41 protein-coding genes are annotated in these 41,558 nt (G+C 70.8%); 17 read left to right on the top strand and 24 right to left on the bottom strand.

Features of this window, described 5'->3' with window-relative positions; all coding sequences use genetic code 11:
* Nucleotides 1-181 precede the first annotated feature (181 nt).
* On the bottom strand, nt 182-2,488 hold the full coding sequence (pcrA, locus tag VF330_RS35905) for a DNA helicase PcrA (RefSeq protein WP_330856189.1): 2,307 nt from the start codon (nt 2,486-2,488) through the stop codon (nt 182-184).
* A gap of 304 nt (nt 2,489-2,792) precedes the next feature.
* Between pcrA and VF330_RS35900 the strand changes: the two genes are divergently transcribed.
* Nucleotides 2,793-3,050, top strand: a complete 258-nt coding sequence (locus tag VF330_RS35900) for a chorismate mutase (protein WP_330856188.1) — start codon at nt 2,793-2,795, stop codon at nt 3,048-3,050.
* An 18-nt stretch (nt 3,051-3,068) separates the two neighbouring features.
* Here the strand turns inward: VF330_RS35900 and VF330_RS35895 are convergent, their stop codons facing one another.
* Nucleotides 3,069-4,121, bottom strand: a complete 1,053-nt coding sequence (locus VF330_RS35895; RefSeq protein WP_330856191.1) for a histone deacetylase — start codon at nt 4,119-4,121, stop codon at nt 3,069-3,071.
* 70 nt (nt 4,122-4,191) lie between these two features.
* Between VF330_RS35895 and VF330_RS35890 the strand changes: the two genes are divergently transcribed.
* From VF330_RS35890 to VF330_RS35865, 6 genes are all read left to right on the top strand, one after another.
* On the top strand, nt 4,192-4,518 hold the full coding sequence (locus tag VF330_RS35890; protein ID WP_330856187.1) for a hypothetical protein: 327 nt from the start codon (nt 4,192-4,194) through the stop codon (nt 4,516-4,518).
* A 104-nt stretch (nt 4,519-4,622) separates the two neighbouring features.
* Nucleotides 4,623-5,474 (top strand): hypothetical protein, encoded by an 852-nt coding sequence (locus VF330_RS35885; protein WP_330856186.1) that lies wholly within the window; start codon nt 4,623-4,625, stop codon nt 5,472-5,474.
* A 172-nt stretch (nt 5,475-5,646) separates the two neighbouring features.
* Complete coding sequence (locus VF330_RS35880; protein WP_330856185.1) at nt 5,647-6,459, top strand: hypothetical protein; 813 nt, start codon at nt 5,647-5,649, stop codon at nt 6,457-6,459.
* A 177-nt stretch (nt 6,460-6,636) separates the two neighbouring features.
* Nucleotides 6,637-7,539: a hypothetical protein gene (locus tag VF330_RS35875; protein ID WP_330856184.1), complete on the top strand. Its 903-nt coding sequence runs from the start codon at nt 6,637-6,639 to the stop codon at nt 7,537-7,539.
* 147 nt (nt 7,540-7,686) lie between these two features.
* Complete coding sequence (locus tag VF330_RS35870; protein WP_330856183.1) at nt 7,687-9,027, top strand: serine/threonine-protein kinase; 1,341 nt, start codon at nt 7,687-7,689, stop codon at nt 9,025-9,027.
* Nucleotides 9,028-9,145: 118 nt separating this feature from the next.
* The gene (locus tag VF330_RS35865; RefSeq protein ID WP_414675531.1) at nt 9,146-10,789 is read left to right on the top strand and encodes a serine/threonine-protein kinase; all 1,644 of its coding nucleotides are present in this window, start codon (nt 9,146-9,148) and stop codon (nt 10,787-10,789) included.
* A 15-nt stretch (nt 10,790-10,804) separates the two neighbouring features.
* Here the strand turns inward: VF330_RS35865 and VF330_RS35860 are convergent, their stop codons facing one another.
* On the bottom strand, nt 10,805-11,707 hold the full coding sequence (locus VF330_RS35860) for a LysR family transcriptional regulator (protein ID WP_330856181.1): 903 nt from the start codon (nt 11,705-11,707) through the stop codon (nt 10,805-10,807).
* 82 nt (nt 11,708-11,789) lie between these two features.
* Between VF330_RS35860 and VF330_RS35855 the strand changes: the two genes are divergently transcribed.
* From VF330_RS35855 to VF330_RS35845, 3 genes are all read left to right on the top strand, one after another.
* On the top strand, nt 11,790-12,716 hold the full coding sequence (locus VF330_RS35855) for a DMT family transporter (RefSeq protein ID WP_330856180.1): 927 nt from the start codon (nt 11,790-11,792) through the stop codon (nt 12,714-12,716).
* A gap of 118 nt (nt 12,717-12,834) precedes the next feature.
* Nucleotides 12,835-13,254 (top strand): SsgA family sporulation/cell division regulator, encoded by a 420-nt coding sequence (locus VF330_RS35850; protein ID WP_330856179.1) that lies wholly within the window; start codon nt 12,835-12,837, stop codon nt 13,252-13,254.
* Nucleotides 13,255-13,482: 228 nt separating this feature from the next.
* Complete coding sequence (locus tag VF330_RS35845) at nt 13,483-14,769, top strand: serine/threonine-protein kinase (RefSeq protein WP_330856178.1); 1,287 nt, start codon at nt 13,483-13,485, stop codon at nt 14,767-14,769.
* On the opposite strand, the gene VF330_RS35840 is transcribed toward VF330_RS35845, so the two are convergent.
* From VF330_RS35840 to VF330_RS35830, 3 genes are read right to left on the bottom strand one after another with little or no spacing between them, the layout of a single operon-like run.
* Nucleotides 14,753-15,343 carry a hypothetical protein gene (locus VF330_RS35840; protein ID WP_330856177.1) on the bottom strand — a complete coding sequence of 197 codons (591 nt, stop codon included), beginning with the start codon at nt 15,341-15,343 and terminating at the stop codon, nt 14,753-14,755. The genes VF330_RS35845 and VF330_RS35840 overlap by 17 nt on opposite strands.
* A gap of 16 nt (nt 15,344-15,359) precedes the next feature.
* Nucleotides 15,360-16,010, bottom strand: coding sequence for a response regulator transcription factor (locus VF330_RS35835; protein WP_330856176.1), 651 nt, complete (start codon nt 16,008-16,010; stop codon nt 15,360-15,362).
* Nucleotides 16,007-17,251 carry a PspC domain-containing protein gene (locus tag VF330_RS35830; protein WP_414675533.1) on the bottom strand — a complete coding sequence of 415 codons (1,245 nt, stop codon included), beginning with the start codon at nt 17,249-17,251 and terminating at the stop codon, nt 16,007-16,009. Before VF330_RS35830 ends, VF330_RS35835 begins: the two co-directional genes overlap by 4 nt.
* 69 nt (nt 17,252-17,320) lie before the next feature.
* Here VF330_RS35830 and VF330_RS35825 point away from each other — a divergent pair, with 69 nt between their 5' ends.
* Nucleotides 17,321-18,493 carry a PspC domain-containing protein gene (locus tag VF330_RS35825; protein ID WP_330856174.1) on the top strand — a complete coding sequence of 391 codons (1,173 nt, stop codon included), beginning with the start codon at nt 17,321-17,323 and terminating at the stop codon, nt 18,491-18,493.
* The gene (locus VF330_RS35820; protein ID WP_330856173.1) at nt 18,486-18,680 is read left to right on the top strand and encodes a hypothetical protein; all 195 of its coding nucleotides are present in this window, start codon (nt 18,486-18,488) and stop codon (nt 18,678-18,680) included. The genes VF330_RS35825 and VF330_RS35820 overlap by 8 nt, the downstream gene beginning before the upstream one ends.
* Nucleotides 18,681-18,731: 51 nt before the next feature.
* On the opposite strand, the gene guaA is transcribed toward VF330_RS35820, so the two are convergent.
* A complete protein-coding gene (guaA, locus tag VF330_RS35815) occupies nt 18,732-20,291 on the bottom strand; it encodes a glutamine-hydrolyzing GMP synthase (RefSeq protein ID WP_330856172.1) in 1,560 nt (519 codons plus the stop codon).
* Nucleotides 20,292-20,310: 19 nt separating this feature from the next.
* Here guaA and VF330_RS35810 point away from each other — a divergent pair, with 19 nt between their 5' ends.
* Nucleotides 20,311-20,979, top strand: coding sequence for an aminoglycoside phosphotransferase family protein (locus tag VF330_RS35810; protein WP_330856171.1), 669 nt, complete (start codon nt 20,311-20,313; stop codon nt 20,977-20,979).
* A 9-nt stretch (nt 20,980-20,988) separates the two neighbouring features.
* Entirely contained in the window at nt 20,989-22,434 is a 1,446-nt protein-coding gene (locus VF330_RS35805) for an aldehyde dehydrogenase family protein (RefSeq protein ID WP_330856170.1), read from the top strand.
* A 24-nt stretch (nt 22,435-22,458) separates the two neighbouring features.
* Here VF330_RS35805 and VF330_RS35800 read toward each other — a convergent pair whose 3' ends face one another.
* From VF330_RS35800 to guaB, 7 genes are all read right to left on the bottom strand, one after another.
* A complete protein-coding gene (locus tag VF330_RS35800) occupies nt 22,459-23,715 on the bottom strand; it encodes an FAD-dependent monooxygenase (RefSeq protein ID WP_330856169.1) in 1,257 nt (418 codons plus the stop codon).
* Nucleotides 23,712-24,671: an MBL fold metallo-hydrolase gene (locus VF330_RS35795; RefSeq protein WP_330856168.1), complete on the bottom strand. Its 960-nt coding sequence runs from the start codon at nt 24,669-24,671 to the stop codon at nt 23,712-23,714. The genes VF330_RS35800 and VF330_RS35795 overlap by 4 nt, the downstream gene beginning before the upstream one ends.
* Nucleotides 24,672-24,699: 28 nt before the next feature.
* Entirely contained in the window at nt 24,700-26,376 is a 1,677-nt protein-coding gene (locus tag VF330_RS35790; protein WP_330856167.1) for a GMC family oxidoreductase, read from the bottom strand.
* 59 nt (nt 26,377-26,435) lie between these two features.
* A complete protein-coding gene (locus VF330_RS35785) occupies nt 26,436-26,657 on the bottom strand; it encodes a hypothetical protein (RefSeq protein WP_330856166.1) in 222 nt (73 codons plus the stop codon).
* A 38-nt stretch (nt 26,658-26,695) separates the two neighbouring features.
* A complete protein-coding gene (locus tag VF330_RS35780) occupies nt 26,696-27,043 on the bottom strand; it encodes a hypothetical protein (protein ID WP_330856165.1) in 348 nt (115 codons plus the stop codon).
* Nucleotides 27,044-27,106: 63 nt separating this feature from the next.
* The gene (locus tag VF330_RS35775; RefSeq protein WP_330856164.1) at nt 27,107-28,240 is read right to left on the bottom strand and encodes a GuaB3 family IMP dehydrogenase-related protein; all 1,134 of its coding nucleotides are present in this window, start codon (nt 28,238-28,240) and stop codon (nt 27,107-27,109) included.
* A 50-nt stretch (nt 28,241-28,290) separates the two neighbouring features.
* A complete protein-coding gene (guaB, locus tag VF330_RS35770) occupies nt 28,291-29,802 on the bottom strand; it encodes an IMP dehydrogenase (protein WP_330856163.1) in 1,512 nt (503 codons plus the stop codon).
* Between the two features lie 139 nt (nt 29,803-29,941).
* Between guaB and VF330_RS35765 the strand changes: the two genes are divergently transcribed.
* On the top strand, nt 29,942-30,325 hold the full coding sequence (locus VF330_RS35765; RefSeq protein ID WP_330856162.1) for a DUF5319 domain-containing protein: 384 nt from the start codon (nt 29,942-29,944) through the stop codon (nt 30,323-30,325).
* A gap of 173 nt (nt 30,326-30,498) precedes the next feature.
* On the opposite strand, the gene VF330_RS35760 is transcribed toward VF330_RS35765, so the two are convergent.
* From VF330_RS35760 to VF330_RS35740, 5 genes are all read right to left on the bottom strand, one after another.
* Complete coding sequence (locus VF330_RS35760; RefSeq protein WP_330856161.1) at nt 30,499-31,383, bottom strand: anti-sigma-D factor RsdA; 885 nt, start codon at nt 31,381-31,383, stop codon at nt 30,499-30,501.
* Nucleotides 31,384-31,956, bottom strand: coding sequence for a sigma-70 family RNA polymerase sigma factor (locus VF330_RS35755; protein WP_330856190.1), 573 nt, complete (start codon nt 31,954-31,956; stop codon nt 31,384-31,386).
* A gap of 297 nt (nt 31,957-32,253) precedes the next feature.
* A complete protein-coding gene (locus tag VF330_RS35750) occupies nt 32,254-32,850 on the bottom strand; it encodes a response regulator transcription factor (protein ID WP_030471988.1) in 597 nt (198 codons plus the stop codon).
* 81 nt (nt 32,851-32,931) lie between these two features.
* A complete protein-coding gene (locus VF330_RS35745) occupies nt 32,932-33,825 on the bottom strand; it encodes a hypothetical protein (protein ID WP_330856160.1) in 894 nt (297 codons plus the stop codon).
* 12 nt (nt 33,826-33,837) lie between these two features.
* Entirely contained in the window at nt 33,838-34,782 is a 945-nt protein-coding gene (locus VF330_RS35740) for a MerR family transcriptional regulator (RefSeq protein ID WP_414675532.1), read from the bottom strand.
* 180 nt (nt 34,783-34,962) lie between these two features.
* Between VF330_RS35740 and VF330_RS35730 the strand changes: the two genes are divergently transcribed.
* The gene (locus tag VF330_RS35730) at nt 34,963-35,259 is read left to right on the top strand and encodes a WhiB family transcriptional regulator (RefSeq protein ID WP_089915132.1); all 297 of its coding nucleotides are present in this window, start codon (nt 34,963-34,965) and stop codon (nt 35,257-35,259) included.
* A gap of 144 nt (nt 35,260-35,403) precedes the next feature.
* Here the strand turns inward: VF330_RS35730 and groL are convergent, their stop codons facing one another.
* A complete protein-coding gene (gene groL, locus VF330_RS35725) occupies nt 35,404-37,032 on the bottom strand; it encodes a chaperonin GroEL (RefSeq protein WP_330856159.1) in 1,629 nt (542 codons plus the stop codon).
* Between the two features lie 85 nt (nt 37,033-37,117).
* Nucleotides 37,118-37,411, bottom strand: coding sequence for a co-chaperone GroES (groES, locus tag VF330_RS35720; protein ID WP_030478362.1), 294 nt, complete (start codon nt 37,409-37,411; stop codon nt 37,118-37,120).
* Nucleotides 37,412-37,583: 172 nt separating this feature from the next.
* On the opposite strand from groES, the gene VF330_RS35715 reads away from it, so the two are divergent.
* Nucleotides 37,584-39,089: an alkaline phosphatase D family protein gene (locus VF330_RS35715; protein WP_330856158.1), complete on the top strand. Its 1,506-nt coding sequence runs from the start codon at nt 37,584-37,586 to the stop codon at nt 39,087-39,089.
* On the opposite strand, the gene tsaD is transcribed toward VF330_RS35715, so the two are convergent.
* Genes tsaD through tsaB form a run of 3 tightly spaced genes read right to left on the bottom strand, consistent with a single transcriptional unit; the run spans nt 39,090 to nt 41,273 of the window.
* Nucleotides 39,090-40,145, bottom strand: a complete 1,056-nt coding sequence (gene tsaD, locus VF330_RS35710) for a tRNA (adenosine(37)-N6)-threonylcarbamoyltransferase complex transferase subunit TsaD (RefSeq protein WP_330856157.1) — start codon at nt 40,143-40,145, stop codon at nt 39,090-39,092. It lies immediately after the preceding gene.
* Nucleotides 40,138-40,596 carry a ribosomal protein S18-alanine N-acetyltransferase gene (gene rimI, locus VF330_RS35705; RefSeq protein WP_330856156.1) on the bottom strand — a complete coding sequence of 153 codons (459 nt, stop codon included), beginning with the start codon at nt 40,594-40,596 and terminating at the stop codon, nt 40,138-40,140. Before rimI ends, tsaD begins: the two co-directional genes overlap by 8 nt.
* Complete coding sequence (tsaB, locus tag VF330_RS35700) at nt 40,593-41,273, bottom strand: tRNA (adenosine(37)-N6)-threonylcarbamoyltransferase complex dimerization subunit type 1 TsaB (protein WP_330856155.1); 681 nt, start codon at nt 41,271-41,273, stop codon at nt 40,593-40,595. Before tsaB ends, rimI begins: the two co-directional genes overlap by 4 nt.
* Between the last annotated feature and the right edge of the window lie 285 nt (nt 41,274-41,558).

Raw genomic sequence — 41,558 nt, 5'->3', positions numbered from 1 at the left:
CAAGTCGACGAAAAGCGTGTCGACTTGACCTGACCCCTCGGGCGCGGCAAGAGCATCAGGCACGACTCGTGACGGGACCCCACCGGAACCTCCGTTTCAGGACAAGGCGGCTCGGCTTCGCCTTCGCGTGGCGCGCCTTCGGCATGCGCCTTGGGCTCGCCTTCGGCTTTGCGTGTGGGTGTCAGATTTTCGTCATGGGGACGCTGCCGATCAGCATCAGGCGGACTGTGCCGGAGCCGCCGAAGTCGATCGTTGCGGTTGCCCTCAGGCCCGCGCCGTCCACTGCCACCACTCTGCCCAGGCCGTACTTGTCGTGGGTCACCCTGTCGCCCACTTCCAGCTTCAGGGCCGGGGCGTCCTTCCAGCCCTGTTTGCCTGGCGCTGGGCGGCTGAGGCCTCGGGAGGCTATGCCGCCTGAGGCTGAGCGGCCCCAGGTTGTGGCTGTCGCTGGGGATGAGCGGGAGGGTTCCACCCGTCGCCAGTCGATCAGGTCTTCCGGGATCTCGCCGAGGAAGCGGGAGGCCGGGTTGGCTGAGGGCTGGCCCCAGGCTGAGCGGACCAGGGCCCTCGACAGGTAGAGGCGGCGTTGGGCCCTGGTGATGCCCACGTAGGCCAGGCGGCGTTCTTCTGCCAGTTCTGCAGGGTCGCCCAGGGCTCGCATGTGCGGGAAGACGCCGTCTTCCCAGCCCGTGCTGAAGACGACCGGGTATTCGAGGCCCTTGGCCGTGTGGATGGTCATCAGGGTGACCACGCCGTCGGACTCCGCGTCCGGGATCGAGTCCGCGTCTGCCACCAGGGAGACGCGTTCCAGGAAGGCCGGGAGGGACGGGATCGGTTCCGCGCCCTCCGGGAGCTCCAGTTCGGTGAACTCGCGGGCGACCGTCACCAGCTCGTTGAGGTTCTCGATCCTCGTGTGGTCCTGGGGGTCCTCGCTGGCTTCCAGTTCGGAGCGGTAGCCGGACTTCTCCAGGACCGCTTCGAGGATGTCGGCCACGTCGTCCTCGCGGGCGACCATGTCGCCCAGCTCGTCCATCATCTCCACGAAGCCCGCGATCGCGTTGCGGGAGCGCGGGTTCAGCATCGGGACCTTGTCCAGGTCGCGCAGGGCCGCGGCGAAGCTGATGCGCTCTCGTTCGGCGTAGGCGGAGACGCAGGCCTCCGCTCGTTCGCCGATGCCGCGCTTCGGGACGTTCAGGATTCGGCGCAGGGAGACCGTGTCGTCCGGGTTGGCCAGGGTGCGGAGGTAGGCCAGGGCGTCGCGGACCTCCCGGCGCTCGTAGAAGCGGACGCCGCCCACCACGCGATACGGGAGGCCGAGGCGGATGAAGATCTCCTCGAACACGCGCGACTGGTTGTTGGTGCGGTAGAAGACGGCGATCTCGGAGTTGTTGACCTCGCCACCGTCGACCAGGCGGTCGATCTCGTTGGCGACGAAGGCGGCCTCGTCGTGTTCGTTGTCGGCGACGTAGCCGACGATCTTCTCGCCCTCGCCGAGGTCGGACCACAGGCTCTTGTCGCGGCGGTTGGGGTTGCGGGAGATGACCGCGTTGGCCGCCGTGAGGATGTTCTGGGTGGAGCGGTAGTTCTGCTCCAGCAGGATCGTGGTGGCGTCCGGGTAGTCGCGCTCGAACTCCACGATGTTGCGGATCGTGGCGCCGCGGAAGGCGTAGATCGACTGGTCCGCGTCGCCCACCACGCACAGCTCCGCCGGCGGGATCTCGCCGCCCGGCCTGCCGACCAGCTCGCGCACCAGCGTGTACTGCGCGTGGTTGGTGTCCTGGTACTCGTCGACCAGGACGTGGCGGAAGCGGCGGCGGTAGTGCTCGGCCACGTCCGGGAACGACTGGAGGAGCTCGACGGTCCGCATGATCAGGTCGTCGAAGTCGAGCGAGTTCGACTCGCCCAGGCGACGCTGGTAGACCGTGTAGACCTCGGCCACGCGGCGTTCCAGGTCGTTCGTGGCCTGGGCGGTGGCGGTCTCGGGGTCGACCAGCTCGTTCTTCAGGTTCGAGATGTGCACGGCCAGGGTGCGGGCCGGGTACTTCTTCGGGTCCAGATCGAGGTCGCGCGCCACGAGCGTGATGAGGCGCCGCGTGTCGTCGCTGTCGTAGATCGAGAAGCTCGACGACATGCCCAGCGTCTTGGCCTCGCGACGCATGACGCGGACGCACATCGAGTGGAACGTCGACACCCACATCGAGCGGGCGCGGGCGCCCACCATGTCGGCGACGCGCTCCTTCATCTCCGCGGCGGCCTTGTTCGTGAACGTGATGGCCATGATCTCGCCGGGGTGCACGTCCCTCGCCGCGAGCAGGTAGGCGATCCGCCTGGTGAGGACGCGCGTCTTGCCGGAGCCGGCGCCCGCCACCACGAGCAGGGGCGAACCGGCGTGCTCCACGGCACGGCGCTGCGCGGGGTTCAGGTCGTCGAGCAGGTGGCCCGCGCGGGAAACGGGGGGACTTGAGGGCAAGTCGAACAAGGCGCTCATCGTTCATCCACGGTACCGGGCGGCACCGACAAATCCCGTACCGCCCGACCACGTGTTCGATCCGGCGTCCCGCCGGGCGTCCCATCTGGTGGGTCCACCGGCAGGAGGGCTTGGCAGCGGGCGGCTGGTCTGTGCAACACTGCCTCCATGCGCGCGACGTACTTCGAGTTTTTCTACGGGACCCGGACTCCGGCTCCCGTGGTCGTCTAGCGCTGTCAAAGCCACCACGAAGCCCCGGAGTCCTCGGACCCCGGGGCTTCGCTGCTTCCGGGCCAGGGCTCGAAGAGTCGAGAGGTCACCACCGATGGACACCACCACCGAGCCGGACATCAACGACCTGCGCCAGGAGATCGACCACCTGGACGCCGAGATCCTGCGCCTCGTGCAACGCCGCGTCGAGATCTCCAAGATCATCGGCGCCGCGCGCATGGCGGCCGGCGGCACGAAGATCGTGCACAACCGCGAGATCGACGTCCTCAACCGCTACAAGCCGCTCGGCCCGGAGGGCAAGGACCTCGCGCTGACGCTGCTCAAGATGGGCCGCGGCCCGCTCGGCAGGTAGGGAAGCTCCGGCCCGGCGTCACAGCACGCCGGGCCAAAAAGGCCTCAGCGCCTCCCGTACCCGCCCTAGGTCCGCGTCGACGAGCTGGACGTCGTCCGGCACGTAGGCGAGCGGGTCGTCGAGCAACGGCTCCGGCAGCCGCAGCAGGCCCTCGACCAGCGCGTGCAGGCACAGCGCCGAGTACCCGCGCAGGTAGCCGCCCTCCTGGGTGAGCACCACGCGCGTCCCGGACGACGCCACCCGCCGTCCGATCTCGCGGTACCCGCCGGCCGTGAGGTTGTGGCGGCCGTTGGGGTCGAACGCCGACCCGTCGAACCCGGACGCGCACACCAGCAGGTCAGGTGCGAAGTCGTGCAGCAGGGGGAACGCGATCTCGTCGAGCGCGCGCAGGTACGCCGTGTCGCCCGCACCGAGTGACAGTTCGATGTTCACGTTCCGCCCGTTGGCGCCCACCTCCGACGGTGCGCCCGTCTGCGGGTGGTTCGTGCCCCACGACCCGTGGCGCATGTGCACCGAGATCGTCAGCACGTCCTGACGGTCGTAGAACACCTCCTGCGTGCCGTTGCCGTGGTGCACGTCCCAGTCCAGGACGGCGACCCGCTTCCCTTGCCGCCGCGCGGTTTCCGCCACCAGCGCCGCGTTGTTCACGAAGCAGTAGCCGTCGGCCATGTCCGGCTGGGCGTGGTGGCCCGGCGGCCGCACGAGCGCGTACGCCAGCGGTGCGCCGGACTCCAGAGCGGCCAACGCCGTCCCCGCCGCCGCGCACGCCGAACGCCACGTCTCCGGTCCCACGACCGTGTTCACCTCCAGCGCCACACGCTCCGATACGCGCAACGAGTCGAGGTATCCCGCCGTGTGCACGAGCAGAAGCTCGTCAACGGACGCATGCCGCCCCTCGTGCCACCGCAGGTGGCCGGCGACGGGTCCGTGCGTCAACGCGTGCCGGAACGTGCGCAGCCGTGCGGCGTTCTCCGGGTGCGGTTCGGCGACGTCCAGCCACGGCCAGGAGCCCGGCAGCTCCCACAGGCCCTCGCCGGCGTCGTGCTCGAGGCAGTCGTCGTGCCAGAACATGTCCACCCGAATCGGATATCAGGGCGATCACGGATGGTCCACCGGAAAAATCTGGAGGCACACTGGAGGCATGGGCCTCATCGCCGCACTGATCGCCATCGCCGGCCTGCTCGCCGCCTTGGCGCACGACGCATACCTGGGCTTGCTCGGTTCGGCCGCGAACAAGAAGGGCCTCTCCGGGGCGCCCGTCTCGCAGTTCGTCCGCAACCGCTGGAAGACCGCGATCATCACGACGGCCGGTGCCGCGATCGGCCTGCTGATCACGAACGGCGAGAGCGTCGGCGCCGACGTGATCGGCGCCCTCATCGCCGGCGGCAGCGGTCTGGCCGCCATCAACGGCGTGCAGAAGACGCGCAAGCAGCTGAACAGCGGTCAAGCGCAACTCCCGCCCCGCTGACAAGTCCACACGATCGAGTGTCACTCGTCCCGAACGCCCCCATTTGGTGAGTTCGACACCTCCGGACGGCCCTACCCTGGTTGCGTCGCAGAGGGGGTGTCGGGATGGACGAACTGCCGGGCAAGCACCGTCTCGCCGACGGGATCGCGCCGCCACCGGGGCGGCCCGTCGCCGGGGGCGACCGCATCCCGCTGCCCCGCGGCCGTGAGATCGACCCGCTCCAGGACACCGACGGGCTGCGCAAGTTCAACATCGGCATGGTGCCCGCCTCGGTCACGCCGCCGCGCACCTGGAAGCGCGCGGCGTGGTTCGCCGTCGTCTCGTCGGTGCTCGTGCTGGTCGGCCTGAGCGTCGCCGCGGCCAAGCTGGTCGGCGGCCACACCGACGCCGAACCGGTCGGCCTGCCCGGCTACCCGTCGGACGTGCCGCTGATCTCCCAGCTGCCCACGGGCGGCACCAGCACCACCCCGTCCGCCACCGGCACGCTCCCGTCGGCCGCGAGGACCGGCCAGGGCGCCCCCGTGCCGGGCACGGGTCCCGGCCGCACCCCCGGCCCGAGCGGTCAGGCCTCCGCGACCAGCGCCCGGCCCTCCGGCACCGCGCCGCCCGTCATCACGACGGTGCCGGTCACGCAGGCCCCGGTCGTCGACGGCACCCAGATCGCCCAGAAGACCGAGGACTTCTACCGCGAGATGGCGACGAACGCCGACAACGCGCTCGCCCTCACCACCGACACCGTGCGCTCGAACGCCGGCGCGCTGCTGGAGGGCCGGCTCGCGGACATCTCGCTGATCGAGGTCAAGGAGATCGCCGTCGACCCGGCCAAGGGCCTCACCGTCAGCCTGCTCCAGGTGACGAAGAAGGACGGCTCGGTGAGCACGGAGAAGCGCGAGCTCAGCTTCACGCTCGGCGACCTGCCGTTGATCAACGGTGAACGGTTGAAGACCGGCGGCTGACGCGCCTCAAGGTCGCGCTCGGAGCTACCGAACGTAGTAGGTAGCACCTTTGAGCGATTCCAGACCACCGCTGGCCGCCACGAACGGATGAACTCCGGGCAGGGACTGGCGGCCGCCCATGCGGCCACGGTACGTCTTCAGGTGACCACGGACAGTACGGAGGGCGAGACCAGTGCAGCGTCCCGCGACGACCGGCCGGCGGCACACCCGCACCGGGTCGATCAGCGTGGCCGACCTGCTCAAGCAGCAGCCGGTGCGCATCCCGTCGCAGGAGGAAGCCGCGACCGACGCCCTCGTCACGTCGCTGCTCGGCGAGACCGAGAACATGACCGCCACCACGGCCGTCATCCCGGTCGTCCCCGGCCGCCGCCGGCGCGCGAAGCAGACCCACGTCGCCAAGGCGTTCGGCCTGCTGACCGGCGCGGTCGTGCTCGTCGGCTCCATCGCGGGCGCGGCGGTCCTGGCGAGCCAGCGCCCCGCCAACTCCGGCATCCCGTACTCCGAGCGGCCCGTCGCGCTGTCCGGCTCGAGCGCGCTGCGCCCGGACGTCCTGTCGGCCCAGCTGCCGGACGAACGCCCGCAGGTCGCGCGGACGCCACCCGCCGCGCCGATGCCGCAGCCGTCCGCACTGCTGCTGCAGACGCCCGAACCGACCACGCCGGAGGTCTCGGTCGGCCCCCAGCCGCAGGTCGACGTGGTGAAGCGGTTCTACGAGCTGCTCACGTCCAAGCCGGGCTCGGCGGCCAAGCTGCTGTCCCCCGACCTCGTCGGCGCCAACCCCCAGGAGTTCGTCGACTCCTGGGGAATGATCAAGACGGTGAACGTGGACCAGACGTCGGTCCGGCCGGACGGCTCGGTGCTCGCGGTGGTCTCGATGCAGGAGCTCAACGGGAGCTGGCTGCGGATCGAACAGCTCTTCTGGCTCACCGACACGACCCAGCCGCGGATCATCGCCACCGAGGTCCTTTCGGCGCAGCGGAGTTAGGCCCGGCTGTAGGTCGCGCCCCAGCGGATCGCCGTTCGCAGTCGAACGGTGACCGCTCGTCGCGAAAACGGGGGTCGGACAGTGAAAATTCCCCCGAAGGGGTTACATCTCGGGTCACGATTCGGTATCCATGTTCCCGCCAGTGCGCGTACGCGAACTTGGAAAGGTGAACGAGCGGTGTCGATTGAGGACCATCGTCGGCGGCTGAACGGGTCGGCTGAGTCGACCGGGCAGCTGTCCGTCGCCGAGCTGATCGCCCGCCGCGAGGCGGAAACCGTGGAGATCCCGGTGATCACCGACGACATCACCCCCGAGGCGTTCGAGCCGACCGTCAAGTTCAAGGCGGTCAAGACGCCGGGCGGCAAGCCGAAGAAGCAGCCGATGCGCGAGCTGCACATCACCGAGCTGCTGCGCCGCGAGGGCCGGGCCGACGACACGCAGCGGGGCGGTTTCACGGTGGGCAAGCTGGCCGTCGCGGCCAGCGGTGGCGTGGTGCTCTGCGGGTCGATGGCGTTCGCCGCCTCCTCGCTGCTGCACTCGCCGGACGAGCGCCCGCTGGCCGAGGTGCGGTTCGACGAGCGCGCCCAGGCGCGTGCCGCGAGCGCCGGCACCGAGGGCGGCGTCGTGAAGCTGCCGTCGAACAAGACGCAGCAGGCCGACGCGACCGAGACGCGGGAAGCCGAGACGTCGTCGGCGAACCCGACCACGCGCGTCGCGCCGTACGTGCAGACGCAGCAGCCGCAGCGCCCGGCGCAGCAGACCCAGCAGCAGCCGACGCAGCAGCAGCCCACCTCGGAGACGCCGCCGGTCGCGAGCACGCCGTCCACGTCGCCGGAGACGAGCCAGCCGAGCACGCCGCCGTCGACCGAGACGCCCGCGCCGCCGACCTCGACCTCGCCGACGACCTCCACGTCGAACGCGGCCACCCCGCCGAGCAGCACCACGCCGCCCGCCTCGAGCGCGCTGCCCACGCAGACCAACCCGGTCGACGTGAGCGTGGACCTCGGCCTGCTCGACCCGGTCCTCAACACCGTGGGCGACACCGTCGGCGGCTTCGACTTCTTCACCCCGACGAACTGACGTACGACGGGTAGCTCAGCGGTGGCCCTCGACAGGTACCCTGTGCGGGCGATTCCGGACGACCGCTGACTACCGCACGAGGAGCACGAGCGTGGGACCTGCTGCCGAAGCCGCAGTCACGCTGTCGTGTGAGGCCGGGGTGGTCCTGTGACGACGTCCGACACCTCGGACGGCCGCCTGATCGCGGACCGCTACCGCTTCCTCGACCGCATCGGCTCCGGCGCGATGGGCATCGTCTGGCGCGCCCACGACGAGCGCCTCGGCCGTGAGGTGGCGATCAAGCAGTTGCTGCTCGCGCCCGGTCTCGACGAGGCCGAGCAGGACGAGGCCATCCAGCGCGCCATGCGCGAGGGCCGCATCGCCGCCAAGCTGCACCACCCGAACGCCATCGCCGTGTACGACGTCGTCGAGGAAGACGGCGTCCCGTGCCTGGTCATGGAGTACCTGCCGTCCTACAGCCTCGCCGACGCGCTGGCCGAGGGCGGGCCGATGGACCCCGTCGAGGTCGCCCACATCGGCTCCCAGTGCGCGGCGGCGCTGGCCGCGGCGCACGCGGCGGGGATCGTGCACCGCGACGTGAAGCCCGGCAACGTGCTGATCGCCGAGAACGGGATCGTCAAGATCACCGACTTCGGCATCTCGCGGGCCTCGGACGACATCACGGTCACCAAGACCGGCCTGATCGCCGGCACGCCCGCCTACCTCGCGCCGGAGATCGCGCGCGGCCAGGACCCGACGCCGGCCTCGGACGTCTACTCGCTCGGCTCGACGCTGTTCGCCGCGATGGAGGGCGAACCGCCCTACGGAGTGAGCGAGAACACTCTCGGTGTTCTGCACGCGGTCGCGGCCGGGCGGATCAACCAGCCGACCGTCGACCACCCGCTGTCCGACACGCTGCTGTACCTGCTCAACTTCGAGCCGGACGACCGGCCGACGATGTCGCAGGCGCGGGACGTGCTCAACGCCGTCGCGCACGGCCGTTCGCCGTCCTTCAGCGGCCTGGCGGTGCCCGCGGGGCCGGACCCGACGACGTTCGTGGAACCCGAACGAACCCGCGTGGTCCGTCCGGCGGCCGCGGTGCGCACCTCACCGCCGCGCACGGCGCCTCCGATGGCGCCCGCGCGCAGCCACCAGCAGGACAACCGGCCGTTGGTGATCGCCGCGGTCGTGCTGGCGTTGCTGCTGGTCATCGGTGGTCTGCTGGTGGCGCTCGGGGTCTTCACCAAGGACGGCGAGACGCCGTCAGTGCCGCCGCCGAGCTCGTCTTCGGTGGTGCCGACGACGACCCAGGTCTCGCAGCCAGAGGTGACCACCACCACGGCCGAGGCAACGACGACGCGCGAAACGACGTCCAGCACTACGACGACCACAACCACGACCACCACGACGACGACTACGACGACGACAACCACGACGACGACAACCACGAAGCCGCCGTCGTCGGCACCACCGAGCTCCAGCGCTCCGCCGCCGCCAGCTCAGGGTTAACCGTCACTACTCCGCAGAAGTCTCGTATGGTGGGTACCCGCACTGTTGGGTGATCTGAACCCAGAGGTGTGATGAGCCGTTGAACAGAGAGCAAGTGACCGCACAGCGGGGAGCAACTGTGACCGACGATGGCCGATTGGTCGCTGGTCGCTACCGATTGAGCCAGAGAATCGGCAGTGGCGCCATGGGCGTCGTCTGGACAGCGCTCGACGAACGCCTGCACCGCACCGTCGCGGTCAAGCAGCTGCTCCTGCAGCCCGGACTCGCCGAAGCCGACACCGACGAGGCGAAGCGCCGCGCCATGCGCGAGGGCCGCATCGCCGCGCGCCTGCAGCACCCGCACGCGGTGGCCGTCTACGACGTGGCCGAGGACGACGGCCAGCCGTGGCTGGTGATGGAGTACCTGCCGTCCAAGAGCCTCTCGGGCGTGTTGTCCGAACGCGGCACGCTCCCGCCGCGCGACGTGGCGTCGATCGGCATGCAGGTCGCCTCGGCGCTGGCCGCCGCGCACAACGCGGGCATCGTGCACCGCGACATCAAGCCCGGCAACGTGCTGCTCGGCGACGACGGCACGGTCAAGATCACCGACTTCGGCATCTCCCGCGCGACCGGTGACGTCACCGTCACCGCGACGGGCATGCTCGCCGGCACCCCCGCCTACCTCGCTCCCGAGGTCGCCAAGGGCTACGACCCCGGCTCGCCGTCCGACGTGTTCTCCCTCGGTTCCACGCTGTACGCGGCGATCGAGGGCGAGCCGCCGTTCGGCCTGAGCGAGAACACCATCGCGCTGCTGCACAAGGTCGCGTCCGGCAAGGTCAACCCGCCGCGCAACGCAGGGCCGCTGACCGCGCTGCTGATGCGCCTGCTGCGCGCGGAGCCGGAGGACCGGCCGACGATGGCCGAGGCCCGCGACGCGCTCGCCGCCGTCGCGAACGGCCAGGCCGCTCCCGCCTTCACGCCGGCCGTGGTCGCGCCGTCGCACCCGCCGTCGTGGCGCGGTGCCCCGGTGCAGCCCCAGCCGCAGCCGCAGGCCGCCACGCGGGCCCTGCCGCCCCAGCAGACCCCGCCGCCGCCCAACGCGACGCGCGTGGACCTGCACACGCCTCCGCGCGCCGTGCCGACGCAGCACCAGCCGGCGCCGCCGAACCGCCGCCCGGCCGCGGCACCGCAGTACTCGCAGCGCCCGAAGCCCGCCTCGTCGCTGGCGTCGTCGGTGAAGAGCAAGAAGTCGACCGTCTACACCGCGCTCGCCATCGTGGCGGCGGCGGTCGTCGGCATCATGTTCGCGAGCATGATCTCGAGCGGCGGTGACGAGGACAAGGGCAACAACGCCGGTCCCAACACGACGGTCCAGCAGACCCAGGGCGGCGACAACACCAAGCAGTCGACGCCGCCCAAGTCGGCGGGCAAGGCCGGTCAGTGGACGACCCAGCCGCAGCCCTCCGACATGGAGGACTTCCTGAAGGACTACTTCGACACCGCCCCCGACTCGCCGAACGACGCGTGGGCCATGGGCAACGCGAACTTCCAGGGCGCCTACCCCGGCGGCAAGAGCGGCTTCGACACCTTCTGGAACGGCATGAAGGACGCCAAGGTTCTCAAGGCGACCGAGGTGTCGGGCTTCTACTGGGAGGTCGACGTCGAGTACACGAAGAAGAGCGGCGGCAAGAGCACGGAACGGCGCGGCATCTCGTTCCAGTGGGCCAGCCCGAACCTCCTGCTGAGCAGCGACAAGTCGCTCGGCGCCGCTCAGGGCTACTGAGCAGGACCGCGCGGGTCAGCTGGCCCGCGCGGCCTTCTCCAGCGCTTCCGCCAGCGACAGCACGGCGGGGTTCCACGCGGCGTCCTCGCGGTAGACGACGTGGATGTGCCGCACCGGTTCGGGGTTGCGCACCTTGCGCAGCACGACGCCGGGGTGCGCGTAGCCCAGGCCCAGCCGCGGGATGAGGGTGACGCCGAGCCCGGCGGCCACGAACCCCTGCGCGGTGGCGTAGTCGTCGCTCTCCACGGCGACCTTCGGAGCGAACCCCGCGCCCGCGCACGCGTTCTTCACCAGGTCCGCGCACGGCCCCGTGGCGCCGCAGTCCGCGTTGATCCACGGCTCGCCGGCCAGCTCACCGAGGTCGAGCACGCGCTTGCGGGCCAGCGCGTGTCCCCGCGGCAACACGGCGTAGAACGGGTCGGCGAGCAGGTGCCGCGCGACCATGCCCTCGGGGGCGGGGGCCTCGGGCAGCAGGACGGTGATGGCGACGTCCGCGCGGCCCGCGGCGAGCTCCTCGAAGGGGTCGAAGGGCTCGGTGAGCTTCAGGTCGAGCTCGACACCGGACCGCTCGGCCCGGAACGTGGCCACCGCGGGCGGCACGAGGGCCGCTCCGGCCGTGGCGAAGTAGCGGACGCGCAGGGTGCCCGCGCAGCCGTTGCGCAACGCCGTCAGCGCGCTCTCGGCCTCGGCGAGCTGCTCGGCGAGGCGGGCGGCGTGCTCGGTGAGCAGACGGCCGGCGGCGGTGGGCCTGATGCCCCTGCCGACGCGTTCCAGCAGCGGTAGTCCCGCCTGCTTCTCCAGGCCCGCGACCTGCTGCGACACCGCCGACGGCGTGTAGCCGAGGTTCGTCGCGGCGGCGGTGATGGATCCCGTGCTCACGACCGCCCGGAGCACCTGCATGCGTCGCACGTCCAGCATGCCCCGGACCTTACAGCGCTACTTAAAGGTTCTGCACAACAATTAAATTGTTTTCAGGTGTCGGCGGGCGCATCGTGGACCCGTGAACCAACGCGGAACGTTGATCAGGATGGGCGTCCTCGCCCTGCTGTGGGGATCCAGCTTCCTCTGGATGAAGCTCGCGCTCGGAAGCCTCGCTCCTCTTCAGATCTCGCTCGTGCGCACGTTCTTCGGCGCGCTCGTGCTGTTCGTCGTGCTCGCGCTGGCGAAGATGACGCTCCCCCGCGACCGCCGGGTGTGGAGCCACATGCTGTTCGTGGCGCTGTTCGGCAGCGCGATCCCGTTCACGCTCTTCGCGTTCGGCGGCCAGACGGTCGACTCGGGCGTCTCCGGGGTGCTCAACTCCACGACGCCGCTGTTCGCGCTCGCCATCGGCCTGCTGCTGGGCACCGAGAAGATCAGCAACCTGGTTCGCATGCTCGGACTCGGGCTCGGCTTCGCGGGCGTCCTGCTGATCTTCGCGCCGTGGCAGGCGGCCAACAGCATCGCGAGCTGGGGCGCGGTGCTCTGCCTCATCGGCGCGGCGAGCTACGCCGTCGGCTACTCCTACGCGGGCCGCTACCTGGTGAACACCGGCGCGACCTCCACGCAGCTCGCCGCCATGCAGCTGACCACCGCGGTGGGGATGCTGGCCCTCGCGACGCCGTTCGGCGGGCTGCAGCCGCTGCACCTGCACTGGATCGGCGTCGTCGCCGTGGTCGTCCTGGGCGTCTTCGGGACCGGCGCCGCGTTCATCCTCAACTACCGCGTCATCGCGGATGAGGGCGCCACGACGGCGACTACGGTCGGTTACCTGTTGCCGGTGGTTTCGGTACTCCTTGGAGCGATCTTCCTCGGGGAGCAACTCAACGCGAGGGTCGTCGCCGGCATGCTGGTGGTGCTGCTGGGTGTCGCGCTGACCCGCAGGAAGCCCGTCGCGGCTGGTCAGAACGTCTCACCAAACGAGACGCGCGACCTGGTCAAACGCTGAAGGGTGAGACCCACGTCTCCCCCAGAAGGATGGTTCCGCGACGAATCGCGTCTTTCCCGGGCCCGTTGGCCGTCTCCTCTTTGTGAGCGGACATGGAGACCCCGGGAAGGACATCGACATGAAGAACGAGAACCTGAAGGTCACGAGCAGGACGACTTTCCACCTGCTGGCTCCCGGTGCGGCTCCCGCGCCGGTCGAGGCGGAGCTCGTCTACGACCCGGAGGACCCGTACGCGGTCGCCGTCGTCTTCTTCACCGGCTCCGGTCGCGTGGAGTGGATGTTCGCCCGCGACCTGCTGGCCGACGGCCTGCTGACGCCGTCCGGTGAGGGCGACATCCTGGTGCGGCCCGCGTCCGACGACCCGGAGCGCGTCCTGGTCGAGCTGAACGCGCCGACCGGGTTCGCCATCCTCAGCGCGGTCGCCGAGGACGTGGCGGAGTTCCTGGACAGCTCCTACGACGTCGTGCAGCCCGGCGAGGAGGACCTGTGGATCGACTTCGACCGCGAGCTGCAGAAGCTGGTGTCGACGATCGACTAGTCCCCCGCCGTCAGGTGGCCCGACGGGCGCGGGTCGAGCTGCGGGGCAGCTCGCCACCGGCGACCACCTGAGACGCTCGTGTCCGTCGTCGTGGGCAGCGACGAGGACGTGTTCCACCAGCGGGTTCGGCCTCCAGTCCCCACCGGGGAGCCGGTTCGGAGCGATCTGCGCGACCCCACGTGCGGGGAACCGCGGATGTGCTTCTGCGCGATTGATTAGTCTCATGGTGTGACGGCCATCGGGAATCGCTACACGCTGCTCGAGCGCATCGGCAGCGGAGCGATGGGGGTGGTCTGGCGGGCGCGTGACGAGGTGCTGGCGCGCGAGGTCGCGGTCAAGCAGCTCATCACCGGCGACCACCAGCGGGCGATGCGCGAGGCGCGCAACGCGGCCAGGTTGCACCACCCGCACGCGATCGCGGTGTTCGACGTCGTCGGCGACGACCACGAAGAGCCGTGGATCGTCATGGAGTACCTGCCGTCTCTCAGCCTCTCGGCGCTCATCGCCCAGGAGGGGCCCCTCAAGCCGGCCCAGGCCGCGCGGATCGGCGCCAAGGTCGCCTCGGCGCTGGCAGCGGCCCACAACGCGGGGCTGGTCCACCGCGACATCAAGCCCGGCAACGTCCTGATCGGCCACGACGGCACGGTCAAGATCACCGACTTCGGCATCTCCAAGGCCAGCGGCGACGGGACGATGACCGACACCGGCATGATCGCCGGCACCCCCGCCTACCTCGCCCCCGAGGTCGCGCGCGGCGAGCAGCCGGACGAGGCGTCCGACGTGTTCTCGCTCGGCGCCACCATCTACTCGGCCGTCGAGGGCGAGTCCGTGTTCGGGCCCAGCGACAACAGCTTCGGCCTCATCTACCGGGCCGCCAGCGGGCAGCTGCGCGACCCGAAGAACGCGGGCGAGCTCACGCCGTTGCTCATGCGCCTGCTCTCCAACGACCCCAAGGACCGGCCGACCGCCCAGGAGGCCGCCGACCTGCTGGCCGAGGGGCCGCAGCCGTCCCAGCCGCTGCACATCCCCGAGCAGCGCAGGCTCAAGCCACCCAACCGCCGGATCCTGGTGATCCTGTCGGTGATCGCGGCGATCGGGATCGGCGGTGGTGCCGCGGCGGCGTACTGGAGCGGCACGGGCGGTGACTCGTCCGCCAACGAGTCCGGCTTCTCGCCCGAGCAGACGACCCGCTACTTCACGGCCGGCGAGGCGATGGCGTTCGTGCAGGAGCACTACGCCCGCCTGCCGCGCGCCGACGTCGAGACGGCCTGGCAGGACTTCGCCGAGAACGGGCGGGAGCCGCGGGCCGACTTCGAGAAGCGGTGGAAGGGCTACACCTCGGTCCGGTGCGCCCTCTCCGCGATCCCGGTCCGTTCGAACGGGCCGGACTGGGTCGTCACGGTGAACCTGTCCCTCGTCACGGACATCGGCAAGCAGCGCGACATCGTCGTCGAGGTCTCGGTCGCCGCCGTCGACAACCAGATGAAGATCTCCGCGCTCAAAGAGATTGGCTGAGCAGCCAGAAGCTGCCGCCACCCACGACCACGCCCATCACCGACCCGGCCAGCACCTGCGCGGTCGTGTGGTCACCCAGCTCGACCCGCGACCACGCCACGAGCGCGGCCGGCAACGCCAGCAGCAGCCACCACGGTCCGTGGACGACCGCCAGCGTCACCACGGCGGCCCAGGCGACCGCGGCGTGCAGCGAGATCTTCCACTTCAACCCGAACGTGATCGCCATGCTGACGACCAGCGACGCGAACATGCTGCCCGCCAGCGCGAGCATGTTCACGGGCGCGTCGCCGAGCACCATGATCACCGTGCCCGCGGTCAGCGACGCCCCCGCCACGACCAGCGGGACGAGCCTGCCCTCGCGGTTGGTCACGTGGTGGCTGTCCCACTTGCCCTTGCGGGCGCCGCGGACGATGACGGCCATGGGGATGACGGACGCCGTCAACGCGACGACCAGCCCCCACAACAGCGTCATCCACAGGTTTTCAGTGGCCGCGGCAACGCCGAACGGCAGCAGGACCACCCAGACCCACGGCGCCAGCACCTCGGTGGCACCGCGGGCGACCTTCTTGATCAAAGCCCCCAGGAACCTCTCAGACCAGCCTGCGGTCCGTGGCCCAGCGGGAGAGCTCGTACCGGTTGGACAGCTGGGTCTTCCGCAGGACGCTCGACACGTGCGTCTCCACCGTCTTCACGCTGATGAAGAGCTCCGACGCGATTTCCTTGTAAGCGTAGCCACGGGCCAGCAGCCGCAGGACGTCGCGTTCGCGCGGCGTCAGCAGGTCGAGCTCGGGGTCGCTGATCGGCGCGGCACCCGGCCGGTCGGCGAACGCGTCCAGCACGAACCCGGCGAGCCGCGGCGAGAACACCGCGTCGCCCTCCGACACCCGCACGACCGCCCTGACCAGCTCCTGGCTGGAGATCGTCTTGGTCACGTAGCCGCGGGCACCCGCGCGGATCACGTTGATGACGTCCTCGGCCGCGTCGGAGACCGACAGGGCGAGGAACGTGACCTCCGGGATCTTGGTGCGGATCTGCCGCAGCACCTCGGCACCGCCGCCGTCGGGCATGTGCACGTCGAGCAGCACCACGTCCGGCTTGTGGTGGGCGATCCCCGCCACCGCCTCGCCGACGCTGCCCGCCTCGCCGACCACTTCCACCTCGTCGGTGATGGTGTCGAGCTCCGCGCGCACTCCCGCGCGGAACAACGCGTGGTCGTCCACCAGGAACACCCTCACGCTCACGTCCTGGCCTCCGTCTTCCTCGGCATCTCGAGCTGCACCTCGGTCCCCTCACCGGGTGCGGTGCGCAGCCGCACAGCTCCGCCGTGCCGGTCCATCCTCCCCCGGATGCTGCCCGCGAGGCCATGCCGGTCCTCCGGAACCGCGTCCGGGTCGAACCCCTTGCCCCGGTCGCGCACGAACACCGTCACCTTGTCCGGTTCGATCTCGGCGTAGACGCTGACCTCGCCGACCCCGGCGTGCTTGGCCGCGTTGACCATCGCCTCCTTCGAGGCCTGCACCAACGCGAACATGCCGTCCTCCAGCTCGCAGTCCCCGACCACGACCTGCGACACGGCGATGGCGAAGCCGTCCTCCACCTCCGCGCACGACTGGGCGATGGCGCCGCTCAGGGTCGCCGGCTGGTCGCTCCCGTCCCCGACCTCGCGGCCGTAGAGCCAGCTGCGCAGCTCGCGTTCCTGGCTGCGGGCCAGGCGCTTGACCTCGCGCGGCGACTCGGACTGCTTCTGGATCAGCGCGAGCGTCTGGAGCACGGAGTCGTGCAGGTGGGCGGCGATCTCGGCGCGTTCGTCGGTGCGGATGCGCGCACGGCGTTCCGCGTCGAGGTCGCGCACCAGCCGCATCCACAGCGGTACGGTCAGCACCGCGACACCGATCAGGGTGGCGAGCACGGCCAGCGCGACGCTGGGCAGGTTCTGGATGGAGTCGTTCGACACGAGGAACGCGGCGACCCCCGCCGCGACCAGTGCCGCCCCCGCCGCCGTCCGCACCACGCCCGTCTTCTTCCCCGCGCCGAGCGCCCCGTCCTTCCAGCGACGGCGTTGCGCCTCGTCCGCCTCGCGCCACACCACCGCGGCGCCGACGAGCGCGACGGCGATCGGGCCGGTCACCCAGCCGCCGGCGGTGCTGCCCAGCAGCCCGGTGAACACCGCGACGCCGAGACCGAGCGCGGCGAGGCCGATGGCCTGCTGCCACTCCTTGCGGTCCTTGTCGGTCTCCGGTTCCGCCACCGCGGACTGCGGGACGAACATCCAGAGCAACGCGTAGGCGATGATCCCGATCCCGCTGAACGCGGCGAGCAGGGCGAACACCGCACGCACCCAGAAGACCGGTGCGCCGAGGTGGTCCGCCATCCCGCTGGCGACGCCCGCGACCACGCGGCCGGTACGTCGGCGGCGCATCGGTTCGATCCCTGCACTCACCGGACGATCGTCACACGTCGCGCCGAGTTGTTCATCAGGGATGACCCCGGTTCCGTTGTTCAGGGCTGTTCCCTGATGTGGTCCGCGTCCCGACAGCGCAAGGTTGTCACCGTGAGCGGGACTGAGAAGGCAATGCAGGGCGTGGCGGACACGCTCAGAGAGTTCTGGGCCCACCGTCCGGTGCGGCCCCGTGCAGGACGCAAGCTCGGCGGCGTCGCCACCGGGATCGCCCTGCGCTACCGGATCGACCCGGTGATCGTGCGGATCGCGTTCGTCGCACTCGTGCTGTCCGGCGGTGTCGGCCTGCCGATGTACCTCGCGGGCTGGCTGCTGCTGCCGGAGGAGGGCGACGAGGTCTCGCCGCTGGAGTCGCTCGTCAACAGGGGGCACAGCTCCACGTCCCAGGGGCAGACCGTGCTGCTGGGCATCCTGATGTTCCCCGCGCTCGCGTTCACGTTCGGCAACGGCGGCTTCCAGGTCGTCGTGACGATCGCGGCCTCGGTGGCGTGCATCTACCTGCTGCAGAAGAACCGCGGGCACCTCGCGCCGGCCGCCACGATCGCCGAGACGCCGGTGACGCCACCGGTTCCGGGCGCACCGGCCTGGGACCCGCTGGGTGCCGCGCCGTTCGCGTGGGACCTGCCGGAACCGGCCCCCCGCCCGCAGCCGCCGGCACCGCGTCCGCGCAAGCCGAAGGTGGGCGCCGTGACGCTGGGCGTGGCACTGCTGGTCGTGGCCGCGTCCGCGATCGCCGGGGCGTGGGTGCCGTGGTTCACCGTGCCGCACGTCATCGGACTGGTGATCGCGGTGCTGGCCGCGGGCCTGCTGGTCGGGTCGTTCGTCGGCGGTGGCCGGGCCCTGATCTGGCTGCTGGTGCCGCTGTCGGTGGCCGGCTTCGGCCTCACGACCGTGGGCTTCGACGGCCCGCCGAACCTGGGCAACGTCGAGGCGACGCCGACTTCGTTGAGCGACGTCAAGGACCGCTACGAGCTGGGCGTCGGCAGCGTGACGCTCGACCTGCGGGAGCTGCCGGACTCCGGTTCGGTGAGGACCGAGCTCGAGTCGGACCTCGGCGAGCTGGTCGTGCGGGTGCCGCAGAACGCCGACGTGACGTTCCGGTGCGAGGCGTCGTCGATCGGCGAGCTCGACTGCCTCGGCAGGAAGGCCGACGGCAGCAGCGTGCAGGTCGACGGCACCGACCTCGGCAGCGACGGCGCCGGCGGCCTGAAGATCGACCTGGACGTTCACACGAGCGTCGGAAATGTGAGGGTGGCCCGTGACTGACCAGCAACCGGTGATGCGCAGGCGGATCGACCCGCTGGGCCTCGTGTTCGGGATCGGCGGCGGGCTGATGGCGGCCTACGTGCTGAGCGGGGGGACGTTCTGGTTCGACCTCCGGTGGGCGCTCGGGGGGACGGCCATCGTGGTCGGCGTGGTCCTGCTGACGAACTCGTTGAGGCGCAGGTCCTGACGGAAAGAGGAAAGGCCCCCGGTCGGCTGACCGGGGGCCTTTCTCACGTTCCTACTCCCACTCGATGGTGCCCGGCGGCTTCGACGTCACGTCCAGCACCACGCGGTTGACCTCCGCCACCTCGTTGGTGATGCGGGTCGAGATCCGCTCCAGCACCTCGTACGGCAGGCGCGTCCAGTCCGCGGTCATCGCGTCCTCGGACGACACCGGGCGCAGCACGATCGGGTGGCCGTACGTGCGGCCGTCGCCCTGGACGCCGACGCTGCGGACGTCCGCGAGCAGCACCACCGGGCACTGCCAGATGGACCGGTCGAGGCCGGCGAGGGTCAGCTCCTCGCGGGCGATGGCGTCGGCCTGGCGCAGCGTGTCGAGGCGGTCCTGGGTGACCTCGCCGATGATGCGGATGCCGAGGCCCGGGCCGGGGAACGGCTGGCGCTGCACGATGGTCTCGGGCAGGCCCAGCTCGGTGCCGACGCGGCGGACCTCGTCCTTGAACAGGGCGCGGAGCGGCTCGACGAGCTCGAACTGCAGGTCGTCCGGCAGGCCGCCGACGTTGTGGTGCGACTTGATGTTCGCGGTGCCCGCGCCGCCGCCGGACTCGACGACGTCCGGGTAGAGCGTGCCCTGGACGAGGAACTTGTAGTCGCCCTCGGCCTTGAGGTCACGCTCGGCCTGCTCGAACACGCGGATGAACTCGCGGCCGATGATCTTGCGCTTCTCCTCAGGGTCGGTGACGCCGGCCAGGGCGTTGAGGAAGCGCTCGCGGGCGTCGACCGTGACCAGGCGGATGCCCGTGGCGGCCACGTAGTCGCGCTCGACCTGGGCGCGTTCGCCGGAGCGCAGCAGGCCGTGGTCGACGAAGACGCACGTGAGGCGGTCGCCGATCGCGCGCTGGACCAGGGCCGCGGCCACGGCGGAGTCGACGCCGCCGGACAGGCCGCAGATCGCCTTGCCGTCACCGATCTGCTCGCGGATGCGGGTGACCTGCTCGTCCACGATCGACGAGGTGGTCCACTGCGGCCGCAGGCCCGCGATGTCGTGCAGGAACCGGCGCAGCACCTCTTGGCCGTGCGGCGAGTGGTGCACCTCGGGGTGGTACTGGACGCCGGCGAAGCGGCGCTGCCTGTCCTCGAACGCGGCGACCGGCGCGCCCTCGCTGGTCGCGGTGACCGTGAAGCCCTCGGGCGCCTTCGTGACGGCGTCGCCGTGGCTCATCCACACCGGGTGGCTGGCCGGGAGCTCCTGGTGCAGCGCGCCGCCCTCGGTGGGCACGCTCAGGTCCGTGCGGCCGTACTCGCGGGTGCCGGTCTGCTCGACCGAGCCGCCGAGCGCGCGCGCCATCGCCTGGAAGCCGTAGCAGATGCCGAAGACCGGGACGCCGGTCTCGAACAGCTTCGGGTCGACCTGCGGCGCGCCCTCCTCGTAGACGCTCGACGGGCCACCGGACAGAACGATGGCCAGCGGGTTCTTGTCGAGGATCTCGCTCACCGACGCGGTGTGCGGGACCACCTCGGAGTAGACCTGGGCCTCGCGCACGCGGCGGGCGATCAGCTGCGCGTACTGGGCACCGAAGTCGACGACGAGAACAGGGCGGTTGCTGGTGTCGGACACGCCGCCAAGGATCTCATGCGTGGACGGTGAACTGCTGACCGGTGGCGGGCTCAACCAGGTGTTCAAGGTGGGTGACGCGGTGCGCAGACCGGCGGGGCCGTGGGCTCCTCGGGTGCACGAGTTGTTGCGGCACTTGGCACCGCTGGGCGTCGCGCCGGTGCCTCTCGGGCTCGACGGCGAGCACGAGCTGCTGAGCTACCTGCTCGGTGACGTTGGCCACGTGCCCCCATCGGACGACACGGCTCTGATCGAGTCCGCGCTGCTGTTGCGGCGGCTGCACGACTCGACGCTCGACCTCGTCGACCGGCGCGACGGGTGGCAGCACCCCGCCAGAGAGCCCGTCGAGGTGGTGCTGCACGGCGACTTCGCGCCGTACAACACCGTGTTCACCGACGGCCGTCCGACGGGGGTCTTCGACTGGGACAGCGCGCATCCCGGTCCGCGCTGGTGGGACGTCAGCTGGGCGGTCATCCAGTTCGTGCTGGCGCTGCCGGACGACCGCGCCCGGCGCACCCGGCTCTTCTGCGAGGCGTACGGGTGCGGCTACGAAGACGATCACGTCCTCGCCCGTCTGGACGACATGATCAGGACGATCAGGGAGCATCCGGCGTTCGTGCTGCAACGCGCGGAACGCCACGACGACTACTACATGGAACTCGTTCGGTACGTGCAGGCCAACAGGGCTTAACGTGGCCCCATGGACGCGTTCACACCACAGCCCAGGCCCTGCTGGGTCGCCGGCCGCCCCGAGCAGGGCGAGCAGGCGCTGGAGGTTCTCCACCCGTTCGACGGCACCGAGGTCGCCTCCGTCGCCGTACCGGGCAGAGACCAGGTGGAACGCGCCGTCGCGGCGGCCGCGGCCGTGGCCAAGGAGTTCCGGCGGACACCCGCGCACGTGCGGGCCGAGGCGTTGCTGAAGGTGTCGCGCACGCTGGCCGACCGCGCGGAGGAGATCGCCGAGACGATCACCGCCGAAAACGGCAAGCCGCTCAAGTGGGCCGAGATCGAGGTGCAGCGCGCGGTCAACACCTTCCGGTTCGCGGCCGAGGAGGCGCGGCGGTTCACCGGCGGGCTGCAACGGCTCGACACCGAGGCCGGTGGCGTGGGGCGGATGGCGATCGTCCGGCACGTGCCGCGCGGGCCGGTGCTGGCGGTGGCGCCGTTCAACTTCCCGCTGAACCTGGTGGCGCACAAGGTCGCGCCGGCGCTCGCGGTGGGCGCGCCGGTGATCGTGAAGCCCGCCTCGGCGACGCCGCTCAGCGCGTTGCTGCTGGGCGAGGTCCTCGCCGAGACCGCCCTGCCGGAGGGCGTGTTCTCCGTCCTCCCCGTGCGCGGCAAGGACATGGACGCGCTCGTGAAGGACGAGCGGCTGCCGGTCATCTCGTTCACCGGGTCAACGAAGGTCGGCTGGTCGTTGATGGAAGCCGCGCCGCGCAAGCACGTCGTGATGGAGCTGGGCTCCAACGCGGCCGCGATCGTCTGTCCCGACTGGACGGACCTGGACCACGCGGCGCGGCGCATCGCGACGTTCGGCAACTACCAGGCCGGGCAGTCGTGCATCGCCGTGCAGCGGGTGATCGTCGACCGCTCGCTCGCCGACGAGTTCGTGCCGAAGCTCGTGGAAGCCGTGGGGGCGTTGAAGACCGGCGACCCGCACGACCCCGAGGTCGAGGTCGGCCCGTTGATCGACGAGGACAACGCGCGGCGCGTCGAGGAGTGGGTCAACATGGCCACCGACGTCGGCGCGAAGGTGCTGGTGGGCGGCAAGCGGACCGGTGCGACGGTCGAGCCGACCGTGCTCGCCGACGTGCCGAGGACCGCGAAGGTGTGGACCGAGGAGATCTTCGGGCCGGTGCTCGTGGTGTCCGTCGCGGACGGCGTGGAGGACGCGTTCGCGCAGGCCAACGACTCCAAGTACGGGCTGCAGGCCGGTGTGTTCACCCGTGACGTGCAGGTGGCGTTCGAGGCCGCGGCCGAGCTGGAGGTCGGCGGTGTGATCATCGGCGACGTGCCGTCGTACCGCGCCGACCAGATGCCCTACGGCGGGGTGAAGGGCTCGGGCACCGGACGGGAGGGCGTCCGGTCGGCGATGGAGGACTTCACCGAGGAGCGCGTCACGGTCCTGACCGGGATTCAGCTCTAGCCCGGATTCAGCTGTGGCCCGGTTTCAGCTGTGGCCCAGGGCTGTGCGCAGCACGCGGTCGTCGCCGGCCGGTCCGGCGACGTGACCGTCTGGCCGGACCAGGCGTCCGTCCGCGACCGTGAAACCCGGTCCGGCGGCGCGTGATCCGGCCACCAGCTCGCCCCCGTCGGTGGTCAGCGGCGACGCGGCGTACGAGAACGGCGTGAAGAGCTTGCCGGAGTCGATGCCTTCACCGGAGTCGAGCGCCCGTTCCCGTTCCTCCCTCTCCTCGGGCGTGCCGGGGACGAGGAAGCGCATGGTGGCGCCCGTGACGCGGAGGTTCTCGTCGGCGGCGGCACCGCGCTCGGCGTCGTAGGACGCCAGCAGGCCAGGCCCCGCCTCCCCCGCGCGGTCGGCGGCGATCTTCCACGCGGCGTTGTCCGCGTCGCAGATCCCCGAGTTCAGGCCGCGGGCGCCGAACGGGCTCATCACGTGCGCGGCGTCGCCCGCGAGCAGGACCCGGCCGTCCCGCAGGGTTGCGGCCCGGCGCTGGTGGAAGCGGTAGGTGGACTGCCAGACGACCTCGTACGGCCGGTCGCCGACGATCGCGCGGACGTGCGCGTCGGTGAGCTGGACGTCCCCGGCGACCTGCCAGTCGATCCGCCAGACGCCGTCCGGCTGCGGGTGCAGGAGGACCTGTCGGCCGGGGTTCCAGGGCGGGTCGAAGTAGAAGCGGCGTTCGGGCGTCTCGAAGTCCAGGTCGACGCGGACGTCGGCGATGATGAACCTGTCGTCGAACGAGAAGCCGTCGAACGGGATGCCCAGCAGGCGCCGGACGGTCGAGTGCGCGCCGTCCGCGGCGATGCAGTGCGTGGCCCTGATCCCGTCCCGCGTGACCACTCCCGCGTCGTCCTGGGCCAGGCCGGTGAGGGCGTGGCCGTAGCGCAGCTCGACGAGCGGCTCGGCGCGGACGCGGTCCTCCAGCAGCTGCTCGACGACGGTCTGCGGGGTGTTCACGAACGGCGGGAAACCCTCGGCCTCGGGGAAGGTCAGGGTCAGGACCTCGCGGTCGCGGTGGTAGGTGCGGCCGGTGTACCAGGTGACGCCCGCGTCGGCGACGGCCTGGCCGACGCCGACCCGTTCGAGGATCTCCAGCACGTCGCGCTGCACGCAGATCGACCGGCTGCCGGTCTTGGCGCGGTGGCCGGCGGCTTCCACGACGGTGCTCGGCACCCCGGCTCTCGCGAGGAAGAGCGCGGCGGTGAGCCCGACCGGCCCGGCGCCGACCACCAGGACCGTCACTGCAGGGCGTCCCAGACGGCCCTGTCGCGTTCGGCGGTCCAGATCTCCGGCCAGTCCTTGCCGTCGCACTCGTCCCAGTAGCGCTTCACGTCGAACGGCAGGCAGTGCTCGAAGATCGGCCAACGCCCGTAACGGCCCACGAGCGCGCTGTGCGCCAGTTCGAAGGCCTGCTTGAGCGTGCCGCCCTCGGCGTGCACCCCGCCGACGGTGCGGCGCAGCTCGTCGAGGAAGTGCCTGCTCTGGTTGATGGCGGCCTCGACCTCGATGCGGTCCCGCGCGACCTTGCCGCGGCCGCCCACCAGGACCTCGGCGCCGAGGTCCTCGATCTCGTCCAAAGTGGACGTCGCCCAGTCGTCGTGGAACGCGTCACCGGTGTACAGCGCGGCCTGCGACTCGACGAGGTCGCCCGCGAAGAGGATGCGCTGCTGCGGCAGCCACGCCACGATGTCGCCCGCCGTGTGCCCGCGGCCGAGGTGCTGCAGAACCAGGTCGCCGCGTTCGTCGCCGAGCGGGATGGTCATGCGGTCGGAGAACGTGAGCGTCGGCCAGGTCAGTCCGGGGATCTCCTCAGGCTTCTCGAACAGCCGCGGCATGCGGCCGAGCTCGCTCTCCCAGTCCTGCCGGCCGCGTTCGGCGATCAGCACGCGCGTCATCTCGTGCGCGACGACCTCCTGCGCGTCGAACGCGCTGGCACCGAGCGTGCGAACGGCGTGGTAGTGGCTGAGCACGAGGTACCGCACGGGCTTGCGGGTGCGCTTGCGCAGCAGTTCGAGCCAACGGCGCGCGGCCGCCGGCGTCGCGCGTGCCTCGAAGCAGATCAGGAAGTCCTCTGCCTCGATGGCGCCGACGTTGGGGTCGCCCTCGGCGGTCAGGGTGTAGACGCCGTCGGCGAGCTCGACGAAGACCTCGTCCTTCGGGGTGAGGTCTTCGCTGGAAGCGAAAGGCTTTGTGGCCATGCTTCCACCGTAGCCAAACGAATCCGGCTCAGGACACCTTCACGATCGGCAACCGCAACGCGGCTGGAGCTTCCTCCGGCACCGCCGGGTTCTTCGGCTTCGTCGGGTTGATCCGCCTGTAGGGCTGGTCCTGGGCGGGCCGCTGGTCCTGCTCGCCCTTGTTCGGCCACAGCGAGAACGCCCGCTCGGCCTGCGCGGTGATCGTCAGACTCGGGTTCACGCCGAGGTTCGCGCTGATCGCCGAACCGTCCACAACGGACAGTCCGGGGTAGTTGAAGACCCGGTGGTACGGGTCGATCACGCCCTGCCCCTCGGTGGACCCGATCGCGCAGCCGCCGATGAAGTGCGCGGTCAGCGGGATGTTGAACAGCTCGCCCCACGTGCCGCCCGCCATGCCGTCGATGTGCTTGGCAGCCAGCAGGTTCGCCTCGTGACCGGCCGGGATGAACGCCGGGTTGGGCTCGCCGTGACCCTGCCTGCTGGTGAGCTTGCCGCGCTTGAGGAACGTGGTGATGGAGTTGTCCAGGCTCTGCATGACCAGCAGGATCACGGTCCGCTCGCTCCACCGGTGCACGCTCAACAGCCTCAACAGGCGCACCGGGTGCCGGACGGCCTGCTTGACGAACTGCACCCACCGCGGCGTGCTCAGCGCGCCGTCCGTGGCGAGCGTCTGCAGCATGCCCATGGCGTTGCTGCCCTTGCCGTACCGGACGGGCTCGATGTGCGTGATCTCGTCGGGGTGGATCGAGCTGGTGATCGCGACGCCTTGCGTGAAGTCGCTCCGCGGGTCGACGGTGTAGCGCGCGGCCCCGATGATCGACTCGGAGTTGGTGCGGGTCAGCTCGCCGAGCTTGTCCGAGATCTTCGGCAGCGTCGTGGCCTTCGCCTTGTGCAGCAGCTGCTGCGTGCCCCACGTGCCGGCCGCGACGACGACCTGGTCGGCGGTGAAGGTCCTGGTGGCCTTCCCGCCGGTCATCTTCGTCCTGACGGTCCAGCGGCCGTTGACCTCGTCGAGGCGCGTGACCGTGGTCAGCGGGAAGACCTGCGCGCCGAGCTTCTCCGCGAGGTAGAGGTAGTTCTTGACCAGTGTGTTCTTCGCGCCGACCCGGCAGCCGGACATGCAGCTGCCGCACTCGGTGCAGCCGGTGCGCTCGGGCCCGGCGCCGCCGAAGAACGGGTCGGCGGCCTTCTTGCCGGGCTCGCCGAAGTACACGCCGACGGGCGTCGCGTGGTAGCTGTCCTCGACGCCCATGTCCTTCGCGACCTTCTGCATGACGACGTCGCTCGGAGTCGTCGTGGGGTTCGTGACGACCCCCAGCATCCGGCTCGCCTGGTCGTAGAACGGGTCCAGCTCGTCCTGCCAGTCGGTGATGTGCGCCCACTGCCGGTCCTCGTAGAACGGCCGCAGCGGCCGGTACAGCGTGTTCGCGTAGACGAGGCTGCCGCCGCCGACGCCTGCCCCGGCGAGCACCATGACGTTGCGCAGGGTGTGGATGCGCTGGATGCCGAAGCACCTGAGCCGCGGCGCCCACAGGTACCGGCGCAGGTCCCAGCTGGTCTTCGCGAACTCGTCGTCGGCGAACCGCCGCCCCGCCTCGAGGACGGCGACGCGGTAGCCCTTCTCGGTCAGGCGGAGCGCGGCCACGCTTCCGCCGAACCCGGAGCCGACGATGACGACATCGAAGTTACCGGCGAGTTCACCCATGAACCGGAGAGTAGGCGTTACTTCGGGTAACGCCTAGTCCCCTATCGGTTCAGACGAGGTCAGAGGATCAGCGCGTTGATCACCCACACCGTGAACGCCACGGCCAGCGCGGTGACGAGCAGGCCACCGCCGACGAACAGGACCAGCATCTTCCAGCCGATGCCACCGACGCCCTCCCGCTGCTCCTCGGGCACGTCCTCGAACTCCTGGGCTTCGGCGTCCGCGTCGAGCGTGTCCACGTCGCCGTTCTTGCCGTCGCCGAACAAAGCATCCAAATCCACGTTTCATGGACGCACGAGGTGGCCGTTCGGTTGCAAGATCAGGTTTGGGCCCAAGCGGCGTCCGGCAGGGTGAGGTAAACGCCCACGTCAGCGAGGCCCGTTGCCTCGGCGACGGCGGCGCACAGGCCGTCGACGCGGGCCTGGAGGGTGTCCTCGCGGCTCGCGAACCACTTCGACCGGACCTCGACCACCACGTGCATGCCGGTCGAGTCGAACGGGCCGCGCACGCGGAAGCGCAGGTCGACGTCGCCGGGCTGGAGGTTGCCGTCGTAGGGCTCCTCCGGGCACTCGACGGCCACCGACACGGCGTGCGGGAGCATCGCCGCCAGCGTCTCCAGCAGGGCGTGGGGGACGGAGGGCGAGTAGGTGATCTCGACGATCGGCACGAGGTCCAGACAACCAGAAGGGCGCGTCCCCGAGGGGAACGCGCCCTTCACAGCACTCGGGTGTCAGCCGCGGATGGTCAGGCCGACCTTCTGGAACTCCTTGAGGTCGGAGTAGCCGGTCTTGGCCATGGCCCTCTTGAGCGCGCCGAACAGGTTCGTCACGCCGCGCGGGTCCGCGGACGGGCCGAACAGCAGCTGGCGGAGGTCGAGCTCCTGGTCCACGGCCTCGGCGACCAGGCTGCGCGGCACGGACGGGTGCGCGGAGGCCGCCGTCCAGTACAGGCCCTGGCCCGGTGCCTCGGTCGCGGCGGCCAGCGGCTCGCCCAGCATCACGGCGTCGGCACCGCAGGCGATGGACTTCGCCACGTCACCGGAGGTCGAGACGCCGCCGTCGGCGATGACGTGCACGTACCGGCCGCCGGTCTCGTCGAGGTAGTCGCGGCGCGCGGCCGCGGCGTCGGCGATCGCGGTGGCCATCGGCACGCCGATGCCCAGGACCGAGTCGGTGGTCGTGACGCCCGGCGTGTAGCCGTAGCCGACGATCACGCCCGCCGCGCCGGTGCGCATCAGGTGCATGGCCGTGCGGTAGTCACCGACACCGCCGGCGATCACCGGGATGTCGAGGTCGGCGATGAACGACTTCAGGTTCAGCGGCTCGCCGTCGCGCGACACGTGCTCGGCCGAGATGATCGTGCCCTGCACGACCAGGATCTCGACGCCCGCGGCCAGCAGGTCCGGGGTGAGCTCCGCGGCGCGCTGGGGGCTGACGCGGACCGCGACCGTGACGCCCGACTCGCGGATCTGCTTGACCGCCTCGGCGATCAGGTCCATCCGCAGCGGGGCGGCGTGCAGCTCCTGGAGCACCTTCACCGCGGCCGCCGGGTCGTCGCTGTCCTCGGTCGCCTGGACCAGGCGGAACAGCGCCTCGTCGACGTCGCCGTGCCGCGCCCAGAGGCCCTCGGCGTTGAGCACGCCGAGTCCGCCCAGCTCGCCGACCGCGACCGCCGTGCCCGGCGACACGATCGCGTCGGTCGGGTGGGTGATCAGCGGGATGTCGAAGCGGTAGGCATCGATCTGCCACGTCGTGGAGACGTCCTTCGACGACCTCGTCCGACGCGACGGGATGATCTCGATGTCGTCCAGCTCGTAGGCCCGCCTCGCGGTCCGGCCCATGCCGATCTCGACCAGATCGCGCACCTGTGGTTCCTCTCCAAGCTGTTGATCAGGCTTTTAGCAGCCGCGACACCCTAACGGGTGGTGTAGTTCGGGGCCTCGACGGTCATCGTGATGTCGTGCGGGTGGCTCTCCTTCAGGCCCGCCGCGGTGATCCGCACGAGCTGCGCATCCTGCAGCTCGGTGATCGTGCGGGAGCCCGTGTAGCCCATCGCCGCGCGCAGGCCGCCGTTGAGCTGGTGCACGACCTGCGACAACGGACCGCGGAACGGCGTGCGGCCCTCGATGCCCTCCGGCACGAGCTTGTCCTCGTTGAGGACGTCGTCCTGGAAGTAGCGGTCCTTCGAGAACGACTTGTTCTCGCCACGCGACTGCATGGCCGCCAGGGACCCCATGCCGCGGTAGGTCTTGAACTGCTTGCCGTTGACCAGGATCAGGTCGCCGGGCGCCTCCTGGGTGCCGGCGAGCAGCGAGCCGAGCATCACGGCGGACGCGCCGGCCGCGATGGCCTTCGCGATGTCGCCGGAGTACTGGATGCCGCCGTCGCCGATCACCGGCACGCCGGCGGGACGGCAGGCGAGGGAGGCCTCGTAGATCGCGGAGATCTGCGGCACGCCGACACCCGCGACGACGCGCGTGGTGCAGATCGAGCCGGGGCCGACGCCGACCTTCACGCCGTCCGCGCCCGCGTCGATCAGGGCCTGGGCACCGGCGCGCGTCGCGATGTTGCCGCCGACGACGTCCGTCGAGTCGCCGAGCTCCTTCTTGATGCGGGCGACCATCTCCAGCACGCCGCGCGAGTGGCCGTGCGCCGTGTCGACCATCAGCACGTCGACACCGGCCTCGGCGAGCGTCATCGCGCGCACGAACGAGTCCTCGCCCACGCCCACGGCGGCGGCGCAGAGCAGGCGGCCGTCCGGGTCCTTGGTGGCGTTCGGGTACTGCTCGGTCTTGACGAAGTCCTTGACCGTGATCAGGCCCTTGAGCTTGCCGTCGCCGTCGACGATCGGGAGCTTCTCGACCTTGTGGCGGCGCAGCAGGCCCAGCGCGGCCTCCGCCGACACGCCGACCTGCGCGGTGACCAGCGGGCCGTTGGTCATGACCTCGCTGACGCGCTTGCTGTGGTCGAGCTCGAACCGCATGTCGCGGTTGGTGATGATGCCGACCAGCTTGTTGTTCGCGTCGGTGACCGGCACACCGGAGATGCGGTAGCGGGCGCACAACGCGTCGACCTCGGCCAGCGTCGCGTCCGGCGAGCAGGTGACCGGGTCGGTGACCATGCCGGCCTCCGAGCGCTTCACCGTCTCGGCCTGGCGGGCCTGGTCCTCGATCGAGAGGTTGCGGTGCAGCACGCCGATGCCGCCCTGACGCGCCATCGAGATCGCCATCCGGCCCTCGGTGACCGTGTCCATCGCGGCGCTCGCCAGCGGGATCTTGAGGGTGATGTTGCGCGAGATCCTGGTGCTCGTGTCGACGCCGCTCGGGACGACGTCGGACTCGGCCGGCAGCAGGAGCACGTCGTCGAAGGTCAGTCCCAGCATGGCGAACTTGCCCGGGACTCCGTCAGCGTTGAGCTCGCTGGTCATAGCGGGTGACATGCCTTCCGTCGTGCGGTCTGCTTCCCGACTGCGCCGGAGACCTGCCGGTCCGGTTTGCGCAGGCGGAGGCGGTGCTGCCCATGGTATCTGGACGGCTGAGGGGGTACGGCGGGTACCGTGCGGGGTCGTGCCGCACGACGCGTTGCCACCAGACCCCTTCGAGGGCGACCCCGAGGACCCCTCGCTCACCCTCGGCGAGCCGGACCACGACCATCCCCCGATGGACGACGACGAACGAGCCGAGCTGGTCAGCGACCTGAGCGACCTCGCCGTCTACCAGGCGCTGCTCGAACACAGAGGCGTGCGCGGGGTCGTCGTCGACTGCGGCGAGTGCGAGGAACCGCACTACCACGACTGGGCGTTGTTGCGAGCCTCACTCGAACAGCTGCTGGCCGACGGGCGGATGCGCCCGCACGAGCCCGCCTTCGACCCCGACCCCGGCTCGTACGTGAGCTGGGAGTACTGCCGGGGGTACGCGGACGGCGTGACCGCGACCGAGTCCGCGCGCTGAGGCTGAAGTCACCGAGTGATCTGGGACGCGTCCATCCGCACATCTCGCCGGATCCGCAACCCGAGCGGTCACATTCCACCTGACGTGTGAACACCCGGACGTGTGAACGGCCCCTGACCTCGAAGGATCAGGGGCCGTTCACACCGCGTCTCAACTGGGCGGCTCGCCCGGGGTCAGTTCGACCCGGTCTCGCCCGTCGCCTCGCTGTTCGTCACCGTGGAGCCGGAGGCCGGCGCGTTGGGATCAGCGGGCGGCGGAGGCGGCGGCGTCTCCTCGGTGGCGTTCGAGGTCGGCGGCGGAGGCGTCTCCGACGGGGTCGTGGTCGGAGGCGGCGGCGTGGTCGTCGTCGTCGGCTTCGGCCGCTTGGTCGTCGACGGCGTCGAGGACTGCGTCGACGGCTCCATCTCCGGCGTCGTCGTCTCCGACGTCTCCGGTGACGAGGTGTCGAGCTGCTTCTCCAGCTCCTTGTGCTGCTCCTCGAGCTTCGCCTTGCCGTCCGCCGTCGCGACGGAACCCAGGCCGGCCTGCACCCTGTCGAGCTTCTCGCGGGCCTCGGTCACCTTGCCCTCGCGCAACGCGAGGCGCGCCGACTCCAGGTCGGTGTTGATGACGGCCGCCGCCTCGATCGACTTGGCGTGCTCGGAGTAGAGCACCCGCGTCAGGCCCCAGAGCGTGTCACCCGGCTGGGCGTCGCGCGCCACGAGGCTCACGCCGGTGAAGGCGATGGCCAGCACCGCGGCGGCGCTCGCGAGCGGGATCAGGAAGCGGTGCCTGCTCACCGGCTGCGGACGGGCGGCCTGGATGGTCGCGATGGCGGTGTCGGTGTCGACGAGCTCGCCGAACGGCTCCGTCTCCACCTCGGTGCGCCACGCGAGCAGCATCGCGTTCAGCTCGTCCTCGACCAGCGAACCCGCCGCGTCCGGCGTCGCGGACCCCAGTGCGTCCAAAAGCTTGTCATCGGCCTGCACGGCCGAAAGGTCGTCGGCGACGGGCTCGTGCGGGGCTCTGTCGTCCTGTCCGCGCACTTCCTCGTCGTCCTTTCCGTTTTCGTCGGCCACTCAGACCACCTCCTCCGCTGCCAGCGACTTGCGGAGCCGGGCCAATGCGCGGTGTTGCGCCACCCGGACCGCACCCGGCGTCGAACCGACCGCCTCGGCAGTTTCCTCGGCGGAGAGTCCGACCACCACCCTCAACAGCAGGATCTCCCGCTGCTTCTCCGGCAGGACGCGCAACAGCACCGCCATCCGGTCGGAGAGTTCTCCCTGCATCGCCCGTTGCTCGGGACCAGCCTCGGTCTCCGGCGCGTCGGGAACTTCGGGGACGGGCTCGGAGCGGTTCCTGGCTGCGGACCGGTGTGCGTCGGCTACCTTGTGCGCCGCGATCCCGTAGACGAACGCGAGGAAGGGCCGACCCTGGTCGCGGTAGCTGGGCAATGCCGTGAGCACCGCGAGACACACCTCCTGGGCCACATCGTCCGCCGAAGCGAAGCTCCGCTCCTGCCTGCCAACTCTGGCGCGGCAGTACCGCACCACGAGAGGACGTATGGAGGCCAGCAGGCGCTCGATCGCCCGGCGGTCGCCGTCGACGGCCGCGCCCACTTCGGCGTCCAGTCCGTCCCCCAAGTTGGTCATCGCAGACAACAGCCCTGGTGTTACTTGTTGGCGTACCGACATGAAACAACACGAGTCACTCACAGCGACCCGTTTCCGCCACCTCACCGTACCGGCATTCGGCCCCGTCGTTCACCGGCGGGGGTGCGGACACCCCGAGTGACCAGCCGACACGCCGAACGGACTCAGCCCGGCGACGACGTCACCGGGCTGGGCGATCTCACACACACCTGTGCGGACAGGTGAGCCGGCTCACGCACCGGCCCCGCTCCCCCACGTGCGGCACGTGGGAACGCGGGGCCGGTGCGGTGAGTGCGACTACTGGACGAGGCCTCGCCGGAAGCCGTGCGCCACCGCCTGAGCGCGGTCGCGGACACCGAGCTTGCGGAAGAGACGACGCGCGTGCGTCTTCACCGTGTCCTCCGACAGGTAGAGCTCGCGGCCGATCTGGCCGTTGCTCTTGCCCTGGCTCATGCCCCGCAGCACTTGGAGCTCACGCTCCGTGAGCTGCACGCCGGGGTCGGAGGGCTGACGCGGCGCCGGCACGGAGGTGCTGGCGAGCGTGTGCGCGAGAGCTGCCACGAGCTCGGGACGCGACGCGTCCCACCTCAGGTAGCCGCGCGCACCGCCGGCGATCGCCGCGGCGATGCTCCCGGCGTCGTCGGGTGCTCCGAAGACGATGACGTTTGCCTGCGGATTCGCGGAGACGAGCCGACGGGTGGCTTCCACCCCGGTCGGGACGGCGCGCTGGGTTCCCACCAGGACGACGTCGACCGGCTGCCTTGAAAAGCGAGCCAACAACTCGTCACCGTGCGCTACGCAGTCGATGCGGCTAACCCCGGGGACAGCCGACATCACGCGGGTGAGACCCTCCCGCACACTGCGCCGGTCGTCGCAAATAAGGACCGTGGTCACGGGGACTCCTTTCCTGCAGCCGAGTGACGTTCCATCTCCCCTATCGGACGCTGGAGGCCGGACCTTGACACGATCCGGTGCTTAATCCGTCAAGAAGTTCATCTGAGGGTCTGCGTTCGGGGGTTCCCCGGAACGGAGCAGCCACGTCGGCATCCACACCGAGTCGAGGGCGATCCGGCGGCTGACGGGATCGGCTCTCCGCAACACGCAGCTCAGAGCCTCGCGGGCCTGTTCCAGAACGTGGGCGCCGGTCGCGGGGGCGGTTCCCGCCAGCACGAGAGCGCTCGGCCAAACCAACGGATGGAGCGCTTTCCGCGCACTGTGATTTAGCTCACACTCGACTAGTTCAGCGCCTCTGGTGGAGCCGTCAGGTGTCCCCCGGACGACCAACGAGGTCCCCAGGACGAGCGCCGACTTGAGCTCGTGGCGCAGCGCCTTCCTGCCCTTCGCCACCTCGTGCGCCTCCTCGGCGGGGGCGACGGCGGCATGCGCCCGGTCCGACGCCAGCTCCACCTCGGCGGTCACCCAGCCCCGCCGGACCCTGCTCCGCCACGACGTCGCCTCGACCCCGGCGAGCAGCCGGCGCGCCTCGGCCAGGCGTCCGGCGCCGAGCGAGTCGGCGGCCAGACCGAGCAGGGCGTCCGCACGGGCACCCTTCGCGTCGATCCCGTCGGGGTCGCCTCCGCCGGCCGCCGGAACGCGCGCGAGGGCGGCGCCGTCGAGACCGCGGGCGAGGTGGTGCGCACCCAGCTGGCGGTGGTGGGAGGCGCGGGTGGAGAGGGCGAGGGAGGCGATCACGGGATCGGGGTCGTGGCGCAGGGCGTCGAGCACGGTCGCCGCGGCGGCGTAGTGGCCCTGCCCGCCGAGGACGACGGCGGCGAGCCAGCGGACCCGCGAGTCCGGGGAGGCCGGCGCGGACCGGACGGGGAGGTCGGGTGAGTCGCCGAAGGCGGCGCGGCGCAGCTCCTCTTCCACCGGGGAAGTCTGTCAGGTGACCGCGGCCTCGACGGCCTCGACGGCGGCGGCCAGGTCCTCGACGCGTTCGGCCGGCGCGGTGACCACGCCTCGCCGCCAGCCCGGCCCGCCCACGAACACCCGCACCTGCTGACGGGTGCGCGGCAGCGCGGCGATCACCCCCGGATCGGCGTACCGCGGCAGCTGCGCCCACAGCACCACCGCGGAGGGAGCGGTGCGGCGCACGGCGGCGGCCAGCGCGTCCGCCGGCAACGCCGCGCCCAGTTGGCGGACGACGACGCCGCGCTGCGCCAGTTCCGCGGCCAGCGGGTAGAGCGGGAGGTTGTGCCGCTCCTCCGGCATGCACGCGAGCAGCACGGGCCGGTGGTTGCGGCCGTGCGTGACGAGCGGCGTCGCGCGCACGAACGCGGCGAGCAGGCACTCGTCGAGCAGGTGCTCGACCTCGACGCCGGTTCCGGACAGCTGCCACTTCGCCGCCACGGCGGTGAGGACCGGGCGCACGACGTCGTTCCACGTCGCGATCACACCGTCGGACGCGAGCGAGTCGGCGAGCATCCCCTGGACGGCGATGGAGTCCATCGCGACCGCCGCCCTGCCGAGACCGCGCGCCATCGGGGACGCGCCCGGCATTTTCAATCCGCGTCCACCGCCACCCGATGGGATGACAGGTTCGTCTCCGCGGGCCGCCGACGATTTCGAGTCGAGCGCGAAACGGGCCGCCTCCGCGGAGGACGCGCCACGAAGAAGCGCGCGTTGCATCAATTCCAGCCGCGCGACGTCACGCGGCCCGTATTTCCGGTGGCGGCCGACGGTGTGGCCGCTCGGACCGAGCCCGTAGCGGCGGTCCCACGTGCGCAGCGTCGCAGGTGCCACCCCGAGCCGCCTGGCCACCGCGGCCACCGTCAGGAGGGGCTCACCAGTGTGACCACCGGCAGGTCTGCGCTCCGGCTGAGTCATCACGGGAGCCATCGTCCGTTCACCTCATCCGGGTGGCAACTCCGGGCGGTGAGTGATCGAACACGCGTGCCGTCACCCATCAGTTGATAAGGGTCTTCAGCCTCTTGAACAAGTTTTGACTCGGTTCTACGGTGGATCATCGTTAAGCCGAATGGAGCAGTCGTCACGGAGGCGGTCTCGATGGCGGACACCCGAAGGCTCCCCGGTCCCAACGCAGATCTGTGGGACTGGCAGATGCGCGGTTCGTGCCGGGGCATGGACAGCGCGTTCTTCTTCCACCCCGACGGCGAGCGGGGTCCGGCGAGAGCCCGGCGGGAAGCTCGCGCCAAGGCCGTGTGCCTCGCCTGCCCCGTGCTGGAGATGTGCCGCAAACACGCCCTGGCCGTGCAGGAACCGTACGGGATCTGGGGTGGGCTCTCGGAATCGGAGCGCGACCACATCATCAAGGCGAGAAAACGCCAACTGGCGATCGTGTGAAGCGAAACGGGCGGCACCCGAAGGTGTCGCCCGTTTCGTTCGATCTCAAAAGCCGTGAGTTCGCGTGGAACTCATAGCCAAGCCCGAGCATCGCGAGTTCGCGCCCGGCGAACTCGCCGTCCCGCCGGAGGCGGGACAGAAAACTCAGTGGCCGTGCCCGTGACCGTGGCCGTGACCGGCCGCAGCGCTGGTGGGCTCTTCCGCCTTCTTCTCGACGACGGCGCTCTCGGTCGTGAGCACCATGCGCGCGATCGAGGCGGCGTTCGCCACCGCGGAGCGCGTGACCTTGACCGGGTCGATGATGCCCTGCTCCAGCAGGTCGCCGTACTCGAGCGAGGCGGCGTTGATGCCGAAGCCCCAGTCGCCCTCGCGGACCTTGTTCACCACGACCGCGCCCTCGAGGCCCGAGTTCGCGGCGATCCAGAACAGCGGCGCGGTCAGGGCCTTCGCGACGAGCGCGACACCCGTGGCCTCGTCACCGGTCAGGTCCAGGCCGCCGTCCAGCACCTTGGAGGCGTGGACCAGCGCGGAACCACCGCCGGGGACGATGCCCTCCTCGACCGCGGCCTTGGTGGCGGCGACCGCGTCCTCGATGCGGTGCTTGCGCTCCTTGAGCTCGGTCTCGGTGGCGGCGCCGACCTTGATCACGGCGATGCCGCCGGAGAGCTTCGCGAGGCGCTCCTGGAGCTTCTCGCGGTCCCAGTCGGAGTCCGTGTTCTCGATCTCGCGGCGCAGCTGCTCCGCGCGGCCGGCGATGTCGGCCTTGGTGCCGCCGCCGTCCACGATCGTGGTGTCGTCCTTGGTCACGACGACGCGGCGGGCGGAGCCCAGCTGGTCGAGCGTGGTCTCGGACAGCTTCAGGCCGATCTCCGAGGAGACCACCTCGCCACCGGTGACGACCGCGAGGTCGTCCAGGAACGCCTTGCGGCGGTCGCCGAAGAACGGCGCCTTCACGGCGACGACCTTCAGGGTCTTGCGGACGGCGTTGACCACCAGGGTGGACAGGGCCTCGCCCTCGACGTCCTCGGCGACGATCAGCAGCGGCTTGCCGGACTCCGCGACCTTCTCGAGGATCGGGAGGACGTCGGCCAGCGCCGAGATCTTCTCGCGGTGCAGCAGGATGCGGACGTCCTCGTAGACGGCCTCCTGCGCTTCGAGGTCGGTCGAGAAGTGCGTCGACACGTAGCCCTTGTCGAACTGCACGCCCTCGGTGATCGCGAGCTCGGTCGCGAGCGTGGAGGACTCCTCGACGGTGATGACACCGTCCTCGCCGACACGCTCGATGGCCTCGCCGAGCAGGGAGCCGATGGACTCGTCGCGCGACGAGACCGTGCCGACCTGCGCGATGTTCTCGCGGCCCTTGACCGGGGTGGCCTTGCTCTTGAGCGCGTCCACGACGGCGTCGGCGGCGGCCTGGATGCCCCGGCCGAGCGCGGTCGGGTTCGCACCGGCGGCGATGTTGCGCAGGCCTTCCTTGACCAGCGCCTGCGCCAGCACGGTGGCGGTGGTGGTGCCGTCACCGGCGACGTCGTTGGTCTTGGTGGCGACCGACTTGGCGAGCTGCGCGCCGAGGTTCTCGAACGCGTCGTCCAGCTCGATCTCGCGGGCGATCGTCACACCGTCGTTGGTGACCGTCGGGCCACCGAACTTCTTGTCGAGCACGACGTGGCGGCCGCGCGGGCCAAGGGTGACCTTGACCGTGTCGGCGAGCTTGTTGACGCCGCGCTCGAGCGCCCGACGAGCGTCCTCGTCGAAGCTGATCTGCTTGGGCATTTACCTCAAAGCCTCTCTGGTAGCGAAACGCCCCGGAAGCCCCGGATGGGGCGCCGGGGCGTCAGGCATGACAGCCGGGCGTCGACTAGTTGACGACGGCCAGCACGTCGCGAGCGGAGAGGATCAAGTACTCCTCGCCGTTGTACTTGACCTCGGTGCCGCCGTACTTCGAGTAGATGACGACGTCGCCGACAGCGACGTCCAGCGGGACGCGGTTGCCCTTGTCGTCGATGCGGCCGGGGCCCACCGCGAGGACCTTGCCCTCCTGGGGCTTCTCCTTCGCGGTGTCCGGGATCACGAGGCCGGAGGCAGTGGTCGTCTCGGCCTCGGAGGCCTGAACGACGATCTTGTCCTCGAGCGGCTTGATGTTCACGCTCACCGGGATGACCTCCACGGGTCGTTGGCAGGTTCGAATTAACGGCTCCTGCCACCCCGCCGTCGCGGGGGTCGGGGCGGTGCTGGTGCCGTGCAGTTGGCACTCTACCCACGAGAGTGCCAAGCCTTCAACGAGACCCCCGAACCGATCACCATCCGGGAGCCGTATTCAGGGCATGTCCCCGTTGACGCGCCGAACTCTGCTGCTCGCGGGCGTGGCCGGAGTCACAGCGCTCTCCGCCGCCGCGTCGGCCCGGCCGACCGACCCTTTCACACTCGGTGTGGCCTCGGGCGACCCGGCACCCGACGGGGTGGTCCTGTGGACCCGGCTGGCCTTCGACCCGCTCGCCGACGACGGTCTGGGCGGCATGCCGTCCCGCGCGGTCGAGGTCGGGTGGGAGGTCGCCCACGACGAACGGTTCACCCGAATAGCGCAACGCGGGTCGACCACCGCTCGACCGGAGGAGGCGCACGCCGTCCACGTCGAGCTCGTGGGGCTGGAGCCCGGCCGCGAGTACTTCTACCGGTTCAGGGCCCTCAACCACCTGTCCAGGACGGGCCGCACGCGCACCACGCCGGAACCGGCCGCGCTGCGGGTGCCGCTGACGATGGCCTTCGCGTCCTGCGCGCAGTACGAGCACGGCTACTTCACGGCCTATCGCAGGCTCGCCGAGGACGAACCCGACCTGGTGCTGCACCTCGGCGACTACACCTACGAGTACGAGAGCGGCATCCACGTCGCCCCGAGCGGCAACGTCCGCCACGTCGAGGGCCCGACCACCACGACGCTCGCCGGGTACCGCCGGCGGCAGGCCCAGTACAAGACCGATCCGGACCTCCAGGAAGCACACGCCGTGGCGCCGTGGGCGGTCATCTGGGACGACCACGAGATCGACAACAACTGGGCGGGCCTGCTGCCGGACAAGCCGCAGCCGGACTTCCCCGCGCGCAGGGCCGCGGCGATCAGGGCGTACTACGAGAACATGCCCCTGCGCAGGTCACCACGGCTGTACCGGCGAATCGGGTGGGGTTCGCTCGCGACGTTCCACATGCTCGACACCCGCCAGTACCGGACCGACCAGGCGTGCGGGGACGGGCTGCAGCTGTGCCCCGAACGGCTGGAGCCCGAGCGCACGATGCTCGGCGCCGCGCAGGAGGAGTGGCTGTTCGACGGGTTCCGGTCGTCGTCGGCGAGGTGGGACGTGCTCGGCCAGCAGGTGTTCTTCTCGCAGTACGACTACATCCCCGGCGAGGTCGACAAGTTCCTGCTGGACGCCTGGGACGGCTACGTCGCCGACCGCGACCGGGTGGTGGCGGGGTTCGCCTCGGTGCGCAACCCGGTGGTGCTGACCGGCGACGTGCACGCGGCGTGGGGCGCGGAGGTCAAGGAACGCTGGGACGACCCGTCGTCGAGGACCCTCGCGACCGAGCTGGTGACGACGTCGATCACGGCCGGTGGCGACGGCTCGGAGGAGTACCCCGAGACGCCGCTGTGGCTGGCGGAGAACCCGCACGTGAAGTACTTCAACAACCGGCGCGGGTACGCGGTCTCGCGGTTCACGCCGGACGAGCTGCGCACGGACTTCCGCGGCCTGGACTACGTGACCAGGCCGGGGTCGCCCGTGGGCACCAGGGGGTCGTTCGCGGTGGAGGACCGCAGACCGGGCCTCCACCGGCTCTGATCAGAAGATCTGCACGGTCCCGACCGGCAGGCCCGGCACGGTCGAGATGTCCATCGGGGACGGCTTGGCACCCGCCGCGACCAGGTGGGCGCCGAGCGCCGCGATCATCGCGCCGTTGTCGGTGCACAGCCGGGGCCGCGGCACGCGCAGCTCGATGCCCGCCTCGGCGCAGCGCTCGGCGGCCAGGCCGCTCAGGCGCGAGTTCGCCGCGACGCCACCGGAGATGACCAGCGTGCCGACGTCGAGGTCCTTCGCGGCGCGGATGGCCTTGGCGGTCAGCACGTCCGCGACGGCCTCCTGGAACGACGCGGCGACGTCGGCCAGCGGGATCTCCTCCCCTGCCTGCTCGGCGCGTTCGACCCAGCGGGCGACCGAGGTCTTCAGGCCGGAGAACGAGAAGTCGTACTTCGCGTCGCGCGGGCCCGTCAGGCCGCGCGGGAACGCGATCGCGCAGCCGTTGCCCTGCTTGGCGAGCTTGTCGATGGGCGGGCCGCCGGGGTAGGGCAGGTCGAGCAGCCGCGCGACCTTGTCGTAAGCCTCGCCGGCCGCGTCGTCGACGGTGGAGCCGATCTCGGTGATCGAGTTCGCGAGGCCGCCCTCGACCAGCAGCAGCTGCGAGTGGCCGCCGGAGACCAGCAGCGCGAGGCAGCGCTGCGGCAACGGGCCGTGCTGGAGCGTGTCGGCGGCGACGTGGCCGGCGAGGTGGTTCACGCCGTAGAACGGCTTGCCGAGGGCGGCCGCGTACGCCTTCGCGGCGGACACGCCGACCAGCAGCGCGCCGGCGAGACCCGGTCCCGCGGTGACGGCGATGGAGTGGATCTCGGAGAGCTCGACCTTCGCGGTGTCGAGCGCGCGGCGCAGGGTCGGCACCAGGGCCTCGAGGTGGGCGCGCGAGGCGACCTCCGGCACGACGCCGCCGAAGCGGGCGTGCTCCTCGACGCTGGAGGCGACCTCGTCGGCGAGCAGTTCGAGCGAGCCGTCCGGACCGAGGCGGACGATGCCGAAGCCCGTCTCGTCGCACGAGCTCTCGATGCCGAGGATCAGGCGATCAGACACTTTGCGCAGGCCTTCCCATCGTGTACGCGTCGGCACCCGACGGCTGGTAGTAGCGGCGGCGCAGGCCGAGGTGTTCGAAGCCGTGCGCCAGGTACATCGCGATCGCGGGCTCGTTGTCCGTGCGGACCTCGAGGTAGACCGGGACGCGGATCGCGTCGACGCGCTCCAGCAGCCCGCGCAGCAGCGTCTTGCCGACGCCCCTGCCCTGCCAGTGCCCGATGACCGCGATCGTGTGGACGCTCGCCTCGTACGGGCTGGCGGCGAGCCCGGCGTAGCCGATGAGCTCGTCGTCGGCGTACGCGCCGAGGTAGTAGTGGCCGTTGTCCAGCTCGCTGTGGAACGCGTTCTCGCTCCACGGGTCGTCGCCGGGGAACAGCGCCAGCTCGATCTCGCGGCACCTGGGCACGTCGGCGTGCTGCAGAGGCCCGATCGTGACGGTGCCGGTGGTCATGCCCTGGTCACCCGCTTGCGCCCGGTGGGCTCCACGGCGTCGGGCCGGCGCAGGTAGAGCGGGGTGAGCGCGGCGGGGCGGGCCTTCGCGAGCACCTCGGCGGCCGCGGCGGCGACCAGGCCCTCCGGGCTCGGGTGCTTCACGCCGAAGACCTCGAGGCCCAGCACGTCGGAGTAGATCTCGGCGCCCTCACCGGTCGCCTGGTGCACGCCCATCGAGGGCAGCTTCTCGGCGAGGTCCTGCGGCCGCTCGACGTGCGGGCCGTCCGTGCGGCGGCCGGCGGCGTCGTAGGCGGCCCAGTAGACCTCCCTGCGCCGCGCGTCGGTCGCGACGAGCAGCGGGTGGCCGCTGGCGGCGTCCCTGGCGATCGCGTCGGTCGTGGCGACCGGGTAGACCGGGCGGTTGAGCGCCTGGCCGAGCGCGGCGGCGGTGGCGAGGCCGACCCGCAGGCCGGTGAACGGGCCGGGGCCCGCGCCCACGACGATCGCGTCGAGGTCGGCGAAGGTCTTGCCGGCTTCGGCGAGCGAGTCGCTGATGTGCGGGGTGAGCAGCTCGCCGTGCGCCTTGGCGTTGAGCGTCACCCGCTTCGCGAGCAGGCGCGGCGGGGAGTCGGGCGCGAGTTCGACCACACCGGCGGTGACTGCGGGGGTGGCCGTGTCGACGGCGAGCACTAGCACGGTTGTCCAGGGTAGTACCAGGCCGCGCGGGTCAGCCGCTGGCCCGGGCGGTTCCCGCGGGCGAAGCGCCGGAACCACCCGGCCGGGTGGACAGCCGCGGGGATGACCGAAGGGCTCGTCCGGTCATCCCCACGACGTTCTTCGGGGCCAGGAGCCCGACCCGGTGCGAGTTCGCGCTCGTGCGAGTTCGCGCCGGTCGTCCGGTCACCCGCTCACGCCGGAATCGGCGAAGCCCATTCCGGCGTGAGCGAGTCGGCCGGACGACCGGCTTCCCGGCGAACTCGC

The sequence above is a fragment of the Lentzea sp. genome (assembly GCF_036380075.1).
In the GTDB taxonomy this organism is placed as follows: Bacteria; Actinomycetota; Actinomycetes; order Mycobacteriales; family Pseudonocardiaceae; genus Lentzea.
The sequence above is the reverse complement of the archived record's forward strand: the minus strand, read 5'-3'. Positions and strand labels throughout refer to the sequence as shown.

Bases quoted from the DNA above. Each gene is read 5' to 3' on its own strand.
- pcrA (WP_330856189.1), bottom strand. From the start codon at position 2,488: ATGAGCGCCTTGTTCGACTTGCCCTCAAGTCCCCCCGTTTCCCGCGCG.
- VF330_RS35900 (WP_330856188.1), top strand. From the start codon at position 2,793: ATGGACACCACCACCGAGCCGGACATCAACGACCTGCGCCAGGAGATC.
- VF330_RS35895 (WP_330856191.1), bottom strand. From the start codon at position 4,121: ATGTTCTGGCACGACGACTGCCTCGAGCACGACGCCGGCGAGGGCCTG.
- VF330_RS35890 (WP_330856187.1), top strand. From the start codon at position 4,192: ATGGGCCTCATCGCCGCACTGATCGCCATCGCCGGCCTGCTCGCCGCC.
- VF330_RS35885 (WP_330856186.1), top strand. From the start codon at position 4,623: ATGGACGAACTGCCGGGCAAGCACCGTCTCGCCGACGGGATCGCGCCG.
- VF330_RS35860 (WP_330856181.1), bottom strand. From the start codon at position 11,707: ATGCTGGACGTGCGACGCATGCAGGTGCTCCGGGCGGTCGTGAGCACG.
- VF330_RS35850 (WP_330856179.1), top strand. From the start codon at position 12,835: ATGAAGAACGAGAACCTGAAGGTCACGAGCAGGACGACTTTCCACCTG.
- VF330_RS35805 (WP_330856170.1), top strand. From the start codon at position 20,989: ATGGACGCGTTCACACCACAGCCCAGGCCCTGCTGGGTCGCCGGCCGC.
- VF330_RS35795 (WP_330856168.1), bottom strand. From the start codon at position 24,671: ATGGCCACAAAGCCTTTCGCTTCCAGCGAAGACCTCACCCCGAAGGAC.
- VF330_RS35790 (WP_330856167.1), bottom strand. From the start codon at position 26,376: ATGGGTGAACTCGCCGGTAACTTCGATGTCGTCATCGTCGGCTCCGGG.
- guaB (WP_330856163.1), bottom strand. From the start codon at position 29,802: ATGACCAGCGAGCTCAACGCTGACGGAGTCCCGGGCAAGTTCGCCATG.
- VF330_RS35755 (WP_330856190.1), bottom strand. From the start codon at position 31,956: ATGACCAACTTGGGGGACGGACTGGACGCCGAAGTGGGCGCGGCCGTC.
- VF330_RS35740 (WP_414675532.1), bottom strand. From the start codon at position 34,782: ATGACTCAGCCGGAGCGCAGACCTGCCGGTGGTCACACTGGTGAGCCC.
- VF330_RS35730 (WP_089915132.1), top strand. From the start codon at position 34,963: ATGGCGGACACCCGAAGGCTCCCCGGTCCCAACGCAGATCTGTGGGAC.
- groL (WP_330856159.1), bottom strand. From the start codon at position 37,032: ATGCCCAAGCAGATCAGCTTCGACGAGGACGCTCGTCGGGCGCTCGAG.
- VF330_RS35715 (WP_330856158.1), top strand. From the start codon at position 37,584: ATGTCCCCGTTGACGCGCCGAACTCTGCTGCTCGCGGGCGTGGCCGGA.
- rimI (WP_330856156.1), bottom strand. From the start codon at position 40,596: ATGACCACCGGCACCGTCACGATCGGGCCTCTGCAGCACGCCGACGTG.